Origin of the sequence: Paraburkholderia acidicola, from assembly GCF_002362315.1 — a bacterium.
Classification (GTDB): Bacteria; Pseudomonadota; Gammaproteobacteria; order Burkholderiales; family Burkholderiaceae; genus Paraburkholderia; species Paraburkholderia acidicola.
Map to the genome: position 1 here is coordinate 2589028 of NZ_MTZV01000006.1, position 57319 is coordinate 2646346.

The window sequence follows — 57319 nt, forward strand, 5'->3', positions numbered from 1 at the left end:
AGGCGCGCATCGACGACGAACCGTCCGCCACGCTTACCCTCGCCGAACTGGCCGCCGATTCTGGCATGAGCCGCTTCCAGTTGCTGCGTGCGTTTGCGCGCGAAACCGGCTTGCCGCCGCATGCGTACCAGATGCAGCGGCGTGTGATGCTGGCGCGACGATTGATCGCGAGTCGTATGGGTCTCGCAAGCGTCGCCGCCACGGCTGGCTTTGCTGATCAGAGCCACATGACGCGCGCGTTCGTGCGGCTCTTTGGTGTGACGCCGGCTGTGTATTCGGTGGCGGTTCGCTAGATCCTTCTTGCTTGCCGCTTGCCGCTTACCGCTTGCGGCACACGGCACACCATCTGCTGCGTGCACACGCACTGCAATTTCGTTCAAGACCCACTGTCCGCGAAGACATTACCCTGCCTCCTCGTTCCACAACGAAAGGAAGCGGGAGCATGAATTCGCGTTACACGGGGTATCTGTTCTGCGGACTGGCGATGATTGGCGTCGGCAGCACGGTGGTCGTCAGCAAGGCGATCGCGGCGGGCTTGCCGCCGTTTTCGGCGACCGCGTTGCGGTTCGCGATTGCGTTTCCGGTCTTCATCGTCGTGATGCGCGTGCGACGCGTGCGCTGGCCGCGCTTATCGCGCCGCGACGCGTGGCTTGCCATCGCGCAGGCGGGTGCGGGTAGCGTTGGCTACACGGTGTTCCTGATCAGCGGCATGAAACTCGCGTCGGCCGCCGATGCGGGCGTGATCGCCGGCACCTTGCCCGCGGTCTCGGCGGCGGTGGCGATGCTTGCGCTTGGCGAACGGCCCGCGCCTGCCTTGATTGGCGCGATCGCACTCGCGACGACTGGCGTGCTTGCGTGCACGGTCCATTTCGATCGACTGGCGGATTCGCGCGGCACGGGCGCGCTGACGGGCAACGCGCTCGTGTTTGCCGCGGTTATCTGCGAAGCACTCTTCATCCTGCTGAACCGCAAGTTGAGCCGACCCGTTGATGCCTTGCCGCTATCCGCACTGATGTCGGGCATCGGCCTGGCGGTCGCGATTGTGCCGGCTTGTTTCGAAAGACCGTGGACGCTACCGTTCAACGCAAGCGCGCTGCTCGGAGTCGTGTACTACGCACTGGTACCGACCGTCGCGGGTTTCGTGCTGTGGTATGCGGGCGCTGAGCGCATAAGCGGTGCGGAGGCGGGACTGATGACGGCTCTCGTACCGGTATCGGCGGTGGCGCTGGCGGCACTCGTGCTGCACGAACCGGTGACCGGCTCGCAACTGGCGGGCGTCGCATGCGTACTGGCGGCGGTGTGGCTAGCAACCTTCGGCCGCAGAGTGCGCGCAGCGGGTGCAACAGGTTGAACATCGCAGCGGCTCGATGTGGGGCTCAAGTTTTCGCGGTATGGCTAGGAACCTTCGGCCGCAGACTATGCGCACCGGGTGCAGCAGGTTGAACATTGCGGCGACTCGATGCCGGGCTCACGTTTTCGCGGTATGGCTACGAACCTTCGGCCGCAGACTACGCGTACCGGGTGCAGCAGGTTGAACATCGCGGCTCGATGCGGCGCTCAAGTTTTCGCAGTATGGTTCGCAACCGTCGACCGCAGACTGCATATGCGGCATACGGAAGATTGCGCATCATGGCGACCCGACACGGGGCTCAAGCTTTGCAGCAGGTGACAGTCGCTCATCAGTCCGTCTGCGCGCGGTTTTCACCAATGCTTTCTATGCCGAGTTCGTCAACCTTCGTCTGTGCTCGGCGATTGCCTTCCTGCGTGGTCACCCGACCGCGAGCACGTAGTGCGAGCGGGATGAATGACAGCCTGGTCACTACCGCTGAATGCGCGAGAGATGGTCTCGTTTCGGACCACTATCGCATCAGTGCGAGGACGACACTTAGGTGCGGGCCACGAAGATCACACATGGAAAAGACCCGCTATCGTGTCGAGCGGCTTTCTTTGCATCCTTTCTTTGCCGCGGCAAAGAAAGGATGTGCCGCCCCGCACAGGGGCAACGCCTGCGCTGCGAGGCGCTAACAAAGAGCCGCCGGCCGAGGCAAAAGAACCAGCCGCAGATCCAGGCAGAAAAAACCTCAAGTATTAGCAATCCCCACAGAAGGCGGAGCATTAACAATAGAGAGGAATTCCCGCCTAGTAGAAGGATCACTCCGAAACGCCCCAAGCATCCGCGACGTCACCATAGCGACACCGGCCTTATGCACACCGCGCGTCGACATACACTGATGCGACGCCTCAAGAATCACCCCAACGCCCCTAGGCTGCAGCACTTCATTAAGCGTATCGGCAATCTGCGCCGTCATCTTCTCCTGAATCTGCAGCCGCTTGGCAAACGCATCAACAAGCCTCGCGAGCTTCGAAATACCCACCACCCGATGCCCAGGCAGATAAGCGACATGCGCCCGACCAATAATCGGCACCATGTGATGCTCACAATAACTTTCGAAGCGGATGTCCTTCAGCACGATCATCTCGTCATATCCGTCGACCTCCGAGAACGTACGCGCCAGGATCTCGCGCGGATCGACGGAATAACCCGCGAAGAATTCTTCATAGGAACGGACCACGCGCGCCGGCGTATCGAGCAGCCCTTCGCGCTGCGGATCGTCGCCGGCCCAGCGCAGCAGCGTACGAACGGCTGCTTCGGCTTCTTCACGGGTGGGTCGCACAGGCGCTTCGACTGATTTCGTCTTGGCAGTTGTGCGGATTGCGCGGACCTTGCCGGTCTTGCTGTTCATCCTTCGCTCCTGTCGCGTCAGCGGAGACACGCGGGTTACACGGTGCGGCCATTGTTCCATGTTTCGTACGACGTCGCGCATCGCGATGTCGACGGTAGGGTCATACATCATCACGCGTCACTTGGGCCATTCGTCCAGCGCATCGTTGAACAGTTCGGACACGACACCGCGCAGCCAGCTCGTGCGCGGATCGTTGTGAAACTTGCGATGCCAGTGTTGCCGTAGATCGAAACGTGGCAGAAGGAGCGGCGGCTCGACGAGCGTGATCGATGCGTGTTCCGTCACGTACGCGAAGCCGATCGCGTGCGGTACGGTTGCGATCAGGTCGGTGCGCGCGAGGATGAACGGCAGGCTCATGAAGTGCGGCGTTTCCAGCACTGCACGACGACGGATGCGTTTCTTCTCGAGAAACTTCTCGAGCACTTCCTGACTGCGTCCTTCCGCGCGGACGACCGCGTGTCCCGCCGCAACGAACTGCGCGAGCGTAAGCGGCGCGCTTGCGAGTGGATGGCCGCTGCGCATCATGCAGATGAAGCGATGCGAGAAGAGCCGCTGCTGGAAGAAGTTATTGCCCGACAGGTCGGGGAAGTAGCCGATTGCCAGATCGACGTCGCCGGATTCGAGCCCGCGTTCCACGTGCGCAGGCGGCAGCGACACGGAGCGCAGGTTCGCGTGCGGCGCGCGCTCGGCGAGCGTTTGCAGCAGACGCGGCAGAAACACAATCTCGCCGACATCGGACAGCGCAATCGAAAACGTATAGGTGCTCGTGGCCGGCGCGAAATCCTGCGCGTCGAGCATGCCTTTTTCGATGCGCATTAGCGCGTCGCGTGCTGCGGGAAGCAGCGCGAGTGCACGCGGCGTCGGCTCCATGCCGCGCGAGGTGCGCACGAAAAGCGGATCGCCAAAGTAATCGCGCAACCGGCCAAGCGCAGTGCTCACGCGCGGCTGGCTCACGCCCAGGTGCTCGGCGGCGCGGCTCACGTTGCGCGTGTCTTCCATCGCGACGAGGTAAGGAATCAGATTGAGATCGAGCTCTTGCATGGCCGGTAGCCGGGCTGTATGGAGAAACCCTGTATGGAAAACCGTATACACACCAACGGATAAATCGCGCTGGCATATAGTGGGAAGCGCCACCTTGCCCCAGAAAGCCTGCCTTGACAAGCGCACGAAGCGCCATCGATAATACCTCCAGATGTTCGTTAAACGAAAGTACGTTCTTTTAGCGAACATTTCGCTGACCGCGAAGGTCAGCAGCAAGACGCGCAAACTGCCCGTCTCACCAGCACCAGCCGGGCGATGCGTCTCTCGAGGACATTCGACATGATCAACAAGATTTTCGATTCCCTTCAGGCGGCGGTGGCCGACGTTCACGATGGCGCGACCGTGATGATCGGTGGCTTCGGGACGGCGGGCATGCCGTCGGAGCTGATCGACGCGCTGATCGCGCAGGGCGCGCGCAACCTGACCATCGTCAATAACAACGCGGGCAATGGCGACGTTGGCCTTGCCGCGTTGCTGAAGGCAAAGCGCGTGCGCAAGATCATCTGTTCGTTTCCGCGTCAGACCGACTCGTATGTATTCGATGCGCTGTATCGTGCCGGCGAAATCGAACTCGAACTGGTCCCGCAGGGCAATCTCGCCGAACGTATTCGTGCGGCTGGCGCAGGCATCGGCGGGTTTTTCACGCCGACGGGCTACGGCACGAAGCTGGCCGAAGGCAAGGAGACGCGCCTGATCGACGGTCGGCACTATGTGCTGGAAGCGCCGTTGCCCGCCGATTTCGCACTGATCAAAGCGCATCGCGGCGATCGCTGGGGCAACCTGGTCTATCGCAAGACCGCCCGCAACTTCGGGCCGATCATGGCAAGTGCGGCGAAGGTTGCGATTGCCCAGGTGTCGGAAGTCGTGCCGCTCGGCGCGCTCGATCCCGAAGTGATCGTCACGCCGGGCATTTTCGTGCAGCGTGTGATCGAAGTTAAGCAAGCCGCACACGATGTGCAGTTCACCGGCCAGGCCGCCTGAGCACGGGAGATTCAACATGAAAAAACTGACCCGCGATGAAATGGCGCAGCGCGTCGCCCAGGACATTCCTGAAGGCGCCTACGTGAATCTCGGCATCGGTGTGCCGACGCTGGTGGCGAACCACCTCGATACGAACAAGGAAATTTTCCTGCACAGCGAGAACGGCTTGCTCGGCATGGGTCCCGCACCGGCACCCGGCGAGGAAGACGACGAGCTGATCAACGCCGGCAAGCAGCACGTCACGCTGCTGACCGGCGGCGCATTCTTCCATCACGCGGATTCGTTTGCGATGATGCGCGGCGGCCATCTCGACTTTTGTGTGCTCGGTGCGTTCCAGGTCTCGGCCACCGGCGATCTCGCGAACTGGCACACCGGTACACCGGACGCAATCCCCGCGGTAGGCGGTGCAATGGATCTCGCGATCGGCGCCAAACAGGTTTACGTAATGATGGAGCATCTGACCAAGCAGGGCGAGAGCAAGATCGTCGCCGAGTGCTCTTATCCGGTGACGGGTGTCGGTTGCGTCGATCGTATCTACACCGATCTCGCGGTGATCGATGTGACCGCGAGCGGCCTCGTCGTGCGCGAGATCGTCTCCGATCTCGGTTTCGATGCGCTGCAAAAGTTGACCGGTATTGCGCTGATCGACGGTACGCAGGCTGCGCGCGCCGCGTGACCTCTGCGCGGGGTTCGGCGACAATGAAGCCGCAACTGGCCACAGGTCGTACGAACAGCCTTTCGTTCAGCCTGCAGAATCTGAGTGCATCCCGCCGGGCGGCGTGCCGCTCCTTTAAGGCTTTCTCGTCCCGTCGAAGTCACCATGCTCGAAGATAGCGCCCGTCTCACCGGTCTCATCTGCGGCACCCAGCCGATGAACGACATCTGGTCGCCACGTGCGACGCTGCAGCGGATGCTCGATGTCGAAGCGGCGCTGGCGCGTGCATCGGCGGTACATCGTGTGATTCCGCAGGCCGCCGTCGCGGCGATCGAGGCCGCGTGCCACGCCGATCAGCTCGACGCCGATGCGCTGGTTCACGATGCCGCGCTCGGCGGTAACCTCGCCATCCCGCTAGTCAAACAGCTTACGGCCCGCGTGAAGGCCGCCGATCCGCAGGCTGCGAAATACGTGCACTGGGGCGCGACGAGCCAGGACATCATCGATACCGCTACGGTGCTGCAACTGCGCAGTACGTTTGCTCTGCTCGATCGCGGGTTGCAGTCCACCTGCGCGACGCTCGCCACGCTGGCCCGCACACATCGCGCGACGCCTGCGGTCGGTCGTACCTGGCTTCAACAGGCGCTGCCGATCACGCTCGGTCTGAAGTTCGCGCAATGGCTCGATGCGCTATTGCGACATCGCGATCGGCTCGATGCTGTGCGTGAGCGCACGCTGGTACTGCAGTTCGGCGGTGCGGCTGGCACGCTGGCCAGCCTGCGCGATGCGGCGCTCGACGTCACACACTCGCTGGCAAAAGAACTCGATCTCGCCGAGCCCGCATTGCCGTGGCACACACAGCGCGATCGCATCGCCGATGCTGCATCGAGCTTCGGCATGCTGATCGGCACGCTCGGCAAGATCGCCCGCGACATCTCGCTGCAGATGCAGACCGAAATCGGCGAACTCGCGGAGCCCGCGGCCGCAGGCAAGGGCGGTTCATCGACGATGCCGCACAAACGCAACCCGGTCGGCTGCGCAGCGGTGCTCACCGCTGCAACGCGCGCGCCCGGTCTTGTTGCGACGGTGCTTGCCGGCATGGTGCAGGAGCATGAACGCGCGCTCGGCGGCTGGCAGGCCGAATGGGATGCACTGCCGGATCTCGCACGGCTCGCGGGCGGCGCGCTGGCAAATATCGAACAGATTACTGGCGGCCTCGACGTGAACGTTGGACGGCTCGCCGCGAATCTCCAGGTTACACATGGGCTGATACTCGGCGAAGCGGTGATGCTCGCGCTCGGCGACAGGATCGGTCGGCTCGACGCGCATCAACGGGTCGAGCATGCATCGAAGACTGCAGTGAGTACCGGCCAGCCGCTACTCGACGTGCTATGCGCTGATGCGGAGATTACCCAGCATCTGTCGGTGGACGAACTGAAGCGTCTGCTCGATCCCGCTCATTACGTGGGCTCCGCGCACGCGTACGTCGACGCGGTGCTGAACCTTCACGCTGCGCGTGAGAGTCGCGCACCTACTCAGGAGTAACCGGCATGCCTTACGCCGCAGTCAACGGCACGGAGCTTCATTACCGGATTGATGGCGATCGTCACGGCAGCGCGCCGTGGATCGTGCTGTCGAATTCTCTCGGCAGCGACCTGTCGATGTGGACACCACAGGTCGAGCCACTGTCGAAGCAGTTTCGCGTGCTGCGTTACGACACGCGCGGCCACGGTCATTCGGAAACACCGAAGGGGCCGTACACGATCGACCAGCTCGCGGGCGACGTGCTCGGTCTGATGGATACGCTGAAGATAGGTCGCGCGCATTTTGCGGGCATATCGATGGGCGGACTGACCGGCATCGCGCTTGCTGCACGCCACGGTGAGCGCATCGATCGCGTGGTGCTGGCGAATACGGCAGCACGTATCGGTTCACCGGAAGTCTGGGTGCCACGTGCTGCGCGCGCACGCGACGAAGGCATGGTTGCGCTTGCCGAGGCCGTGTTACCACGCTGGTTTACCGCCGAATTCATCGCGCGCGAGCCACTGGTACTGGCGGCGATTCGCGATGTCTTCGCGCACACCAACAAGGAAGGCTACGCGCTGAATTGCGAAGCGATCGACGCCACCGATCTGCGCCCCGAAGCGCCAGGTATCAAGGCGCGTTCACTCGTGATCGGCGGCACGCACGACCTCGCTGCGAAAGCCGAGCAGGGGCGCGAACTGGCCGCGGCGATTCCCGGTGCGCACTATCTCGAGCTGGACGCGTCGCACATTTCGAACATCGAGCGCGCCGACGCATTTACGCAGGCTGTACTCGATTTCCTCACGGAGCCATGATGACTGAAGACGAGCGCTATGCAGCGGGACTGGAAGTGCGGCGTGCGGTACTGGGCGATGCGCATGTCGACCGGTCGCTGGCGAATCGCACCGAATTCACGGAAGAATTCCAGAACCTGATCACGCGACATGCGTGGGGCGAGATCTGGACACGCGATGGTTTGCCGCGTCACACGCGCAGCCTGCTGACGATCGCGATGCTGGTGGCGTTGAACCGTAGCGAAGAACTCGCGCTGCATCTGCGGGCAGCGAAGAACAACGGTGTGACCCGCGACGAGATCAAGGAAGTGTTGCTACAGGCGGCAATCTATTGCGGTGTGCCGGCGGGAAATGCGGCGTTTCATCTTGCCGACAAACTGTTTCGTGAGGAAGACGCGGCGCAAGCGTAAGAACGGTTGCAGAGCAACGCAACAGCTTATGCTTCTTCACGCGCACGCGGCGTCGTCGCCCTCGGGCGACGACGACTCCACCGGCACGTTAAGCAACACCGCACGCAACACCGTTTCCTTGATCATCTCGCGCCAGTGCGCGAGCGCGGCCTTGTCCATCAGCGTTTCGCCAAGAAACGCGCTGAGCGTGTACTGATTCGCGTTATAGAAGTAACCCAGCGACGCGATCATGATGTACACATCGCGTGCAGCGATGTTCGAGCGGAACACCCCTTGCTCGCGGCCCGCATCGAGCAGTCGTTGCACGACTGAAATCGCGTACCCGGAAATTTCCCGCAGCTTCGACGATTTCTTTGCGTGCTTGCCTTGATGCAGATTCTCGCTCGACAGCAGCGTGACGAATTCCGGGTGATCGAGGTAATACTGCCAGACGAATTCGACCATCTGCGAAAGCCCGTGCACCGGGTCTTCGAGATCAAGATCGAGCTTGCTTTCTGCTTCGTTGAACTGGGTGTAGATCGTTTCCAGTACTTCGATGAACAGCTGTTCCTTGCTGCCGAAGTAGTAGTAGATCATGCGGTCGTGCGATCTCGCGGCTTTCGAAATACTCTCTACACGACCGCTCGCATAGCCCTGTTTTGCGAACACCCGGATTGCTGCTTTCAGAATCTTCGCGCGCGTGTCCTGTGCCTGTTTCGCACGGATGCCGGTAGCACCAGGTTTGCGGACGGCAGTAGGACTCATGGGCGGCCTCTATTCACGGATCAGATTCCTTTAATGGACAAAGCGCCGGCCACATTTGCAACCGACGCGATGCCATCATATACAAGCGCGCTTCAATCGAACACTGGCGTTTCGACGCCTAGCACCTTGTGCAGCTTCGTGCTGGTCGTCGTGTACTGCATGTGGATCTTCTTGTCCGGGAAGATGTAGGGCGCGGCGCCGAAGGCAGCGAGCGCCGCTTCATGGAAGCCCGACAGGATCAGTTTCTTCTTGCCCGGATAGGTGTTGATATCGCCGACGGCGAAGATGCCCGGCACGTTCGTTTCGAACTTCTCAGTGTTGACACCGACCTGCTTGCGCTCGATGCCAAGGCCCCATTGCGCAATCGGACCAAGCTGCGGCGACAGGCCGAAGAAAACCAGCAGGTGATCGAGTTCGAGCGTACGCGTCACGCCGTCGCCGCCCGTTACCTTCAGCCGATGTAGCGCGTCGCCGCGGTCTTCGAAACCGTTGACCTGGCCAATCAGGCATTGCATCGACATCTCGTCGCACAGCGCGCGCATCTTTGCCACGGAGGCAGGCGCCGCGCGGAAATCGTCGCGCCGGTGCACGAGCACGACGCTTTGCGCGACGTCGACCAGATTGAGCGCCCAGTCCAGCGCCGAATCGCCGCCGCCGCAGATCACGATGTCTTTGTCGCGAAAGAGTTCGGGGTCGCGTACCCGGTAAAACAGCTGCCGCCCATGATGCCGGTCGATGCCTGGCACTTTCAGCGTGCGCGGCTGGAACGAGCCGACGCCGGCGGCGATGAAGATCGTCTTCGTGATGAATTCGGTGTTTTTGCTCGTGCGCACGAAGAAGCGTCGGTCGTCGAGACGCTCGACGGTTTGCACTTCCTGTCCGAGATGAAACGTCGCGCCGAACGGCTCGATCTGCTTCATCAGGTTGTCGGCGAGTTCCTGGCCGGTGCACATGGGCACGGCGGGAATGTCATAGATCGGTTTGTCCGGATACAGCTCGACGCACTGGCCACCGACCACCGGCAGCGAATCGATTACATGAGCACGAATTTCCAGCAGACCCAGCTCGAACACCTGGAAGAGGCCGACCGGCCCGGCACCGACGATCAATGCGTCGGTTTCGATGGGCGTTGGCGGTTCGGCGCGGGTGACGGGTTGAGTCGGTTGATCGACGACCTCGTTCATGGTTTCTCCTCGGAAGGAAGGTTGAAGGAACAACAGCGAGAGAACACGCTGAAGCGCACGGCCGTGCGCTTCAGCGCTCTAACATCGGCAACTTGTCCGTCACGTCTTTCCACGCGTCCGCATCGGGCAGCGGCGGCACGGCTTTGGTGATAACGGGAAAGACGGTTGCCAGTTCGGCGTTCAGCGCGACGAAAGCCTGCTGCTCTGCAGGCAGGTCGTCTTCGGCGTAAATTGCATTGACCGGACACTCCGGAATGCACACCGCACAGTCGATGCATTCGTCGGGGTCGATCACCAGCATGTTCGGCCCGGCGTGGAAGCAGTCCACGGGGCACACCTCGACGCAATCGGTATAGCGGCAGCGAATGCAGGCCTCGGTTACGACATGAGTCACGGCAAGACTCCTTCTGCACGGCGCGAGACGCGCGAAATGGCGCGGCGCAGCATCGCAACCGGGTGGGGAAAAGACGTTGCGCAGTCTATTTTGATCGAGTAGATTTCAAGCAAGTTTGGTGTAGCGAATACTACACGAACGGTGAGTGATCGCAACATTTTTCAAAATTGAAGATGGTGTGTTTTGCGAGAAAGTGCCATGAAACAAGGTACTTTCGTTCGCCGTGCAGGACCTGATGTAATGTCGTCGTATGGAACCCCACCCATGACTGAACATACGAAGGTCGATTTCGGTGCAGATCGTGTCGATGGCGCTATTGCCACGACGCCCGGTCCGACCGTGCTCGAAAAAGCCGCGCCGCGCAGCGAGCGGATGGCGGTGAACAAGATCGAATGCAATGCGTGCCCCGTGTTGTGTCAGATCTCGGAAGGGCGCACCGGCGCCTGCGATCGCTATGCGAACGCGGATGGCCGGTTGATCCGCGTCGACCCGGTGTGCTTCGTGTCGCGCACGACCGATGCGACTGAGCCAGCGGCGATCGGTTTTAGCGCGGATGCGCAGGTGCAGGCGAGTGCCGACAACGGCGCTCCGCTATTTGTCACCGGCGTCGGTGCATCGTCCACTTACCCCGACTACAAGCCCGCGCCGTTCATCGTGTCGTCGCAGCACGAAGGCGTCGATATGGTGACGGTCGTCACCGAGGGCATCTTCAGCTATTGCAGCTTCAAGGTAAAAATCGACACCGACCGCTTCCTCGGGCCGGAGCAATCGAACGTGCGTTGCCATGGCGAGATCGTCGGTCACGTGACGACTGCCGAATACGGCTCGCAGATGTTGAGCCTTGGCGGCGTGCATCATCTGACGGGTGGCAGCAAGAAGGAAGGTCGCGTGACCTGCGACATGATGCTGGCGCTCGGGAACAAGGAAGCGGTTGAACTGACGATCGACGGTGGCGCGAGCCTCGTTATTCGCGCGGGTGCGGCGCCGATTGTCGATGGCGTCGAGGAGCGGCGCATGCGGGTCGGTTGCGGTTCGGCGACGATCGGCATCTTTGCCAAACAATGGTTCGGCCATGTCGATGAAGTCGTCGTCGTCGACGATCACATCACCGGTGTGCTGACGGAGCACCAGGCAGGGCGTTGCCTTGGCATGACGCGCTCGGGCCTGAAGATTCGCGGCCGCAAATCGACACCGGGCCGCTATTTTCAGGTGGCAAACCCCGGTACTGGCTGGGGTGGTACTGACATTCTGGATCCACTCGCGATCGTCGAAGGATTCGATCCGGCGGTGGCGCGCCCCGGCATGCGCATGCTGATGGTGTCGACGACCGGCGAGCACGCGCAGTGGTATGAACTCGACAGCGACCTGGTGCCGCGCCCCGCGCAGATGCCCGACGCAGTGCGTCAGACCGTCGAGCGAATCGGCGAGAACTGCGAGCCGTCGCTGGCGACGGTGCTGTTTATCGGCGGTGCGGGCGGTAGTCTGCGCGCGGGCGCGACGGAGAACCCGGTGCGTCTCACGCGTGCGATCAAGGAGCGTCTCGTCAACGTGACGTGCGGCGGTGCGCCCGCCTACGTGTGGCCTGGCGGTGGGATCACAGTCATGGTGGACGTGGCACGCATGCCCGATCGTTCGTTTGGCACGGTGCCGACACCGGCGATCGTCGCACCGATCGAATTCTCGATGACGCTCGATGCCTATCGCGAACTCGGTGGTCATATGGACGCGATCAGGCCGCTTGCAGGCGTGCTTGCGCATGGGCCCGAACATCTCGAAGGCGCACCGCTCGCGCGCCGGACGCTCTCGCGTCACCCCGACAACCCCTGGCCGCTCGGTATGCCGCCGATGCTCGGGTAAGCGCGATGTCCAATGTGACAGCCCACACGCATGCACCCATCGCAACCGCAACCGAAACGGCTGCGAGCGGTGCGACGCGCAGACGTCTCGACGATGGGCGCTGGCATCTGCAGCATGGACCGATCGATCTGATCGTTGGCGCCGATGCAGCAGATGGCGATGAGGCCGCGGTGCGAGCTGCACACGATGCGTGCTGGCAGCGCTTCACGAGCGTACTCAGCGAACTCGTCGCGGAGCTGCCGCTCTTGCGCACACCGGTGTCGCAAACATCGACAGGCGAGGACAACCCGTGCCAGGGGCCGATTGCACGCCGCATGTGGTCCGCGTGCCATCCGCATCGTGCGAACTACATCACGCCGATGGCGGCAGTCGCGGGCAGCGTTGCCGACGAGCTGATCGTTGCGTTCAAGCGACCCGGCGTCTCGCGTGCATTCGTGAACAATGGTGGCGACATCGCGTTGCATCTCACCGCGGGCCAGCAATACAAGATCGGCGTGTTCGCCGATCTCGCCGCATTTCACGGCCCGGATCATCAAGCAGCATTCGACGGCAGCCTGACGCTCGACGCAACCATGGCCGTGCGCGGCATCGCGACAAGCGGCTGGCGCGGCCGCAGCTTCAGCCTCGGCATCGCAGATAGCGCTACCGTGCTTGCGCGCACAGCAGCCGTTGCCGATGCGTCAGCAACGATCGTCGCAAACGCGGTCAACCTCGACGATGCGAGCATCGTCCGGCGTCCTGCATCGTCACTGAAAGACGACAGCGATCTCGGTGATCTCGCTGTAACCGTCGATGTCCCACCGCTGCCTCAACCGTTGATTGACCTCGCGCTCACACGCGGCGCACAAACGGCACAGCAGCTGTGCGACGATGGCACGATCGAAGGCGCCGCGCTATTCCTGCAACATCGCGCGCGTACAGTAGGCATTCCCGCACACGACGTTCGTCATGTCGCGTCACGCTTCACCGAATCCATTTCCGCGCCGCCGGACGCAGCAGGTCCGGCCCGCCATCCTCACTCACCGGAGGCATCGTGTTTGAAATACGCCGCGTGTTGACACACGTCGAAGACATTTTTCACGAGTTCGGTCCGCCGCCCGCGCATCCGCTCAGACGCGGCACGCTGGCCGCGGTGATGAAGAACCCGTTTGCCGGCCGCTACGAACCGGAGATCCAGCACGCGATGGAACTGCTGAAACCGATTGGCGTCACGCTGGCCGGCCAGTTGCTCGCGGCGATGGCGGTGCCGCACGCAGCGATCGAAGGCTATGGCAAGGGAGCCATCATCGGCGCGGCGGGCGAACTCGAACACGGCGCGCTGTGGCATGTTCCCGGCGGCTACGCGATGCGCGAGCTACTCGAGAAAAACGGCGTACCGACCAACGCAATCGTGCCCTCGGCGAAGAAAGTCGGTGCACCCTCAACTGCACTCGATGTACCGATGACCCACGTCAACGCCAGCTACGTACGCAGTCACTTCGATGCAATCGAAGTGCGTGTGCCCGGCGCGCCCGCCGCGGACGAGATCGTCTATATCCTCGCGATGAGCACCGGGCAGCGTGTGCATGCGCGCGTCGGCGGTCTGGCGAAAGAAGCGATCGCCGGCAAGGACGGGCTGCGCTGACCTGCTGTATGCACCGCATCGGCAGGACAGCCCGTCATAAAACGAATCGATAGAAGGAGAGCACTATGGCAATCAAGCTTCGCAAGCTGATCGTGCAGGTGGACGAAACACGCATCGAAATGGGCCAGACCATCGATCCACCATTGCGTCGCGCCGTAGCGATCGCGGTGATCGACAATCCATACGCAGGCCGCTACGTGCCGCAGCTCGATGCGCTGATCGAAGCCGGCGAGGAACTCGGCGGGCTGCTCGGCAAGCGTTGTGTCGAAGCGCTCGGCATCGAACCGGGTGAAGCGCAGAGTTACGGCAAGGCCGCGATCGTCGGTGAAGCGGGTGAACTCGAACACGCTGCGGCGATCCTGCATCCGAAGCTCGGTGCGCCGTTGCGCGCGGCTGTGCAGAAAGGCGCGGCGCTCGTGCCGTCGGCGAAGAAGATGGGCACGCTCGGCACCGCCATCGACGTGCCGCTCGGCCACAAGGATGCTGCCTACGTGCGCAGCCATTTCGATGCGATCGAAGCGCGCGTCGCCGATGCGCCGCGTGCCAACGAGATCGTCGTTGCGGTCGCGGTGACCGCAGGTGGTCGGCCGTTGGCGCGCATCGGTGGATTGCAGGCGAGCGAGATCAAGGGCGAAGACGGTTTGCGCTGATTTATTTCGCTGGTAGTGTCCTGCCGTGAACGTGCGGTCGCTGTACCTTCCAGGAAGTCGCTGAGGACCCGATGCTTTCGAATCTGCTGGTACAACTCGTCAACGGACTCGCCGATGCGTCTGCGCTGTTTCTGGTCGCGGCGGGCCTGTCGTTGATTTTCGGCGTGACGCGCATCGTCAACTTTGCGCACGGCTCGTTCTATATGGTCGGCGTGTATGTGGCGTACACATTGACGAGCCGCTTCGGCGCGACGACGGGTGGGTTCTGGCTGTCGGTGCTCGGTGCCGCGCTCGCGGTTGCGATACTCGGCGCGCTCGTCGAGTTCGTCGTGCTGCGACGCATCTACCAGGCGCCCGAACTGTTTCATCTGCTCGCGACTTTTGCGCTCGTGCTGATCTTTCGCGATGCGACGCTGTGGCTGTGGGGTCCGGAGGATCTGTTCGGGCCGCGCGCCCCGCATCTGTCCGGCGCGGTGAATCTGCTAGGGCACGCCGTACCCACCTACGATCTTCTGCTGATCGTGATTGGTCCGGTCGTGCTGTTGCTGCTCTGGTATGCGCTGACACGCACGCGCTGGGGCACGTTGGTGCGTGCCGCGACGCAGGACCGCGAGATGCTCGGCGCGCTCGGCATCAATCAGGCGTGGCTGTTCACCGGCGTGTTCTTCGCCGGTGCGTTTCTCGCGGGGCTCGGCGGTGCATTGCAGGGGCCGCGCATGTCCGCGAATCTCTCGCTCGATCTTGACACCATCGGCAATGCGTTTGTCGTGGTCGTGGTCGGCGGAATGGGTTCGATTCCGGGCGCCTTTGTCGCGGCGCTGCTGATCGCGGAAATCAAGGCGCTCTGCATCGGTATTGGACATGTGTCGATTGGCGGGATCGATCTGTCGTTGAGCCGGTTCACACTTGTCGCTGAGTTCGTCGTGATGGCGATCGTGCTCGTCGTGCGGCCGTGGGGTTTGCTCGGTCGTGCGAGTGCGGCGGTTCGTGCAATGGCCGCGCCGGAAGCGCCGCTGCGGCCCGCGGGCCGACGCTTGCGCTGGCTTGCGGCGTTCGTCGCTTTGGTACTGGTGCTCGCACCGCTCGCGGCCAATGCGTTTCCGTATATGCCGGTGCTGCTCGTCGAAATACTGATTGCGGTGCTGTTCGCCGCGAGCCTGCATTTCATCATGGGGCCCGGCGGAATGCATTCGTTTGGACACGCAGCCTATTTTGGGCTCGGTGCCTATGGCGCTGCGTTGTTTCTGAAAGTGCTGGCTCTGCCAATGGAGGCCGCGCTGTTGCTCGGGCCGTTGCTCGCGGCTGGCGGTGCAATCGTGTTCGGCTGGTTTTGCGTGCGGCTCTCGGGCGTCTATCTGGCGATGTTGACGCTCGCGTTCGCGCAGATCGTGTGGTCGGTGGTGTTCCAGTGGGATGACGTGACGGGGGGGAGCAATGGCTTGCTTGGTCTCTGGCCGTCTAACTGGCTGTCTTCACCGGTTGCGTACTACTACTTGACGCTTGCCTGTGTTGCGCTCGGCGTGTGGCTGTTGCGTCGAATGCTGTTCTCACCGCTTGGCTACGCGATGCGCGCGTCACGCGATTCCGTGCTGCGCGCCGAAGCGATTGGTATCGATGTGAAGCGCGTGCAATGGGCCGCGTTTGTGATCGCATCGTTGTTCTGCGGTCTGGCCGGTTCGCTGTACGCATTCTCGAAAGGGACCATCTCGCCGGAGGTGATCAGCGTGAGTCGATCCGTCGACGGGCTCGTGATGGTGCTGCTCGGCGGCTTGCAGACGTTGACCGGGCCGGTGGTCGGCGCCGCGGTGTTCACGTGGCTGCAGGACACCGTCGCGCGGCAGACCGATTACTGGCAGGCGTTGCTCGGGCTCACCATTCTGTTGCTTGTGATCGCGTTTCCACAGGGCATCGTTGGCTTCGTGCGCGAGCGGTTCGGCAACGATGACGTCGAGCCGAAGAATGGTGCCGCGCATCCTTCGTCTGAGGCCGGTGCAGCTGCGTCGGCCGCAGCAGCGATGAAGGAGGGCCTATGAGCCTGCTGCGCGTAGCCGGACTGTCGAAGTCATTCGGCGGATTGACAGCAGTCGACGGCGTGTCCTTCGATCTCGCCGCAGGCCAACTGCTGGCGCTACTGGGACCGAACGGCGCAGGCAAGTCGACCTGCTTCAACATGGTCAACGGACAACTGCGTCCTTCGTCGGGATCGATCCAGCTCGATGGCCACGAACTGGTCGGCATGCGGCCTCGCGATATCTGGCGGCTCGGCGTAGGCCGGACCTTCCAGATCGCGGCCACTTTCAACTCGATGACCGTGCTGGAAAACGTGCAGATGGCGCTGGTGTCGCACGAACGCAAGCTGTTCGGTCTGTGGAAGCCGGCCGGCTCCTGGCATGCAGACGAGGCATTCAGTCTGCTCGAACAGGTCGGCATGGCCGCGGATGCAAATCGTTCCTGCGGTGTGCTCGCCTATGGCGACGTGAAGCGCGTCGAACTCGCCATCGCGCTCGCGAACCGGCCGAAACTGCTATTGATGGACGAACCGACCGCCGGCATGGCGCCGAAGGAGCGCAACGCATTGATGGCGCTCACGCGGCAACTGGTTACCGAGCGCAACATCGGCGTGCTGTTTACCGAGCACAGCATGGATGTGGTGTTCGCCTACGCCGACCGGATGATCGTGCTCGCACGCGGCAAACTGATTGCCGAAGGCGACGCCGACACGATCCGCAACGATCCACGCGTGCAGGAAGTGTATTTCGGCACGGGCAAGACGTTCCGGCCGCGTGCGTCGCTGAATACCGACGCGAATCATGCAGTGCCAGCAACGAACCGGGGAGCGCTGCAATGAGCGAAGCGCTGCTAAAAGTGTCCGGCCTCAACGCGTTTTACGGCCGCGCACATATCCTGTTCGACGTGAATCTCGAAGTCGGCCGCGGCGAAGTCGTTGCGCTGATGGGCCGCAACGGCGCCGGCAAATCGACCACGATGAAAGCGGTAATGGGCCTGCTGCCGCGGCGCCAGGGCCACGTCACGTTTCGCGGCACGGATATCGGTGCGCTGCCGCCGTACCGCATCTCGCGCATGGGCATGGGCTTCGTGCCCGAAGATCGGCGCGTGTTCGCCGATCTCACTGTGATGGAAAACCTCGATACCGGCCGTCAGCCGCCGCGCGAAGGCGCACCGCAATGGACCCCCGACAAACTGTTCCGCCTGTTTCCGAATCTCGGCGAAATGCCGCAGCGTCCCGGCGGCCAGATGAGTGGTGGTGAGCAACAGATGCTCACCGTGTCGCGCACGCTGATGGGCAATCCGTATCTAGTGTTGCTCGACGAACCGTCGGAAGGCGTCGCACCGGTGATCGTCGAGCAGATGGCGAACATGATTCTCGAACTCAAGCGCGAGGGGCTCTCCATCCTGTTGTCGGAGCAGAACCTGCACTTCGCCGAACTCGTGAGCGACCGCGCATATGTGCTCGAAAAAGGGCAGATCCGCTTCAGCGGGACGATCGACGAACTCGCAAAGAACGAAACGGTCAGGCGCGCGTATCTGAGCGTTTGACGCCGGCAGCACGGTACCCCACGCCGCGCTGCGCTGTCGTATAAGGAGGAGCAGATGGCAGTAGAGACGTTGGCAGGCACATCGGGCAAGGTCGTCGTGAAGCGCATCGGCCTCTTGCTGTCCGGCGATATCGATCACCCCGTGCTCGATGCGGACACGCTCGTGATCGACGACGGCGCGATTGTTGCAATCGGCCGCGAGAAGGCTTGCGACACGGAAGGCGCGCTGACCACGATCGATTGCAAGGGCACGACGGTGGCTCCCGGCCTGATCGATTCGCATGTGCACCCGGTGTTCGGTGACTGGACACCGCGGCAGAATCAGATGGGCTGGATCGAGTCGAACCTGAACGGCGGCGTGACGACGATGATCTCGGCGGGCGAGGTGCATTTGCCTGGCCGCCCGAAAGACATCGTTGGTGTGAAGGCGCTTGCGATTACCGCGCAGCGTTCGTTCGAGGGGATGCGCGGCGCTGGCGTGGGCGGCGGCGTGAAAGTGCTGGCCGGTGCACCGATCATCGAAAAAGGTATGGTCGAGGCCGACTTCAAGGAGCTTGCCGACGCGGGCGTGAAGCTGCTCGGCGAGGTGGGACTTGGCAGCGTGAAGGCGGGCGAAGAGGCGGCGCAGATGGTTGCGTGGGCACGCAAATACGGCATCCAGAGCACGATTCACACGGGCGGCCCGTCCATTCCCGGTTCAGGCCTGATCGACAAGGACGTTGTGCTCGCCGCCGACGCCGACGTGATCGGCCACATCAACGGCGGCCATACGTCGCTGTCTTATCGACATGTGTGCGACCTGTGCGAGCAATCGAGCCGCGCGCTCGAAATCGTCCACAACGGCAACGAACGCATTGCCCTGCTCACCGCGCGTCACGCCATCGAACTGAAGTGCCCCCACCGCATCATTCTCGGTACCGACAGCCCGGCCGGCTCCGGCGTACAACCGCTCGGCATTCTGCGGATGATCGCGCTGATCTCGAGCCTCGCCGACGTGCCCGCCGAAATCGCTTTCTGTTTCGCAACCGGTAACACCGCGCGGCAACGCAATCTGCGTCAGGGGTTGATCGAAGTGGGCCGTCCCGCCGATCTCGTGTTCATGGATCGCGCGCAACATACGGCGGGCGCGACGCTGCTAGAAAGCGTGCAGCTCGGCGATATTCCGGGGGTGGGGATGGTGATGATCGACGGCTTGATCCGTTGTCGTCGTAGCCGCAATACGCCGCCCGCAACTGAAGTGCCGGTTGTTCTTTAGGCATGGCGCGCTTTCGCTCACGCCGCCGCTCGCGATGAACCGCACCGCTACCCTGACGCTCGATGTGAACGGTGCGTTACACACGCTCGCCGCCGATCCCGACACGCCGCTCCTGTACCTGCTGCGTAACGATCTTGCGTTGAACGGGCCGAAGTTCGGCTGTGGGCTTGGTGAGTGTGGTGCGTGCACGGTGCTGCTCGATGGCGTGCCGACGCGGTCGTGCGTGACGACGGCACGCGTTGCACAGGGGCGCGCGATCACGACGCTCGAAGGGCTCGGTACACGGGCGGCGCCGCATCCGGTCCAGCAGGCATTCATCGACGAACAGGCCGCGCAGTGCGGCTACTGCCTGAACGGCATGATCATGACCACGAAGGCGCTGCTCGACCGCGACCCGAACCCGGCTAGCGACACGATCCGACGCGAGCTGTCGCGCAATCTGTGCCGCTGCGGGACGCACGTCGAGATTCTTCGCGCGGTGCAACGTGCGGTGCAGTTGCTGGCCGAGGCGCGCGAAAAAGCGCATCAAGCCACGCTTGCAGACGAACGCCCGCACGAGCACATCGCCGGAGAGCGCTCATGACCGGCCCCGGCTTCGGCGTACCACGCGACCCACAACCGGGTTCGACCACACCGCAGCGGCTCGATTTCGCTTCGAACGTGCTGATCATCACGCGCATGCCGCAGGCGCCGGTGAAGCCCGCGCCGGGTCAACCGGGCTCGCGCTCGTCGTTTGTGCCGACACAGGCCGAGATGTTTGTCGTCGTGCGCGGTGACGGTAGCGTTGTCGCGTTCAACGGTCATGTCGATCTCGGCACGGGCATCGGCACAGCGCTCGCGCAGATCGTCGCCGAAGAACTCGACGTGCCGCTGACGCGCGTATCGATCGTGCTCGGTCACACGCGCGAGGCACCGAACCAGGGGCCGACGATCGCGAGCGCGACGATCCAGATTTCCGCTGTGCCGCTGCGCGCGGCTGCAGCTCAGGCGCGGCGTTTTCTCGTCGCCGAGGCGGCGAAACACTTTGCACTCGACACCGAAGCGCTGGCGGTGCGCGACGGCGTCGTCTATCCGCGTGACGCAGCGCCCACACAAGGCATCGGCTATGGCGAGCTGATCGCGGGGCGGCGCATCGAATTGCCGTTGGCGCTCGATACGCCGGTGAAGTCGCCTGAAGACTACCGGGTCGTCGGCCGCAGCACGCCGCGCATCGACATTCCCGCGAAAGCCACCGGCGAACCGGTGTTCGTGCATGACGTTCGTGTGCCCGGCATGCTGCATGGACGTGTTGTGAGGCCACCATATGCGGGCGTCGCGCAGGGTGACTTCATAGGGCGATCGTTGTTGCAGGTGGACGAAGCATCGATCGCCGATTTGCCCGGTATCGTGAAGGTGGTCGTGATCCGCGATTTCGTCGGGATCGTCGCGGAGCGTGAGGAAATCGCGCAGCAGGCAGCGCGCCGCCTGCACGTGCGCTGGAAGCCCCACGATGAACTGCCGCCGCTGGAGACCAGCGAACAGGTCGAAGCCGCGTTGCGTGCCAATCCGTCGAAGCGGCGCGACCTCGTGATCGAAGGCGACGTCGATGCGGCGCTTGCGCAGACAGAAGACGCGCTGCAACGCACGTATGTCTGGCCATTTCAGATGCACGCGTCGATCGGACCGTCGTGCGCGGTTGCCGACTATCGCGAAGGCGCATTAAAGGTCTGGTCCGGCACGCAGAACCCGCACTCGCTACGCGCCGATCTCGCGCTGTTGCTCGCCCTTGACGAAGCACAGATCGACGTGGTCCGGATGGATGCGTCCGGCTGCTACGGCCGCAACTGCGCGGACGACGTCGTCGCCGATGCTGCGCTGCTGTCGCGTGCGGTTGGTGTACCGGTGCGCGTGCAACTATCGCGCGAAGACGAGCACGCGTGGGAACCGAAGGGCGCTGCGCAATTGATGGACGTGCGCGGCGCGCTCAATAAAGATGGGCAGCTTGCCGGTTACGATTTCTCGACACGCTATCCGTCGAACGACGCACCGACGCTCGCGCTACTGCTCACCGGCACGATCTCGCCGCAGCCGCAGGTGTTCGAGATGGGCGACCGGACGGCGGTACCGCCCTACGATTACAAGACGATGCGCATCGTCTGCGACGACACCCCGCCGATCGTGCGTGCATCGTGGCTGCGTGGCGTATCGGCATTGCCGAATACATTTGCACACGAATCGTTCATCGACGAACTGGCTGAGCAGGCAGGGATCGATCCGGTTGCGTTTCGGCTGCAGCATCTGACCGATCCACGCGCCATCGATCTGGTGAAGGCGGTAGCCGAGCGAGCCGACTGGACGCCGCGCGTTGCGACATCGCCCGATGAAACACCCGAAGCAGAAACCACCGATCAAGGCGACATCCTCCGCGGCCGCGGCTTTGCCTACGCCCGCTACGTACACAGCAAGTTTCCCGGCTTCGGCGCCGCATGGTCCGCCTGGGTCGCGGACGTCGAGGTAAACAGGCGTAGTGGTGAACTGGCGGTGACGCGCGTCGTCGTCGGCCAGGATACCGGCATGATGGTGAACCCGGATGGCGTGCGGCACCAGATTCACGGCAACGTGATCCAGGCGACGAGCCGCGCTTTAAAAGAACGCGTGACGTTCAGCGATAACGCGGTAACGAGCCAGGAGTGGGGCGCGTATCCGATCCTCACGTTCCGCGAGGTGCCGGTTATCGACGTCGTGATGATGCCGCGCCACGGCGAACCGCCGATGGGCGCCGGCGAATCTGCGTCGCTGCCCGGCGCCGCAGCCATTGCGAATGCACTCTTCGATGCGACCGGCGTGCGCTTTCGCCGGCCGCCGTTTACGCCCGAGGTGATTCGCGCCGCGCTCGCCGATGCGCAGGCCGACGAGGCGAGGGCGCGCAGAAAGAAGCGCTGGCGTTTCGGTTTTTTCGGCGCGCTCGCTGCGGGTGCGGCTGGCTGGCTCGGTGCCTTGTCGCTCGCACCGTCGCCGATTGCACCGATCGCACCACCGCTAGCGAGTTCGTTTGCACCGGAGTTGATCGCACGCGGCAAACTGCTCGCCGCTGCCGGCGATTGCGCCGTGTGTCACACCGCGCGCAATGGCGTACCGAACGCGGGCGGCCATCCGCTCGCGACACCGTTCGGCACCGTCTACAGCACCAACATCACGCCCGATGCGCAGACCGGCATCGGCAACTGGTCGCTCGAAGCATTCACACGCGCGATGCGGCAAGGCATCCATCGCGATGGACGGCACCTGTACCCGGCATTTCCCTACACGTCGTTCCAGAACGTCTCCGACGACGACATGAAAGCGCTCTACGCGTACCTGATGGCGCAGACACCGGTACGCTCGCGACCGCCGCAAACATCGCTTGCTTTTCCATTTAGCGTGAGGCCGCTGATGGCGGTGTGGAACAGCCTGTTCCTCACGCGCACCGCGGTCGCGAGCAATCCGGCGCAGAGCGCGCAGTGGAATCGCGGCGCGTATCTCGTGAACGGGCTCGGTCATTGCAGCGCGTGTCATTCGCCGCGCAACGCATTCGGTGCGGAGCGCACAGGTGCGGCGTTTCTCGGCGGCGGCACCGCGGACGGCTGGCAGGCACCGGCGTTGACCGCGTTGTCCGACGCACCGGTACCGTGGACCGAGGACGAACTGTTCAGCTATCTGCGCTTCGGTCACGCGCCGCTACACGGTGTGGCTGCGGGACCGATGGCGCCGGTAGTGAGCGAACTCGCGGAACTGCCTGATAGCGATATCCGAGCGATGGCTACGTACCTCGCGTCGTTCACGCCTGTCGAAGCGAACGCGAACCCGCACGCGCTCGCGCAAGAGTACGAGCAGGCGAGCAGCCAGATATCGACGGCGACGGGCCTCGGCGCGCGGCTCTTCGACGGCGCCTGCGCGGCCTGCCACCATACCGGCAGCGGACCGCAACTGTTCGGTGCGCATCCGTCGCTTGCGCTCAATACGAACCTGCACGGCGCGGTGCCGGACAATCTGATTCGCGTGATACTCGACGGCATCGGCTCGCCTGCGCGGCCGGAACTCGGTACGATGCCGGCTTACCGGGACAGCTTCAACGATGCGCAGGTCGCCGAACTCGTGTCGTATCTGCGGCAGCAATTCGCGGGCGGCAAGCCTGCATGGCAAAACGTCGAAGCGACGGTCGCGCGAATTCGCGCCACGTCGCACACCGACTGAGCCGCAGCGTCTGGCGCTTCGTATCCGCTTTCAGCAGTCCGCATTCGTATTCCCGTATTCCCGCATTTCCATCAATAACGGAGAAACGCATGACCACGCGCGCAGGATGGATGACCCAACTCACTCGCTGCCTAGTGCCATTGACGCTGTCGTTGGCCGCCACGGGCGCGTTTGCACAGCAGACGATCAAGATCGGCGAGATCAACAGCTACAAGGCGCAGCCCGCTTTTCTCGGCCCCTACAAGAACGGCTGGAACCTCGCGCTCGACCAGGTGAATGCCGCGGGCGGGGTGCTCGGCAAGCAGCTCGAAGTCGTATCGCGGGACGATAACGGCAACCCGGGCGACACGATTCGCGTCGCGCAGGAGTTGATTGCGCGCGAACAGGTGCAACTGCTGTTCGGCGGCTTTCTGTCGAACACCGGGCTCGCGCTGACCGACTTCGCGAAACAGCGGCACATCTTCTTCCTCGCCGCCGAACCGCTGACCGACAAGATCGTCTGGGCCGACGGCAACAAATACACATACCGTCTGCGACCATCGACCTACATGCAGGTCGCGATGCTCGTGCCCGAAGCGGCGAAGCTGCACAAGCAGCGCTGGGCGCTTGTCTACCCGAACTATGAGTACGGGCAGTCGGCGGTGGCGACGTTCAAGAAGCTGTTGAAGGCCGCGCAGCCCGATGTGCAGTTCGTGACGGAACAAGCGACGCCGCTCGGCAGTCTCGACGCAGGCGCGGTTACCCAGGCGCTCGCGGACGCGAAGCCCGACGCGATCTTCAACGTGCTGTTCGGCGCGGACCTCGGCAAGTTCGTTCGCGAAGGCAACACGCGCGGACTCTTCAAGGACCGCAGCGTCGTATCGTTGCTAACTGGTGAGCCCGATTACCTCGACCCGCTGGGCGCGGAAGCGCCGACTGGCTGGATCGTGACGGGCTACCCGTGGTATTCGATCGACACGCCTGCGAACAAGACGTTCGTCGATGCATACCGTGCGAAATATCACGACTATCCGCGGCTTGGATCGGTAGTGGGGTACTCGGCGATGATGTCGATTGCGGATGGCCTGAAGAAAGCCGGCTCGACCGATCCGGACAAACTGGCCGCTGCATTCAAGGGGCTTAACGTCGATACGCCGTTCGGACCGATCGTCTACCGCGCGCAGGACAACCAGTCGACGATGGGTGCGTATGTCGGCGTGACCGGGTTGAAGGACGGCAAGGGTGTGATGACGTCGTTCAGGTATGTCGACGGTGCGAGCGTGCAGCCGTCCGACGCCGATGTGAAGAAGCTGCGTCCGGCGGATTGACCGAGTCCGGAGCAGGCAGGGCCGCTTCGCTTGATTTCGTTTGCGAGGCGGCCCGTTATACGACGTTACTGCACAGTCGCCAGCACGTTGCGCACGGTGCCGAAGATATGCGCGATCTGTTCTTCGCTGACGATCAGCGGCGGCGAGAACGCGAGGATGTCGCCGGTAAAGCGCACCAGCACGCCCGCCTCGAAACACTTGACGAACGCTTCGTACGCGCGCGCGCCCGGTGCGCCGTCGCGCGGTTCGAGTTCGATACCCGCGACCAGACCGAGATTGCGAACGTCCTTCACATGTTTCGCATCATGCAGCGCATGTGCCGCAGCTTCGAACGCCGGCGCGAGCGACGCGGCACGACCGAACAGATCATCACGACGATACAGATCGAGCGTAGCAACCGCGGCGGCTGCAGCGGCCGGATGTGCCGAATACGTGTAGCCGTGGAACAGCTCGATTGCGCCAGGCGCACCGTTGTTCACGACAGTGTCGTGAATCGTACGGCTCGCGGCGACCGCGCCCATCGGAATGGCGGCGTTGTTGATCGCCTTGGCCATTGTCAATAGATCGGGCGTGACGCCGAAATATTCGCTTGCCGTCGCCTTGCCGAGACGGCCGAAACCGGTGATCACTTCATCGAAGATCAGCAGGATGCCGTGCTTCGTACAGATGTCGCGCAGCTTTTGCAGGTAGCCCTGCGGCGGCACCAGCACACCGGTCGAACCGGCAACCGGCTCGACGATGACAGCAGCGATCGTCGATGCATCGTGCAGCGTGACAATGCGTTCGAGTTCGTCGGCAAGATGCGCACCCCACGCCGGCTGGCCCTTCGAAAACGCGTTGTGTTCGAGGTTATGCGTGTGCGGCAGATGATCGACGGCGGGCAGCAGCGCGCCCGAATACGTCTTGCGGTTCGGCGCGATCCCACCGACCGAAATACCGCCAAACCCCACCCCGTGATAACCGCGTTCGCGACCGATCAGCCGTGTGCGCTGACCTTCGCCGCGTGCGCGGTGATACGCGAGGGCGATCTTCAGCGCGGTATCGACCGATTCGGAACCCGAGTTCGTGAAGAAAATCCGGTCGAGCCCGGCCGGCATCAGTTCCGCAACCTTCGATGCCGCTTCGAACGCAAGCGGGTGGCCCATCTGGAAGGTCGGCGCGAAGTCGAGTGTGTTGAGCTGCTGAGTGATCGCGGCAACGATCTCGTCGCGGCTGTGACCCGCGTTGACGCACCACAGGCCCGCGCAGCCGTCGAGCACCTCGCGGCCATCGGTCGTGCGGTAGTACATGCCCTTCGCCGATTCCAGCAGGCGCGGTGCGGCCTTGAACTGGCGGTTGGCGGTAAACGGCATCCAGAAAGACGACAGATTGTCGATGACGGGGCGCGAAGTCACGGGTTATCTCCTCGAAGTGGTTTCCGCGGCGATTTCCATCCATAGACGGAAGTCCCCGCGGGACGGGCGTTGCGCAACTGTAGCGCCCGCGGTTAAATGGCGGACATAAACAGTTGACTCATTGTGCTGCCAGCTGTGCTGGTAGATTAGGGTCAACTGTATTGTTCAATCGACACCTCCCGCCATGATCGAACTCGAGCTGGACCGCGACCGCCGCACGGCGCCGACCCTTGTGGAACAGCTGGTGCAAGGCTTTGCGCGGGCGATCGATGGGCATTCGCTGCGCGCCGGCGCGTTGCTGCCGTCGGTGCGGCAACTGGCTCAGACGCATCAGTTGAGCACCTTCACGGTAACCGAGGCCTATAACCGTCTTGTTTCGATGGGGCTCGTGATCGCGCGCCGCGGTTCCGGCTACCGGGTCGCGCCCCGCGAGACCTCGCGGGCGAGCGCCGGGCAATGGCAGAACTGGCAACCGCCTAGCCTGACCGCGACCTGGTTGCTGTCCGATGTGTTCGCGGACCAGTCGGTGCCGATCAAGGCGGGCGGCGGCTGGCTGCCGAACGAATGGATCAACGAAACGGGACTGCAGCACACGTTGCGCGCATTGAGCCGGGTGCCGGCGGCGCGGCTTGGCGACTATGGGCATCCCTATGGCTTCGCGCCGTTGCGCGAGCGGATCGTCGAACAACTCGATCGACGCGGACTGCCCGTCGACGTGTCGAACGTGTTGCTCACGCAAGGTGCAACCCAGGCGCTTGATCTGATCGTGCGCACACTGCTGCGTGCCGGCGATGCGGTGATCGTCGAAGATCCCGGCTACTGCAACCTGCTGCAGATTCTCAAACTCGCCGGACTGGTCGTGCATGGCGTGCCGCGCACGCCGACCGGTATCGATACCGATGTGCTCGAAACGCTCGTCGCCACACACCGGCCGAAGGCGATCTTCGTCAACACGACGCTGCAGAATCCGACCGGCGCGAGTTTCAACATGGCGGCCGCGTTCCGTCTATTGCAGATTGCCGAACGACATCGCATGTGGGTGATTGAGGACGACGTGAGCCGCGAACTCGCCTCGCCTGGTGCGCCGATGTTTGCGGCGCTCGAAGGCTTGCAGCGCGTGCTGTATGTCGGCGGGTTCTCGAAGACGGTGACACCTGCGTTGCGCTGCGGCTACGTGGTTGCAGAGCGCGATGTGTTGCGCGAACTCGCGCGTACGAAGATGGCGGTTGGGCTGACGTCGTCGGAGGCAATAGAACGGATGGTCGACAAGGTGCTCGTGGAGGGACGCTATGCGCGTCACGTCGAAGCGGTGAACGAGCGCCTGAAGGCTGCGCATCTGACCGTCGAGGCGCGTCTCGATGCGCTTGGGCTCGAGGTGTTTCACCGGCCGCGCGCGGGGCTGTTCCTGTGGATACGACTACCGATCGAACCCGGGCGCGCGGCTGACATTGCAACCGCTGCGCTCGCGGACGGCATCTGGCTGGCGCCGGGTTCGTACTTCCGCCCCGACGATGCGCAGAGCGCATGGTTTCGCTTCAACGCGCCGTATTCGACCGACGACGCGTTATGGCGATTCATTGAACGGATTCGCTGATGGCGCTCGATGTGTCGTTGTCCGTGTGTTTTCTCAGGCCATCATCTTCAGTGCGACCGGATACAGCGACAGCACGAGCAGCACAGCCATCACGATGTTGAACACGCGCAGCCATACGGGGTTTGCCAGCAGGTTCCGCAGCGCGGTGCCGAACGCAGCCCACAGGCAAATGCACGGTAGACCGACCACATAGAACAGCACCGCCATCAACGTCGCATTGAGACCGAAGTCGGCGCTCAGATGAACGGTCGTGGCCGCGGTCAGCACCATCATCCATGCCTTCGGATTGATCCACTGGAACGCGATCGCTTCATAAAAGCGCATCGGTCTGCGTTCGCCTTTGCGCACCTGCACCTGGCCCGAGGTGCCGATTTTCCACGCGAGGTACAGCAGATACACCACGCTCGCAGTTTCCAGCACCGTGTACAGCAGCGGCCAGCGACGGAATGCTTCGCCGAGTCCGAAACCGACCGCGAGCATCAGCAGGACGACGCCCGCGCTAATGCCGAGGATGTGCGGCAGCGTGCGGCGAAAGCCGAAGTTCACGCCCGACGCCAGCAGCATCGTGTTGTTCGGACCGGGCGTGATTGTCGTGACGAGCGCGAACAGGATGCCGGCGGGCAGGGCGCTCAGGGTATCGATGGACAGCATGGGAGGCTCCAGTGAGTCGTTGCATGCAGTCTAGCTAATGTGACCGGTACGGTACCGGTACAGAATGGTGGATGGTTTCCGGTACGGATGGGGTGGCGGGACAGCGTCTGTCTGATCGCCAGTTGTTGGCTTTCAAAAAAGATGTCCGAAATCTCGATATGTTGTCTTTGAATGAAGAGTGAATGTTCAGACGTAGTTAAAGGAATTCATTCGATAATTTCATATATATTGATTTTGTAAATATTAAATTGGCTTTTGCACAATATCCAGCCAATTGAATTTCGCATTTGAGTTATATTGCTGTGGCCGGGCAGTTGCTGCGCGGCACGCCCATGTGCGCTCCTTCCATAAGCACGATCATAGGACACAACTTATTTCATAAAATTTCCTCTGACTGGCGTTGATCGCTCGCCGAAAAGAAAAACAATTGATCTTGCATACTTGCGATGTATCAATGTTCATAGATTTGCAGATTTTTCAGCAACAGATCGAGCTTGGCGCTCATCTCGTCTTGTTGGCGAATTCCCTTAGTTCGGTAAAAAACGCTATACAGGAACGGCGGGGCAACCCCTTCAGGCTTGGTTGGTACGCCAGGTATGAAATCGATCATGCTATAGTTACTCCCATAAAAAACTTTGCCATCGTTCGGCGGCTTGCGGTATAGCTTGTCTAGCCATGGATTTTTGAATTCATCAGCCAGATCTTTCGTGGGACGCGTGTGACGTATGACCTGAATCAATTGGGTATCATCTCGAGGCGGCTTCGCCGTTACATTGGCCACATCCCACAACCATTTGCCATCCTGATTGAAAAAAGAGAAGCTCATTCTTAAGTAACTATCGGGTGTGATCTCCTGGAGCTCGGGCGTGTAAGAGAAAAGAACGCGGTCTGATTTGTAGGAAAAATTTTTGTCGTAATCAAAATCAATGTTTAAAGAAGAAAATAAAGCTGGCAATATATTCTTGTTTTTCAGGTACTCTCGCCATTGTTCGAGAGTGCCGCCGTAAGACACGTAAATGTAGTTTGATAAAACTTGCAAATCTTTTGACGCAATGTACTGGTCGGCGCCAGCCTGCGTTAACCGTCCAATCGATACATAACCGTCAGGCACGGGCAAGGAAAACAGGGTTAATTTAGCATTTTCGTACGGCAGCGACCATATGGCAACCTGCCAACGCCTATCATATCCATCCTGTAAAATATAATTCTTCTCCGGGAGGCCGAGCGACGTTATTCTGTCGGCTTGATCACCAACGTTCCGGTTCAATGTCCATGCCTGCAATAATAAATCCATGTATTGCTTCGGGTTCTCGTACAACTGCCCACTAGGCACGCGATCCGGCTTACGTAGATGGAATAACAAAAGATCGAACATGGTGCTTCCATATTCGACGTAACCATTGTCAGGCAGAAGCCCCTTGCGATAATTGTTGGATGGTGCAAGATTCCATGTCCCATCTGTTCCACGTACCACCAGAAGCGGATAGCTATGCTCATAGTTGTAGTTGTCAGAATTGTTCAGGAAATAATTCGACCCGATGCTTTGCGGGAAAAGTGTCGTCCGCTGATTTTCCAGTAAATCATCCAAAAGCCTGTCGGCTTGAGCATTCATGACTTGCAAGTAGCGGGAACTAAATTCCGCATAACTCATTGGTAAAGGTGAGGTTTTCCTGAAATCCAGCCAGCGGGTTGTATCGAAGATGTCGATCGTATAAATTTCGCGATTATCGAATACAGCATCCCCTTCTGGGGCTTTCATGATCTCATCAATGGGAAGCGCATAATTAAGATTCTCGTTTGGCGACTTCATTACCACAATACCCATAACACTTCCGTTCTTGTCCAGCAGTGGTCCACCACTATTCCCCGGAGAGGCCGCTGCCGAGAAACGCAGCCACGTCCAACGCCCTGCCTCTTCTTCGGGGGTGTTGGATGTATAGAGACCATCACGGATCACTATTCCTGTCCCCAGCGCATTACCAACGGCAAAAACTGGCTGATTTAGCACGGGTGTGGTGTTGAGCTTCGGTAAGACGGTGTGCGGAGGCTGTTTTAATGAGAACACTACGAAATCTTTTTGTAGTGAATATTTGTATATTTTATCCAGCACGTATATCTGTCCTGACGCATCGCGTAATACGGGCTCACCTAACACTCCCCCCATGGTGCCATTTATTACATGCGCCGCCGTGACATATCGATTTGCACCGAGTGCGAAAGCTGTGCCAATTGAATAAAACCTGTCGTTACGGAATTGATAGGGTAACAAATCCAAAGGCAGTGGTTTTTCGTAGCTGAGAGGATCAGTATCGGGTTTGGGAACCACTACCTCGAAGGTTTCGCTCTGGATTTTGGAAAGTTTCGACGAATCCAGTTCGACGGCATGGACATTTCTAACTCCATACAAGCCGATTCCGATCCATAAATAGACGAGAAAATAACGAAACCTCCACGGCGCGAAAGACATAACTGCTCCTGATTGCAAGAAACAAAGTTGCGTCAAGTCTATGGTCAACCGTTTAGGCTATCGGTGGACGGTCGATGTCACTAAAAGAGCATTTGATCCAACCTCGAAGTTAAAAGGATTTTCATTCTGACTAACAGTATTGTCAACTTACCGAGTGCAAGGCGGCACGATGGCAAGTTTTAGGGGGCAATGTCGCGCGCACTGTTCACGCGAAAAGGGCCATGCACCAGAACTTCATCGGCACCACCGAGCCTGCATCAGTTGTCTGGGTTTTGTGGCATGCAGTTGGGATTTCACCTCAACGCTACTACAGTCGCCCGAACGTAGGGCATGCAACTTAAGCAGCCGGTTTTTCTGAGAATTTCGATGCTCAAGGACACTTTCTCTGAGACAGGCAGCGTGCGGCCGTTTCAGAGAAAGTGTCCAGGTCATTGATTTGTATGAGGCCCCGATGACAACTTTTCTGAGAGCCTACACTCTCTGGAGTCGTTCGCAAGGAATTGCCGGAATCGCCGTCAAGCAGCATTGGGGGCAACTTTAGTAGAGCAAACGTTGGGCGAGCAGATCGACGAAGGCAACCACCTTTGGTGAAAGATGACGTCTCGTTGGATAGAGCGCATGCATGGGGACTTCTCCTGCGGACCAGTCGACAAGTACATGTAGCAAGCGCCTGGCGCGAACGTCATCGCCACAGAAGATTTCAGGTAGACATGCAATCCCCACACCCGCAAGGGCAGCATCGCGAGCGATCTCCATGTCGTTGACCGTCAGTCGTGGTTTGATCCGGACCTCGACACGTTTACTTTTCGATTCGAGGGTCCAGACGTGCGGCGCCACTCCGCCGCTGAATGTGACGCATGCGTGGCTCGTCAGTTCGGCAGGTGTTTTCGGAACGCCATGGTGTTTGCTGTACTCGGGTGCCACCACGAGCATGAACTTCGCTTTTCCGAGGTTGCGCGCGACGAGCGTCGAATCGACGAGCGCCCCCGCTCGAATGGCAACGTCGAAGCGCTCCTCCACGAGGTCGACGCGACGATCGGAGCACACCATCTCGACCGCCGCATCAGGATGACGAACGAGGTACTCGGCGACGATGGGTCCGAGCTTGCTGAACGACATGGGCGCTGCGACCCGCAGCAGGCCGCGCGGTGTCCCACGCATTCCCAGCACGGTGCTTTCGGCCTCTTCGATGTCGCTCATGGCCGGGCCGACTCGCTCGAACAGGACGCGGCCCGCCTCGGTGAGGCTCAGCTTACGTGTCGTGCGTTGGATGAGTCGCTCACCCATCCGCTCTTCGAGCTCGGAGACCTTCCGGCTCACTGTGGACTTCGGCAGGTTCAGGCGTCGCGCTGCCTCGCTCAGGCTTCCCGCCTGAATGACCCGTACGAAGATCAGGAATTGGTTGAGATCAATTGTTCCACTCATGGAACGATGATACCCAAATTACAGGGCTTGTTCAGCGAAACCTTGAGTCTTATCTTTCGTGGACGGGAAGAACTCCCGAATTGGAAAGCCAAGGAGAAACTGTCATGCCTGATGTATCGCAAATGCTCACGGATCTAGCCAGGGGCCTCAGCAGCCCGGTCCGTGCACCGATCCTCCACACGCCGGATGAGTATGGGATGGCGTACGAGGACATCACGTTCCCGTCGCTGGACGGCACGCCGCTGGAGGCGTGGTGGATTCCCAGTCCGGGTTCGGACAAGCTGGTCATCGCCAACCATCCGATGCCCATGAACCGCTACGGCTTTCCCTCGCACCTACCACAGTGGCAGTTCGTTCCCGGTAACGACATTGAGGTCAACTACATGCGGGAGTACCAGCACCTGCATGAAGCCGGCTACAACGTGCTGACCTACGATGCGCGCAACCATGGCCAGAGCGGCGTGGCCAACGGCAATATCTTCACGTGGGGCCTGTTCGAATCCCGCGACGTGGCTGGTTCGCTGAAGTACGTCAAGTCCCGCCCCGACACCCGCGGCATGAAGCTGGGTCTGCTCAGTCGTTGCATGGGCGCTAACGCGACCTTCGTCGCGAAAACCAGACACCCGGAGCTCTTTGCTGACGTACGGGCCCTGGTTGCCCTGCAACCCATCTCGATGCGCGCCATGGTCGAGCGCAACCTCGAATATATGGGGCTCGCGGACCAGTTCGACGCCGTCAACCGGGAGGTACAACTGATCACCAGCTTCAAGATCGATCAGGTGTCGCCGCTGGAATACGCCAGGAACTGGCAGGCGCCTGCGTTCCTCCTCCAGGTGCGTGACGACGCGCTGACCAAACCCACCGACGTGCAGGCGATATTCGACAACATCCCCGTTGCCGACAAGAAGCTGTTCTGGATCGAGGGTAGCACCCGACGCTGGGACGGTTACAACTACTTCTCCGAACACCCGGCGCAGATGATCGAGTGGTTCGACAAGCACATAGGCTGAACCCATTTCACTTCGACCACGCTACGTGAGTGCTTCGCATTCGCTGCGACTGGGCGCAAGACGACGGCCGAGGATCTCGCTCACAGAGCGGCGTTCCTTGGCTCCTTAGCAAATTGCATTCGGTAGAAAACGCTGGAGAATAACCATGTCAAACAAAATCATTGTCGTGTTTGGCGCAACGGGTCGACAGGGGCAAGGGGTGGTGAACGCGCTGCTCGACCAGGGTGGCTACACCGTTCGGGCGATTAGTCGCGATGCCGCTTCAGATCAGGCCAAAAGGCTCGCTGCTCGCGGAGTCGAAGTGGTCGCTGCAGATCTGAACGTAGTGGGCACGCTGGCATCGGCGCTCAGCGGCGCCTATGGCGTGTTCCTGGTCACCAATTTCTGGGATCCCGCAACTGGGACCAGCGAGTACGGCCAGGTAAAGAATGTGACCGATGCCGCAAAATCCGCCGGCATTTCTCACGTCGTTTGGTCGACGCTACCCGACACTCAAGAAATTTCGGGCGGCAGGTATGAGGTTTCGCACTTCACCAACAAAGCTCGGGCCAACGCGGCGATCGCAGACGCGGGCTTTCGCTACTACAGCTTCGTCGAGGCGCCGTTCTTCTTTCAGAATTTTCTTGCCCAGATGGCGCCGCAACCCACTGGAAACGGGAACCAGAAGGCCTGGGCAGTTCCGATGGACGTCACCAAAAAAAGCGTCCATGCCGGCGACATCCATGAGTTAGGCAAATTGGTCCGGCAGGTTTTCGACCACCCAGAGACAACCGGTCAGGGTCAAATTCTGTCGCTGTGCGCCGACGCATACAGCTGGCAGGAGTTCGCAGACATTCTGAATGGACAAGGCCACAATGTGGTGGTGAACCAGGTGCCGGGCACGGTCTACGATACGTTCTATCCCGGTGCGAAGGAAGTCCGCGAGATGATGGGTTACTTCGAAGACTACAGTTATTTCGGCCCAGACGCGGACGCCAAAAGGGCGCGCGCAGATGCGCTGGTCGAAGGGCAGATCACCAGCTTTGCGGAGTGGGCTAGTGTGAACATGCCGGCTTGATGCGTGTGGCAAGAATTCAGGATACGTGCTGTCTCGACGGAGCTGCACACGGATTACATCTATTCGTGGACGAGAGAAATCCGGTATGACCGGCTAGTCGCTGGTCACCGCGCTACGTAGCATGACGCCAACCGGATCGATGAATCCGCCATGCTTAATCAACTCCAAGGATGTCCTGATGGGCCTCTCTGCAACTACTAACAAACGAATCGTGTGGGCAGTACGCGTACTTCTCGCGCTCGCATTCGGCGCGGCCGGAACGGCGAAGCTTGCCGGAGCGCCGCTGATGATCCAGATTTTCGAACACATCGGTTTCGGTCAATGGTTCCGGTATGTCACGGGTTTTGTCGAAGTCACCGGTGCCGTACTGCTGCTCATTCCCCGAACCGGCTTCCTTGGCGGACTGCTGCTTGCCGTGACGATGGTGTGCGCTGTCGCGACGCATCTGCTGATCATCGGCGGCAACCCGGCTCCGGCTGCGGTCCTGGCATTGCTCAGCGCCTTTGTCGCTTATAGCCTGCGCTCCACGTACGGCGAACCTGCGCATGCGGGAGGGAGAACATGAGTACGCTCGAAAATGTATCGACTTCGGTTCGCTCCGTGGTTCATCGCACTGAGGGGCATCGGCATGGTCCGGTTACCCGTTTGATGAGTCCATCGGATCTGGGTCAACATCTGCGACCTTTTGTCTTTCTGGATTACTTCGACACGCAGGGGCCGGTGAAGAGCGATAGCTTCAACATGCACCCGCATTCGGGTATCGCGACCATCACCTGGATCCAGGAGGGCAGTGTCAACTACGTGGACACGTCGGGCGAGATCGGGGTGCTTCCGCAAGGAGGCATGGAATGGATGCAGGCGGGCGGCGGAGCGTGGCACGGCGGTAATATCGGCGAGACCGGACGGGTTCGCGGCTTCCAGCTGTGGGTTGCATTGCCGCCCGATCATGAGCTGGCAGAAGCGGAAAGCATCTACCTGCCTCCGGATGCGATCGATCATCATGGTCCGGCCGCCGTGCTCCTCGGGCACTACGGCACAGCAAGCAGCCCGATCCGTACGCCTTCTCCCATGACCTACCTGGCGGTGACGTTAAACGCGGGGGAACGGTGGCAATTTCAGCCGCCCGAAGGTCAGACCGTTGCGTGGGCAGCCGTCGGCAAGGGGCGTCTTTCCGCGCCCGAGTCGTTGCATGCCGGGGTGCTCGCCGTCTTTGACGAGTCGACCAACGCCATCCATTTTCATGCTGAAGTCGACACCGAATTCGTGGTGGGTTCCGCGGTCAAGCACCCGCACGATCTGGTGCTCGGCTATTACTCCGTACACACGAGTGCCGAGGCATTGCGCGAAGGCGAGGGGCGCATACAACGCATCGGCAGGCATCTGCGCGAGGTGGGGCGTCTCCCGTGAAGCAGGCGGCAGGGGAAATGCTCAATGCTGTTCGCTGCCTTGGCCGGCGACGGGAAGCGGCGGGATCATCCCTTGATCGAGCATCTTCTTTATGACGAAGTCGATGAAAGTACTCACGGCCCGGGGCAACTGTCGCCGGCTCAGGTAGACCACATAGAAACCGACGCGCAGACCGAATTCGGGCAGTACCCTTTGCAATCGACCCGAGTCGATCTGCGCGATGGCCAACGCTGTCGGCACCAGTGCGACACCGAGTCCGGCGAGAGCAGCATTGATATGGGCCTGCGCGTTATTCGCATGGAATCTCCCTGTCACTGAAATCTCGACCTCGCCTTCGGGACCTTCTAGTTGCCAGGTTGCGTAGCCGGACGGACCAATCGGCCATGTAATGCAATCGTGTTTCGACAACGCAGCAGGTGAATCGGGGAAGCCGCGCGCATCGAGATAGGCCGGGTTTGCTACAAGCCCGTAATGACCCCACCCTACCTGACGCGCGACCAGATGTGGCTCGATCTCCTTGCCCGCTCTGAATGCGATATCGATGCCTTCGCCAAGCAGATCTGCCCGCATGTCGCTCAAAACGAATTCAAGCTGAACCTTCGGATAGGTTGCGAGAAATTCGGCGACAAACGCAACTGGAAACCAGTTGAGAAACTCAGCCACTGCGGCGACACGAACCTTTCCTCGGGGCACCTCGCTGCCTTCGGCAAGGTCAAGGGCCGATTGCGTCAACGCCTCAATCTGATCGACACACCGGGTAAAGAAAGTCTGGCCTGCGTCGGTCAGCGTGAGTCGACGCGTTGAACGCTGCAAGAGACGTATGCCAAGGTCCCGTTCGAGTTCCTGCACGCGCCGGCTTGCGGTGTTTGCCGGAATGCCCACGCGACGTGCTGCTTCAGCAAAACTTCCGGCACGCACTACCTGGACGAACAACGCGATGTCGTTCAGATCCACCATGAATTACCTCCAGCCATGGACGAGTGCAATCCGTTTCTACGGTCTAGTCGATAACGGTTGCCGCACATAGGATTCATGCGTGCCAGCGCTTCTGCCACACCAATCGAATTATCCGCGTGGCTATTCGGAGCGGCTAATTTCATTCCGCACTTAACTCTTCTAGATCTATCAATCATGGCGACCGTTCTTCATATCAGCAGCAGTGTTCGCAGCACAGGTTCTACGTCCCGGCAGTTGGCGGCCGAATTCCTGAGCCAGCGGAAAGCTTCACATCCTGGCGACATCATTATCGAGCGTGACCTGGCAACCGTTCCCGTTCCGCATCTGACCGAACAGATGATGGGGGCATTCTTTACGCCAGTGGAGCAGCATTCTCCCGAGCAAGCCGAGACTGTACAGTTGTCCGACGCACTGGTTGCCGAATTGCTTGGCGCCGACATCATTGTGTTGGGCGTGCCGATGTACAACTTCTCGATCAGTTCCACACTGAAGGCCTGGATCGACCATGTCATCCGGGTTGGCGTGACATTCAGTTATTCCGCCGACGCAGGTCCTGTAGGCAAGGTTGCAGGGAAGAAAGTGTATCTGTTTATCGCCCGCGGCGGGGTATATAGCGAAGGGCCGGCGCAGTCCATGGATTTCCAGGAAGCCTACCTCCGTGCCGCACTCGGATTTATCGGCTTGACGGACGTCACCGCCATTCGCGCCGAAGGTCTCGCCATGGGCGAGTCGGCGGTTGAGGCTGCGTTGAGCGGAAGCCGTCGGTTGATCGAGCAGTTCGCGGCGGCTTGACGGTACTTTCACGTTAGTGCCATCGATGGTTGACCCGAGGTGCGCCGCTTGATGGCGGCGCATGTTCGGTGTGTCTCGGCGAGATCAAAGTCTTTACATCTTCACCAATCAACTTGTCGACACATAGGTTAACTAAACGTCTCGATGTGCAATCGTCCGGCAGTTCGAGCAATCGGCATCCGGCATCTTCCCGGACATTCCTGATGTCATTCTCCCCAGAGTCACGACACGTGAACTCTGTCGGCAATGATGTGCCTCTGTGCGCTGGTTGACCGGCTGGATGGCTCGACCTGTCCGGGTGGAGAGCGCTCTGCCGATAACGCTGAATTCCCGATTATTTTCCAGAACCACGGAGGAAAAAAATGTCTTCAGAGCCACCGGAAAGCCGCTTGATCTGGCTTGCAAACGCTTTGTCTGCGACAGGCTCTTCGCGGCGACAGACCGTGAGACTGACTGGCGTTGCGCGGCTGAGGGTTTTGATGTGGTCGCGAAAAGTACTCGCGCTCGCCGGCTGTGATGCAAAAGATTTTGCGGAGTTGTATACGACGCCAGGGTTGCCGCACCCAAAGTTGAATATCTACGAGAACGCGGCAAGGGAACCGAGCAAACGGACATTGAAAGCCATTGAGCACGGACATCCTCTCGATACGCTGGATCAAAGGCCTTTCGAAGGTTCTGAGGAGCTTTTTCTGATCGGTCCTGACGGCGTGGCTCTGTGGGATGTGCTGGCAGGTGTCGATGATGCGTGCCATGAGGTTATCGCCGATGCCCTGTTCCACACCGCTGAATATGCGCTGGACCAATTTGGGGGGCTCGGTCCCAGGATCGCAGCGATGTACGCAGTCATGTTGCACGGCGATTCACTGGGTCGGATTACACATGGGCGCAATAGATGGCCCGACCTGTCCGGGTGGGTGAACGGCACCCAGCCAAACCTCATTGAGGTGGAAGCAGAAGAGCTCGCTGCTGATAACGCCAGATACGGTGACCAGACGCAGCAATATTCGATCAGGCAGCTGGTTGCCGTGATGGCGTTGTGGATACTCGCCAGGAAGGACTGTATTTACAGGCTCGAAACGAGTTACCTGTTGCAGGGCATCTTCTTCCGGGCAGTGAGAGAAATGTTACCTGAGGTCGCGAAAGAACTGGAAGCATGGTTCGCCGAAGGCATTGAGTGGGTGCCAACGGTCGATGCGGGGTAAGTCAAGAAACAGCGTTGTTTGTTGTTCTTTCGGTATGGCATGTGAATTTGTAGATTCTGTAAATTTTTCGACCAGGCAATCAGAAGCCTGGTCTCATCTATTGCGGCGCCGCTCCCGACAATCCCTGCAACGCCCGTAAAGCTTTCTCAAGATGCTCGACCAGCGGCAACGATGGATCCGCGACCCACGTCTGCAAGCCATGCCCTGTGACGGCCATACCTGTCGCAGCGGCCAGACGCGCAATCGCGGGGTCGATCTCTCGATGCTGAAGCGCCTCGGCGATGGTCTGTGTGACCGCGGCCGATTTAGCAAGTTGACGCTCCTGCAGCGCGGGTGTCCGCGCGATCACCGCTTGCCCTGGTTCGGCAAACGGCAGGTTCTCCTCGAACATCGGTGCGAGCGACTGGAACGACCACACCACGACCTCGAGTGGACCGAGTTCAGGCGGCGCTTCGGCGATCGCGGCGCTCAGGCCGGCATGCAACGCGGCCTCGTTGAACAGCACTTCGCGCTTGTCCGGGAAGTAGCGGAAGAAGGTGCGCTCTGTGACGCCAGCGCGCGCTGCGATTTCTGCGGCAGTGGTCCCGTCATAGCCTTTCTCGAGAAATAGCTCGAGGGCCGCCTCCTGCATACGGCGGCGCACATTTCCCTGGTCTTTTGGCACGGCGTGAATATCTCCCTCATTGTCAGTGACTGACATAAGATCTATACTTTGTGTCAGTCACTGACTATAGCGCATTCAAGGCACGGCGCGACGTGCGTTTGGATTTCATCAATGTGTGGAGAGCCTCATGACCACTGAGAAGATGCGAACGATCCGTTTTCACGAATATGGTGAGCCTGCCGACGTACTCCGACTCGAGGAGGCGCTGATACCCGCGCCCAATCCAGGGCATGTGGCGGTGCGCGTGCATGCCTGTGGCCTGAACCCGGCCGACTGGGCGCTCTGCCGAGGGCTGTCTGCACAAACGCTGCCACGTGGCATCGGACTCGATGTATCGGGAGTCGTCACGGCGGTAGGTGACGGCGTTTCCGGTGTCACCGTCGGCGACGCCGTGTTTGGTCCGGCCGACTTCAAGAACTACCCGGGCGCAGGCGCGGCCGACTACGCCATCCTCTACCATTGGGATCGACTTCCCGATGGTCTGTCGCACGTCGATGCAGCGGCGCTTCCAATGGTCGTCGAAACGGCGGCCCGCTACCTTGCCTGGTCGGGTCTCCAGAAAGGCCAGACTATTCTCATCAATGGAGGCGGCACGATGGTGGGTTTTGCCGCGGTCCAGATGGCCCTGATGCACGGCGCCCGAGTCATTGCGACGGCCGGCGAAACCTTCGCGGATCGTCTGCGCGCCATGGGTGTCCTGGTCGTCGCGCACGGTGACGGAGTGGTAGAGCGGGTCCGCGCGCTTGTCAGTGAAGCGCCAGACGTTCTCGTGGATGTGGCGCCCGTCAACCTGAAAGCGGGTTCTGTAAGCGCGCTGCCCGACCTGGTGGAGATCGCCGGCGGAGACACGACGCGCGTCATCACGATCGCCGATTTCGAAGGTGCGGCGAAGACCGGTGTGCGGACCGGTGCGGAGAACGTCAAAGCCGAAGGCGGCTTCAGGCTTCGCTGGGATGCGCTCGGTGAGCACGGGAGGCTGGCGGCCGAGGGACGTTTCTTTATACCGGTCGCGCGGACCTTTGCTCTCGAAGACTGGCGCGAGGCGCTCGATATCAGTCTGGCTGGTCATGCTCACGGCAAGCTCGTTCTGGTGCCGGGCGATTGAGCTGACTTACGCTCGCTCCGTGGCCCCATGACATGTTACGAGTCGTCGTACCGGTCGAGCGTTTACGGGAAGACGGTAGCGGGCTCGCCGGGCCGATTGACCGTGAAGACAAGAAAGCGACGTACCGCGTGCATGTCGGGGTTGCGCGCGACGCGATGTTCGACATCGACGGGCTGTGCCCAGTGATCCCCTGCATGAAAGCGCTTAACCGGCTCGTCGCCGTAAGCGCTTTCTGCAGTGCCTTCGAGCATGTAGACGAAGCTCGGCCCCGGATGATGATGGATCGGCTCGGCGTATCCGGGCGGCTGGGTCACCAGGTTGAGACGCATCTCGAGATCGGTGCCAGGGATCGGATAGCGTTCGAGTTCCTGGGTCGTCATCGCGTGGCTGTCCGTCGAGACGAGCCCGTCGGATTTTGCCGGAATCGAGCGAAAGAAAGAGACGGCGCTTAGGGCGGCGATGGCCATCATCGCGCGCCGGGAAAGACTGGGCGTTGGCATGTCGTGTCCCTTAAGACGTATCGGTCCCACGAGAATAACAACGACCCCGACCTGCGATAAATACGCCAGACCATATTTCTATGATTCGATTTTCGAATCATGGCGCTGTTGAGTTTGCGTCGCCCAATCCCGCTCTTCATCCAGTCGCCCGTCAGCTCCTGTGACCCGCAAAGAACGTAGCAGCAGCGGACATACACCCATCGAACACCAGCGGCGAGTGATAAGCCCCGATCACCGCAAGCGCGCCGCCGCTCGCAGCGGTCGCCGCTTCGGCGGTCAGAAAAACCTGCCGGGCCGCGTTGAAACCGTCCAATGCGGGCGCGGAATCGACGTCGAGTTCCGTCACGAGTGAACCGAGTCCGGCCCATTGCTGCTTCATCACGTTGGCATTGGTGGCGAAGTACACAACGGGATCCTGGTGACCGCCGCACAACAGCACCGGAGAGGTCGGTGTCCAGCCACGCAGGTCGTTCTTCTTCAACGCGATGCGAAGCGGATTCTGCGGAGATACTGCCGGCACGCCCGTCGTGAGCGTCGGTGCCACGCCATCCGGATTGGCGAAAGCATCGAGCAGATAGTCGAGCCGCGCGCTATTGCGGATCAGGTTGTTCGCGCCGAAGCCGAGTGCGTATATCGCATCGGTCTCGCCGGTACCCGTGGGCGGCGACATGGCGTCGAGCACAGGCTGGAGCGCAGCCGGTCCGGCGGGTGGCGTGCTGCTGAACAGCGCACCCGGCAGCTTGCCGCTCAAAGCGACCGTCGTAAAGTTGTACGGGCCAGGTAGCAGCGTTTCGATGCCGCTCGCGTAAGCGCTTTCGTAGACGTCCAAGGGTGACGAATAGATGTTGCCGTAGGCCTTCTGGTAACTGGTCAGGATCATTGGAAAGAACACATTGGCGCCAATGTCCACTTCGCCTTCAAACACCTGGTCGGCCATCGCTGCTAACGCATAAGGCCCCGACAGAAACGCCGACGCGGTAACCGGTGTGCCGGCTGCCTGCATGGCGCGCGCGGTCGCCATTGCCACGTAGCCGCCCTGCGAGTAACCGGTTAGAAACAGCTTGCTGCTAGCCGTGATGGGCGAGGCAATCAACGGTAGCGCAGCTTTTGCGGCACTCAACGCATCGATCATGTCCTTCGATTGCTGATCTGCGTTCAGGTACGGGTGATAGGCGAGTGTCGAGCTATCGTAGCCGGCGTAGTTGGGCGCCACGACGACATAGCCCTGCGCTGCGTACAACACGGCGAGAAGGAGCGCTTCGGGGTAAGCCTGGTTGGTGGGATCGGAGATGGCGGCGAGGTTATAACTCCTCGTGATGGTGGTGCCGTGCGCATATTCCACGACCGGGCGAGGACCTGTGCAGTTTGGTCCGCTGCCGGTCGGCACCATCAGCACGCCAGATGCGGTCGTGGCTTCGCCAGCGCCGCCTACGGTGGCGTACTGCACGTAGTGCACGTCGACACCACAGGCCAGCGTACCGCCTGCCATTTGTAGCAGACTCAAGCCGGACAGACTGGATTGCAGCACAGCGGTGAAAGCGGCCGCGCTCAGAGAAGCGGTACGCGGCGGCGGGCCATTCAGCAGCGAGCCTTCGGCAGCCGACGAAGCGACAGGCGATGACGCAGTCGATGTAGAGCCGCTGACACTGCCTCCGCATGCCGATACGATCAGGGCAACCACGAGCGCAGCACTTGTCGCTTGAAAGATTTTGACTGACATACGTTGTCTCCTGTTTTTATTGACCGGCGAACCTCATCGATAGATACGCCTGTGCCCACATCGAAAATCGGACCGGCTAGAACATGTGGCGAATCCCGACGTCCGCACCGAAGGTCGATCCTCGCACCCCCATCAGCGCACCGTTGGTGGACAAGCCGGTGTTCATCGTTCCGTGGTTGTTGACGAAGCCAAACTGGCTATAACAGGCGGTCGATTTGGAAAGACTGTAGGTCAGACCAGTCGCTGCCATGATCGAATGATTGCTGGTGTCGTTGCCATCGCTGGTGGCCCAGACGCCTGCGTCGACATTCACGCTGGGCGTGACTTCGTAGCTGAATCCGCCGCCAAATACGCGATCGTCAAACGATCCAGCGATCTTGTAATTGATGAACAGGAGTCTCACCGTGAGGTTGTCGAAGCGATAGCTGGCGCCGATGGTGCGGCCGGAGAACGCGACCGTACTCGGTGTAGGCGTCGACGCGGCCGTACCGCCAAGGTTCCCGCTGTACATCGCCGCATCGATCACGAGTTGACCGAGCTTGTAGCTCAGCCTCGCCGAGTACTGCCGGCCGGCCTGAAAGTCACCCGCAATTCCGCCTAGTGCGAGCATTGCACTGCCTTGCAGACCTGCAATGGTTGGGCTCGCGTATGAAATGGCATTCGAATTGAAGATGCCAGTCACGAACACCCCGCCGATATAGATGGGGACCCCGCTGCCGAAAAAGGACACATTGCGCGGATCGCTGGCAATCAGCGATAACGCAAATGGCGAGTACTGCAGGCCCGCTTTGACCGTACCCACGTCACTGGTTATGCCAACCCATGACTGGCGTCCAAAGAAATTGCCGTTCGAATCGGCAACGCCACCACTGGCGAGGTTGATGCCGCTCTCAAGATCGAAGATCGCTTTGACTCCACCGCCAAGATCTTCCGTTCCCTTTAGACCAAAGACCGACGGACTCAAACCTCCCGTGATCACTGAGAACTGGTGGCCGGCATTTTGTCCGGTAGCCGGGTTAAGCGTCTTGCTGGTGTATAAAATTCCGCTATCGACAATTCCGTAGAGCGTCACGCTACCCTGCGCATGCGCGACTGTTCCGACGCCGGCAAGCGACGTGCAAAGCAGCATCGCGCCAGCGATGTGGCGATACGATTTCATCGTTGAAGTCTCCATTTTTAGTTAGTTTTTTGACTAAAGAAATTCCTGTGCCGGAATTGTCTCGGGGCGAGTATCAGACAGATCGCCTACCCCGTCATTGGCACGATTCGCCAAACTTTTTTCAAAACGCGCCAATCAATACAAATCTCGGGAAATCCCTCGCTGACCTTAGGAATAAACGCATGGAGAATTTGCCGTGCGCAAAATCAAGCCTTTCGTACAAGGTAATTTTTCACATCACCTTTACGGCTTAAACCGACAGAGAGAAATCCAGGCAATGAGCATCGACTTCAAGGAGCGCGTCGCGATCGTGACCGGCGCCGGCGGCGGACTCGGTAGACAGCACGCATTGGCGCTTGCTGCGCGCGGTGCAAAAGTGGTCGTCAACGATCCGGCCGGTTCGCGCGACGGTTCCGGTCTCACTGCAACCGCGGCCCAGCAGGTCGTCGACGAAATACGACGCACGGGCGGCGAGGCGATCGCCAATGAAGCGTCCGTCACCGATTTCGATGCGATGCAAAAGATGGTCGCCGACACGATGAGTCGCTGGGGCCGTGTCGATGTGCTCATCAACAATGCCGGTATCTTGCGCGACAAGACTTTCGCGAAGATGGATCTAGATGATTTTCGCCTCGTGATGGACGTGCATCTGATGGGCTCGGTCAATTGCACGAAAGCGGTGTGGGACATCATGCAGCAGCAACGCTATGGCCGCATTGTGATGACGACGTCGTCGTCGGGGCTATACGGCAATTTCGGGCAGTCTAACTACGCCGCCGCGAAAATGGCGCTAGTCGGCCTGATGCAAACGCTCGCGCTCGAAGGGAAGAAATACAACATCCATGTCAATGCACTCGCACCGACAGCGGCGACCCGGATGACCGAAGGATTGCTACAAGACCATCTCACCGACATGCTGCTGCCCGAAGCCGTGGTGCCTGCGATGCTGGTGCTCGCTCACGAAAGTGCGCCGACGCGCACCATTCTCTGCGCTGGAGCCGGGACATTCGAGGCTGCGCATATCACGCTGACGGAGGGCCTGTACGTCGGCGTGGGCATCGACGTACCGGAACGGCTTGCTGGCCTGCTCGATCGCGTCACCGATCGCGACGGTTCGATCGTTCCCGAAGCGGGCAATGCGCAAGGAAACAACGAGACCGAGCAGGCCGTGGCTGCATTGAAGCGGCGAGCCTCGACGGGCTCGTCACCGACCGCGTTATAGATCGTCGGAACACTGCAGGCCAGACGTGGCGCGTTGCCAACGGAATGGTGTATACAGGCGATATGCGCCCCTCTAGCGAGTCACTCTGCCTGACGTTGTCGTCCCGTTTTCTGCAGGTCTTTTTCAGCGAAACGGGCACAGATCCCTCGACGCAGAAGCGTTTGATGGAACAGGTCGGCATCGCTGCCGACACCTTGACGTCCACCACCGGTCGCGTCACCGAGGACCAGTTCTCGGCGCTATACCGGCTGATGGCGAGCGAAAGGAACGACGAGCTGCTCGGCCTCCTGTCCCGACCCATGCCGGGCGGCACGATGAAGTTTGGGGGCTACAGCATCATCGCAGCGCCGACCACGGGCATCGCACTCCATCGCTATTCCCGTCTGCTCAAAATGCTCAGTGACGACTTTGAAGTCCTGATCTCCCGAAACGACGGGCTCGCGTCGATCGCGTTGCGAGAACCGGACGGACCACGACGATGCCGGGCGATGGGTCTCGAACTCACGCTCAAGGTGTTTCACGGTGTGGGTTCCTGGTTGATCGGCAGGAACATTCCGTTGATGGCGGTCAACTTCTCGTTCCCGGCGCCAGCCTATCTCGACGACCTTTACAGCTTGTTTCCAGGCCCGCTGAACTTCGATTGCCCGACGACGATGATGACGTTCGATGCGTCGCTACTGGACCTGCAATTCCACCGCACCGAACGCGACCTCAGAACGTTTCTTTCCCGCCAGCCGCGTGACTGGCTATGCTCGCCGTCCGTGCGGCAACCGGTGGCGCACCTGGTTCGAACCTGCCTGCTTGAAGGGGGTGTGGGCTCGATGAAAGTCCCCGACATTGCCAAAACGCTCAACATGTCCCTGCGAACGCTTTGCCGTCGACTGGAACAGGAGGGTGTGTCCGTCAAGGAGGTCAAGGATGCACTGCGGCGTGATCTGGCGATTCATCGGCTTACGCAAACGCAGGACCAAATTTCGGAAATCGCCGAAGGACTCGGCTTCGGCGATATCCCGTCGTTCTATCGCGCGTTCCGTAGCTGGACGGGCGTGGCGCCGGGTGCATACCGGCGCGACACGGGGATGCGTCAGGTCGATTCGTAAGCCGCAGCGGCACGCGCGATGTGTGCAGGTCGAAGCGCAATCAACAGCAGTCCGCCCGACAACAACAGCATCGCGATGATCAGACCAAGGCTTGTATAAGGTGCGCCGGTCCTGCCGTTGATCCAGACGAGCGCAGGCGGAATCACGCTCGGGCCCAGATTCCCGAGGCTGCTGATCAACGCGATGCCCGCAGCCGCTGTCTTCTTCGGCACATATTCGCTCACTGCCGTGAAGAACACGGGCGTGAGCGTGACCATGCCCGTCGTCATGACGCATAGCCCCAGCAGCGACACAGTGAAAGAGCCCTGCGCGACGATCGTAATACCCAGCCCCGCGGCGGAAAGGCCAGTCGCGCCCGCGAAGTGCCAGCGCCGCTCCCTGGTGCGATCGGAATGACGGCCGAACAACGTCATACCAACGATTCCGCATAGATAAGGAATCGCCGAATAGATGCCGACCCAGAACAGATTGTTGATACCCCAACTTTTGATGAGCGTGGGCGTCCAGAAGATCATCGAGTACACACAGCCGATGAACAGCAGATAGACGAGCGACAGTGCGTAGACCTTCGGGTCGCACAGCAGCGCCTTGATCGACGCATGCGCGGCCGTACTGACACCGGTTGTTTCGGAATCGAGCTGCTTGCGCAAGACGCCTTTCTCGCCGTCCGTCAACCAGGCCACCTGCTCGGGCCGGTCGCTAAGCGCAAAGAACGTCACGAGGCCGAGCAGAACTGCCGGCAGGCCACTGATCAGAAACAGCCATTGCCAGCCGTGCAAACCCGCCGTGCCGTCGAGACCTCGCAGGATCGCGCCGCTGAGCGGTGTCATCGCGAGAAGGGACAGGACCGGTGCGGCCAGAAAGATCGAAATGATCGAACCGCGGCGTTGAGCGGGAAACCAGTACGTCAGGTACAGGATCACGCCCGGGAAAAAACCCGCTTCGAATGCGCCGAGCAGGAAGCGCAACGCATAGAACACGGGCTCGCTTCGAACGAACATCAGGCAGGTACTGACGGCGCCCCATCCGAGCATGATGCGAAGCATCGTCTTGCGTGCGCCGATTTTTTCGAGCATCAGATTGCTGGGCACTTCAAAAAGCAGATAACCGACAAAGAAGATGCTTGCGCCGATGCTGTACGACAGGTCGCCAAACGGCAGCGTCTGCTTCATCTGCAGTTGTGCCATGCCGACGTTGACGCGGTCGACGTATGCATAGACGTAGCAAAGGAAAAGCAGCGGGACGATACGCCAGGCAATTTTTGCGAATAGCGTGTCGGTTGCTGACGGACCGTCGGTAATGGATCTTCCGCTGCTAACGGACTCCAGGTGGTTCATTGTCTCTCTCCATCACGCGGATTTATGTAGTTATCTGATTCTGGTCGTCCGTGCAGAAGTGCTCCCGGCCGTGAAGACGGGGCGAATGCAATCTGCATACTTCTGTGATTTTTGAATGGTCACATTTAACCACTCAAAACTGGAGTAAGTGTCTTTCAAACCGGAGACCCGGTCATTGGCAAGGTCGGCCAAAGTTTTCCTGAAATCGGCCAATAATTGGCGGCGGTCGAATGCCGATGCGGCTGCGGAGTGTCACTTAAACGAGGTCACCGTTTGACCTTGCGCCTTGCTGAACCCGCGACAGACTTGCGGCGAGGCCGAGCGGGCCAACTCATCAACGCGCGCTCGGCGGATTCAGTAAGTTCCGCCCTGGACATACCCTCCGCTGCCTGCAGAGCCAGGCCATTGAACACCATGAGCAGATATCGGGCGAGCGCAGCGGGATCCTCGGACTCCGCGAGATATCCTTCCTGTTGCGCACGCGCGAGCCGTTCGGTCAGTAATTCCCGCGTCCTGCCGCGCAGCGTGATGATGGCACCTGGCACATCGTCGTTGTCCACTCCCGCCGCCGTTCCGGCCTGAATCAGCAAACATCCACGGGGCTCGTCTGGATCGATCAACCATTCGATTGCACCGAACAAAAATCGCTCCGCCACTTCGCGTGCGGTAGCGTCACCTAGCAAATGCTCGCGGTGTCCAGCACGTCGCTCGCGATACCGGACGAGTACCGCATCGAAGAGACCACGTTTGCTGCCGAAGGCAGCATAGATGCTCGGCGAACTCAGCCCCATTGCCTTCGTTAGTTCGGCCATGGAGGCGCCCTCGTACCCACGACGCCAGAACACCTCCATCGCGTGATCGAGCACTTCTCCTTCTTCAAAATCGCGCGGTCGTGCCATACCCATCCATTCCATTGATCTGTATCGATCATTACATAATTCGCTTGCTTCGTCCATTCGACCGTGGTTATATGTCGATCATCACAGAATTGGAGTGTTCGATGGATGCATCCCTGCAAGGCAAAGTGGCGGTTATTACAGGCGGTGGCGAAGGCATCGGTCTGGCCTCCGCGAAGCGGATGGTTAAAGCGGGTGCGTCTGTCTTTATCGTAGGCCGGCGTCAGTCGATACTCGATGCCGCGGTCGCCGAAATTGGCGGTGATGTGGTGGCCGTACGGGCCGACGTGTCGCGACAGGCAGAGCTGGATCGCGTCTACGAAGCGGTTCGTATCGCGAAGGGCAAAGTGGACATCGTGGTGGCGAACGCCGGTGTCCAGACGAGGGAAGCGCTCGGCTCGATCACGGAAGAGGGCATCGATTCCCAGCTTGCGATCAATTTCAAGGGCGTTATCTATACGGTTCAGCAGGCCCTGCCGCTGCTGAGCGATGGGGCATCGATCATCCTGGTGTCGTCGGTGACAGCGCACAAGGGTTTGCCAGCACGCACGGTCTATTCGGCGACGAAGGCTGCGATTCGCAGCTTTGCGCGGACGTGGGCCACGGAGCTCAAGGCGCGTCGCATCCGTGTCAACGCTATCAGTCCAGGACCGATCATGACGCCTTTGGTGAAGGCCACCTTTGTCGACGAAGCGGCTAAGGACGCTTACATGAAGAACATCGTTGGCGCGGTTCCGTTGGGGCGTGCGGGGGAGGCGGAGGAGATTGGCGCAATCGTAGCGTTTCTCGCTTCCGATGCGGCCAGCTATATCAACGGAGCCGATATTCAGGCGGACGGTGGCTTTGCACAGGTTTAAAGTATGGCCACCTGGAGCGCTAGATTGAGTGAGAAAACGCATTCGTCATCGGTTAGCCTGGCAGGGCAAGCGGATTCATCCGCCGCAGATGCCACGCTGACGCCTCTCTGGGTCGTGGTTGGCCTCGCGATGGGGCCGGCGGTGGCGCTCGGGCTGTCCCGCTTTGCTTACGCGCTATTGCTTCCGCTTATGCGCGCGGGTCTTGGCTGGAGCTTTGCCGATGCAGGGGCGATGAATACCGCCAATGCTGCGGGCTACCTCGTGGGCGCACTGATTACCGCACCATTGGGCCGGTGGATCGGCAACAAGCGTGTGTTTGCAATTGGGCTTCTCTTAACCGCTTTAAGCGTCGGCGCAACCGGTCTGACCTCGCATTTCACGCTGCTGCTCGTGCTGCGAACACTGACGGGTGTAACGGGCGCGCTCGCATTCGTTGCGGGTGCTGGCCTGACCTCCGCGGCGGCTGCAGGAGGCAGCAAGAGTCGCGCGCCAACCGTTCTCGGTGTGTATTTTGCGGGTGCCGGATTGGGCGTGATGGCCTCGGCGCTCACCATCCCGCCGTTGCTATCGGCAATGGGCTGGCGAGGAGGCTGGCTGGTGCTGGGTGGCCTGTCGCTGCTGGCGACGATCTACGGATGGAGTGTGCTGGGTTACACGCCCGAGCCATCGCACAACGCCAGCAAGGCGCGCGGCGGCTGGTCCCTGAAGTTCATGGTGTGCAAGCTGCTGTCGTACTGTCTCTACGGCGCGGGGTATATCACCTACGCCACCTTCATCGTTGCGTACCTACGCAGCAACGTTGGTTTCAATAGTTATGGCATTACGACTTTCTGGTCTGTCCTTGGCCTAGCAGCAATCGTTGCTGCGTTCGCGTGGGGCCCCGTACTTGGTCATCTGAAGGGCGGCTGGGGAACGGCCGCGACGGTCGCCATGGTTGCTGTCGGCGCCGTGCTTCCGCTCATCTGGCCCACTGCTGCGGGTGCCTACCTGTCGGCGATTCTCTTCGGCGGTTCATTTCTTGCAGTCGTCGCTGCGGTGACCAGCTTTGCGCGCCGGGCAGCAAAGCCGCATGCATGGACGACTGCGATTGCTGCACTAACCGTGGCGTTTGGCGTGGGGCAATGCATCGGCCCGCTACTGAGCGGCACGCTTTCCGATGGACCTTCCGGGATTCGTGCTGGTCTGTGGCTTTCGGTCGGGATTCTGACGCTGTCTGTCATCGTCGCGGCATTCCAGCGGGAACCCGAGGCGTCTTGATCGCGTGAGCCGCGGCGAAAGCGCATCAGCAGCAACGGGGCCGACGACGTACCCGGTCGCGATTGTTTACTCGCCAGAGTGCCGCGCTGCCTGTTCGATCAGTGCAGCAACTTCCCTCGGATGGGATTCAAACACTGCATGGCTTGCACCGTTGATCTCGACCGTATTCGCATGAGCGCGTGCTGCATACATGCGCTGGAGGTTCGGGCTCATCATCCTGTCGGCCGTCGCGACCATGTACCAGCTCGGCTTTGTCTTCCATGCCGGATCGGCAACCTGCGCCGAGAATTCGGATGCTGCAAGCGGGATCTGCGCATGCGCCTCGAACTCGGCTTGGGCGCGGGGCAGGTCAGGTGCGAACTGTGATGGGTAGTCGACCGGTTTCAGGTAAACGAAGTTATCCGGAGTTCCGACGATAGATACAGGTGCACCAGGGTACTTCTTGTTGTTGTCCGCCATGGTTTCACCCGCATCCAGTGCATGTGCGGTGATATAGACCAGCGACTTCACGTGGCCGTCGTTCCCCGCTTCACTAATAACGGTGCCCGCGTAGCTATGGCCGACGAGTACGCAAGGACCGTCAAGACTATTGAGTACGCGTTTCGTGGCGGTCACGTCGTCGTTGAATGACGTCAGCGGTTGTTGCACCAGTGTCACGCGGTAGCCATCCTTCGTCAGGATGTTGTAGACAGGACGCCAACCCGCTGCATCGGCAAATGCGCCGTGAACCACGACGATATTTTTCACAGGCGCGGCAAGCGCGGGCACTGCGGTGATGGTATGCAGGCACAGCGCGGAGATGGCTTGCGCCACGACAGAGCGTAAGGTGGGAAAACGCATGATCAATCCTTGAGTGGTTAAGCGGCCAAAGCAAATCAGAATTGTTGAGTGGATGGAAAGCAGGATCGCGATACAGACGGCCTGAGCGAAAGCGCCGTCATCGAATTCAATGCACGGTGAGGAAGTCCTGCACCGCGGCGATCGTCGGCGCGGGCGCTTCATCCATCAGCCAGTGGCCCGCGTTCGGGATAATGACTTCCTGCACGTTCGTCGCTGCGTTGCGCATGATGATTCCCACATTGGCGCCGAACGCTTTCTCGGCGCCGATGGCGAGCACCGGCATCGTCAGCTTCGTCTGCATTGCCTTGAGATTGTCGGCGTCGTCCTTCTGGTCGATCGCGAGGAACTGGGCGAACGCGGAATGCATCGCGCCGGGCCTTGCATAGATCGCAGCGTAGTGGCGGCGGGTCGCCTCGTCGATCTTCGACGGGTCGCCGGCGAACTCGTCCCAGAAGCGGTCGAGATAGATGCGTTCGCGTCCGGCAACCAGACGCTCGGCGTCACGGCCACCGAAGTTGAAGTGCCACAGCGCGGGCATGCGCACGATCTGGTCCCACGGCGGGATACCGGGGATCGGCGAGTCGATTACAACGAGACGGGTTGTCTTGTCCGGATAGCGTGCTGCGTAGGCATACGCGACCATCACGCCGATGTCGTGGCCCACGATGTCGGCGTGGTCGATGCCGAGCCTGTCGAGGACCGCCTGAATGTCGCCGGCCTGTGTCCACTTGTCATAGCCGCCGGCGGGGTGCGAGGACAGGCCCATGCCGCGCAGGTCGGGCACGACGACGGTGTGGTCCTTCTCGAGCACGGCGGCCATCGGCGCCCACATGTCACCGGTCTCGCCGAAGCCATGGATCAGCACGACCGCGGGCCCATGACCGCCGACGCGGACGTTGATCGTCGCGTCGCCGTTCACCACCTCCGAGTGGCGGAAGTCGGCCGGGAAGGGGGTGATCGCGGCGTGCGCCGACAGGGCGCCCAGCGTCAGGCTGGCGGCGAAGCCGACCGCCACTCGACGAAAAGTGCGGGAGAGCGCGGACCAGACGCTTGCGGAGTTCTTCGGTTTCTCAGCGTGAGGGAACGTTTGCCGGGCGGATGCGCCGTCGGCTTCGATCGTGTTCGTCTGCATCACGGCCGGGACGGGATAAATCCCTTCTACGTTGGCATGCTCGTTCATCTGTGTACTCCAGGTGGTTTCTCGTTGGGGGCGGCTCACAGCGCGGCGGCGAACCGCCCGGCAGGGAACCGCACATAAAGAAGTCATGCCGTATATCAGTGATCTGGACCGGATGCGGCATCGACGAAACGAATTCTATAACGTGCGTAATAAAACGTTCAATGAATTTTGTAACGATGGTGATAAAACAGAGTCATGAAGTGTCTTTTCTCACGCGAACGGCAGCGTCGGACACGCCAGTTTTGTATCGATCGTGCTAAAATAAGTCCGCGAGTAACGGAAATTCAGGGAGCTGCACAAAAATGGCGAGACCGAGAGAGTTCGACGAAGAGGCGGTGCTGGACAAGGCGACTGAGCACTTCTGGGTGAACGGGTATGAATCCACGTCCATGCGTGATCTGGCCGAGGGCACAGGACTGACCAGTCCAAGCCTGTACAACGCGTTCGGCGACAAGCGGGCTCTCTATCGGCTGGTGCTCGATCGATATGTTCAGTCTGCGCTCGTCAATTGCACCGAAATATTCGAGGGCGACACACCGCCTCTGCAAGCCATAGAACGGTACATCGACGCGATCATCGCTGAGGCGCTCAGCGATAAGCTGCGCAAGGGCTGCTTTGTGGTAAATACCGCGCTTGAGGTCGCACCACATGACGAAGAGTTTCGCGAGGTGGTCACCTACATTTTTGGCCGGATCGAGCGGTACCTGCGCGACAGCATTGCTGCGGGTCAGTCGGACGGGTCGATTTCGACGGATCAGTCTGCAACCGATCTCGCGAGGCTGTTTCTCGGCACTTCTTTAGGTATTCGGGTATTTGCGCGGACGCGTCCCGATCGCGCGCTGCTTAAGGGTCTCGCGCGACCCCTTTTCTCCCTGTTGCGAAAACCCTGAACCACCACATTTCCTACACCGTCTCTGGTCGCTCATCGAACCGCAGTCTTGCTTCCTCGATCGCTGGGCGATTCTTTCTTCCCCAGGCCGCTAGCGCTCTCAATGGCGCGATCAATGAGCTGCCTAACTCGGTGAGTTCGTACTCGACTTTGGGTGGAATGACTGGATAAACCGTTCTGGTCACGAGACCGTCTCGTTCGAGACCTCGCAAGGTCAGCGTGAGCATGCGGTGCGACACGCCGTTGACTGTACGCAGGATGGTGTTGAAGCGTTGCGGTCCGTCCGAAAGAGCGCCAACTACCATCACGGTCCATTTGTCACCGATTCGATCCAGTACCTGTGCCATTGCGCGGCACTCGGCATGGATTTCTTCGTCGTGCACAAGGGTCGTCACTTCGGATGGCACTCGACTAGCCACGGCACTCTCCTGGATTTTCTCTAAGGAACATCGGTGTTCGTGCAGCACTTATTAGTGCGTTCTTGTCAATGTACAAGATATCAAAGATAGTTTCACGTACAAATTTAGCGTTACGCACTGGCAGCTTGTTGCGCGTCGACACCATACCTTAGCTTCCGCTAAAGGGTGCGTATGCATTTTTCTATTCACGCTCGATTTCTCGGGCAATCATTAAAGTGAAGGATCGTTCATGAGCAAATTGCTGCATCTCGATACCAGCATTCAAACGAGCAACTCGGTGAGTCGACGCCTGTCTGCCGCCATTGTGGACAAGCTCAAGAATGCCGATGAAGACCTTGATATCACCTATCGGGATCTCGCAGCCCATCCGTTGCCGCATCTGACGGAGCCGGTATTCGCGGTCCATGTCCAGTCGGCGGATGCGTCAGGTCTGAATCCCGAACAACGGGACGACATTGCTGAAAGCGCGAACGTACTCGCTGAGTTCCAGGCCGCCGACACCATCGTGATAGGTCTCGCGTTCTACAACTACTCGATCCCCAGTTCGTTGAAGGTCTGGATTGATCGGGTGGTGGTCGCCGGTAAGACGTTCTCTTTCGGAAGTGGTGCGGGCCCCGTGGGGCTGGCTGCGGGAAAGCGGGTAATCGTCGCCATTGCCCGGGGCGGTGTCTATGCCGAGGGCTCGCCTTCCGCGCACCGCGAACACGCAGAAACCTACTTGAGGCACATCTTCGCGCTGATCGGGATTAACGATCTTGAAGTGATCGTGGCAGAAGGGCTGGTGTTCGGGCCGGAGGCAAGCGCCGCCTCCGAGCAGATGGCAATGAACCGCATCGATGCACTCCCCGTGATGGCGATCTAACTTCTCCTGCGCGCAGGGAAACGGGTTTCTCCTGGAGGTGTCATGCCTGCATTGAAAATAGATCTGTATTCGGACATCGTATGCCCGTGGTGTCTCATCGGGCAGCATCGCCTGGACAAAGTGCTGTCCGAGCGATTTCCGGATCTGGCTGTCGATATCGAACACCATCCTTATGAGCTGATGCCGAATGCGCCGCCGGAAGGCATTCGTCTGGCGGACTACTTTCGTAAGAAAGGCATCACGAACATGGCGCCTGCTTTCGAGCGACCGGAAGCGGAGGCGCGTGCTTCAGGTTTGCACCTGAACCTGAGTCTCCAGCCCTACGTCTACAGGACGGTTTACGCCCATACGCTGCTGCGTGCCGCCAGAGCACGCGGTACACAGCACGCGCTGGCTGTGGCACTGACGCGCGCGTATTTCGATGACCGGCACAATATTTCCGATCCGGAAACGCTCAGCGAGATTGCTGCGCGCTATGGGTTCCAGCGCAAGGAGGTATGCGCACTCCTCGAGGACGAGGTGGAGATCACGAAGACGGAGGCCGACATCGCGAGAGCGCGGGCCGCTGGCGTGTCGTCTGTTCCGACTTTCAAGGCGGGTCCTTTGGCCATCGAGGGAGCGCGATCGGAAGACGAGCTAGCGGCACTGATCAGCAATGCCACCAAGATCGAAGCGGCCATTCAGTCGCACGATGATCATTGACTCACCATGCCGTGGTCCCGTCGCGCCTGCGCGCCATGCTGGAAGCACCCATTGCGCCGCTGCTGGCGCGCATGGGCTGGCCGAACATGCTGATGATGCTGGCCCAGTCGTCGACGGGCCTCGTCGAGACGTGGTTTCTCGCGAGACTCGGCACGCAGATACTTGCAGGCATCGCGGTGGTTGTGCCGATGTTGATACTGATGCAGAACCTGTCGCAAGGTGCGATGGGCGGCGGTATCTCGTCGTCGGTCGCGCGTGCGCTTGGCGCCGGCAATGTGGCGCTGGTCGACCCGCTCGCGAGGCACGCGGTAGCCCTCAACTCGCTCATCGGCATTGCGCTCTCCATTGTCCTGCTTGCGGTTGCCCGGCCGCTGTTCCAGATGCTCGGCGTGCACGGTGCGGCGCTCGACGCCGCCAGCACATACGGGCACGTCCTGTTCGCCGGCTTGCCGTTGATGTGGGCGATGAATGCACTAGCAAGCGTGATTCGCGGCACGGGCAACATGGTGGTACCCGGCGCAGTGATCTGCGGTGGCGCGGTGCTGCTGATTCCACTGTCGCCGTGTCTGATCTTCGGCATCGGCCCGTTGCCTCACCTCGGTGTCGCGGGTGGCGCATGGGCACTCGTTGCGTACTACACAGCGGGTACCGCGATACTCGGCTGGTATTGCGTGAGCGGACGCAATCCGGCTCGCCTGTCGCGCGGCCCGCTGCATTGGGCGCCGATGCGTCGCATTCTCATGGTTGGCGGTCCTGCATGTCTGAATCCGCTTCTGACGAACGCGCTCATCGCGCTGACTGGTGCTGCCGTCGCTGCACACGCGGGCACTGCGGCGCTCGCCGGTTACGGAATCGCTACGCGCCTCGAATATCTGCTGATGCCGATGGCGTTTGGCATCGGCGCACCGATGGTGGCGCTCGTCGGCGCGAACATCGGCGCGGGACAGCGCGAACGCGCACGGCGCATCGCGCTGACCGGTGGCGCGATGGCGTTCGTGCTTGCCGAACTGGTCGGCGTCGCGGCAGCGCTGTGGCCGCATGCGTGGCTGCTCCTGTTCGGCGCCAACGAGCAGTTGCTGCAGACCGGCTCTACGTGTTTGCGCATCATCGGTCCTTTCTACGGTTTCTTCGGGCTCGGTTTCTCGCTGTATCTGGCGTCGCAGGGCGCGGGCCGGCTCGGCTGGCCGCTCGGCGCGGGCGTGCTGCGGCTCGTGCTGTATGCCGGCGTCGGTGCACTGGCGTTACGGATTACCGGGTCGCTGACGCTGTTCTTCGCGATCGGCGCCGTTGCGATGGTGGCGTACGGCGTGATCATCCTCTGGTCGGTTGCATCGGGGCGCTGGTTTGTCGCGCGCGCCCGCAGCGCTGGCTGAATTAGCATGGAGACTCCGGGCTGGCTCAGGCAACGTATCGAGCAACGTATCAGGCAGACACAGCGAGCCGCGTTCTGAAAACATCGATCAGGGCGCGTACTTTCGCTGGCGGATAACTGGTTGGTGGAAACACCGCTTGAATGGCCGCGGACGCCGTCGTCCAGTCGGGCAATAGACGCACGAGGCGGCCGGCTTTCACGTCCGCCGCGATCGAGAAGTCCGTCAGCAGCGCGAAGCCGCCACCGGAAAGCGTGGCTGCGCGAGCGGCGTCGGCGGTGTTGACTTGAAGTCCGCTGCTGCAGCGTATGTTCTTCATGTCGCCATTGGCGCGTTGCAATTCGAGGGTCA

54 protein-coding genes (2 of these 54 running past the window's edge) are annotated in these 57319 nt (G+C 60.7%); 34 read left to right on the forward strand and 20 right to left on the reverse strand.

The annotated features are described in order from the left end of the window. On the forward strand, positions 1-293 hold the 3' end of the coding sequence (locus BWP39_RS30025) for an AraC family transcriptional regulator (protein WP_170043938.1). It extends 505 nt beyond the left edge of the window; the window shows 293 of its 798 coding nt (coding positions 506-798); the start codon falls outside the window, past its left edge; its stop codon occupies positions 291-293. Between the two features lie 149 nt (positions 294-442). Further along, a complete protein-coding gene (locus BWP39_RS30030; RefSeq protein WP_096725814.1) occupies positions 443-1351 on the forward strand; it encodes a DMT family transporter in 909 nt (302 codons plus the stop codon). Between the two features lie 730 nt (positions 1352-2081). Here BWP39_RS30030 and folE read toward each other — a convergent pair. Both folE and BWP39_RS30040 read right to left on the reverse strand, forming a co-directional pair. Further along, complete coding sequence (folE, locus tag BWP39_RS30035) at positions 2082-2744, reverse strand: GTP cyclohydrolase I FolE (RefSeq protein WP_207557188.1); 663 nt, start codon at positions 2742-2744, stop codon at positions 2082-2084. Between the two features lie 117 nt (positions 2745-2861). Next, a complete protein-coding gene (locus BWP39_RS30040; protein WP_096725815.1) occupies positions 2862-3785 on the reverse strand; it encodes a LysR family transcriptional regulator in 924 nt (307 codons plus the stop codon). Positions 3786-4064: 279 nt separating this feature from the next. Between BWP39_RS30040 and BWP39_RS30045 the strand changes: the two genes are divergently transcribed. The 5 genes from BWP39_RS30045 (at position 4065) to pcaC (ending at position 8149) form a co-directional block, all read left to right on the forward strand. Continuing rightward, on the forward strand, positions 4065-4766 hold the full coding sequence (locus tag BWP39_RS30045; RefSeq protein ID WP_096725816.1) for a 3-oxoacid CoA-transferase subunit A: 702 nt from the start codon (positions 4065-4067) through the stop codon (positions 4764-4766). A 16-nt stretch (positions 4767-4782) separates the two neighbouring features. Continuing rightward, positions 4783-5442 carry a 3-oxoacid CoA-transferase subunit B gene (locus BWP39_RS30050; protein ID WP_096725817.1) on the forward strand — a complete coding sequence of 220 codons (660 nt, stop codon included), beginning with the start codon at positions 4783-4785 and terminating at the stop codon, positions 5440-5442. A 144-nt stretch (positions 5443-5586) separates the two neighbouring features. Continuing rightward, on the forward strand, positions 5587-6966 hold the full coding sequence (locus BWP39_RS30055; protein WP_096725818.1) for a 3-carboxy-cis,cis-muconate cycloisomerase: 1380 nt from the start codon (positions 5587-5589) through the stop codon (positions 6964-6966). Between the two features lie 5 nt (positions 6967-6971). Beyond that, positions 6972-7760 (forward strand): 3-oxoadipate enol-lactonase, encoded by a 789-nt coding sequence (gene pcaD, locus BWP39_RS30060; RefSeq protein WP_096725819.1) that lies wholly within the window; start codon positions 6972-6974, stop codon positions 7758-7760. Then, a complete protein-coding gene (gene pcaC, locus BWP39_RS30065; RefSeq protein WP_096726261.1) occupies positions 7760-8149 on the forward strand; it encodes a 4-carboxymuconolactone decarboxylase in 390 nt (129 codons plus the stop codon). Before pcaD ends, pcaC begins: the two co-directional genes overlap by 1 nt. 36 nt (positions 8150-8185) lie before the next feature. Here the strand turns inward: pcaC and BWP39_RS30070 are convergent, their stop codons facing one another. From BWP39_RS30070 to fdxA, 3 genes are all read right to left on the reverse strand, one after another. Then, positions 8186-8893 (reverse strand): TetR family transcriptional regulator, encoded by a 708-nt coding sequence (locus tag BWP39_RS30070; RefSeq protein ID WP_096725820.1) that lies wholly within the window; start codon positions 8891-8893, stop codon positions 8186-8188. Positions 8894-8985: 92 nt separating this feature from the next. Continuing rightward, positions 8986-10077 carry an NAD(P)/FAD-dependent oxidoreductase gene (locus BWP39_RS30075; protein WP_096725821.1) on the reverse strand — a complete coding sequence of 364 codons (1092 nt, stop codon included), beginning with the start codon at positions 10075-10077 and terminating at the stop codon, positions 8986-8988. A gap of 70 nt (positions 10078-10147) precedes the next feature. Beyond that, positions 10148-10471 (reverse strand): ferredoxin FdxA, encoded by a 324-nt coding sequence (fdxA, locus tag BWP39_RS30080; RefSeq protein ID WP_096725822.1) that lies wholly within the window; start codon positions 10469-10471, stop codon positions 10148-10150. A 264-nt stretch (positions 10472-10735) separates the two neighbouring features. On the opposite strand from fdxA, the gene BWP39_RS30085 reads away from it, so the two are divergent. The 11 genes from BWP39_RS30085 to BWP39_RS30135 all read left to right on the forward strand — a co-directional run bounded on the left by BWP39_RS30085 (position 10736) and on the right by BWP39_RS30135 (position 24933). Next, the gene (locus BWP39_RS30085; protein WP_096725823.1) at positions 10736-12328 is read left to right on the forward strand and encodes a 6-hydroxynicotinate reductase; all 1593 of its coding nucleotides are present in this window, start codon (positions 10736-10738) and stop codon (positions 12326-12328) included. A 5-nt stretch (positions 12329-12333) separates the two neighbouring features. Beyond that, a complete protein-coding gene (locus tag BWP39_RS30090) occupies positions 12334-13386 on the forward strand; it encodes a UPF0280 family protein (RefSeq protein ID WP_096725824.1) in 1053 nt (350 codons plus the stop codon). Continuing rightward, positions 13362-13952, forward strand: a complete 591-nt coding sequence (locus tag BWP39_RS30095; RefSeq protein WP_091015142.1) for an amino acid synthesis family protein — start codon at positions 13362-13364, stop codon at positions 13950-13952. Before BWP39_RS30090 ends, BWP39_RS30095 begins: the two co-directional genes overlap by 25 nt. A 65-nt stretch (positions 13953-14017) precedes the next feature. Then, positions 14018-14602: an amino acid synthesis family protein gene (locus BWP39_RS30100; RefSeq protein ID WP_096725825.1), complete on the forward strand. Its 585-nt coding sequence runs from the start codon at positions 14018-14020 to the stop codon at positions 14600-14602. A 71-nt stretch (positions 14603-14673) separates the two neighbouring features. Further along, positions 14674-16635 carry an ABC transporter permease gene (locus tag BWP39_RS30105; RefSeq protein WP_207557189.1) on the forward strand — a complete coding sequence of 654 codons (1962 nt, stop codon included), beginning with the start codon at positions 14674-14676 and terminating at the stop codon, positions 16633-16635. Continuing rightward, positions 16632-17450 carry an ABC transporter ATP-binding protein gene (locus BWP39_RS30110; RefSeq protein WP_096725826.1) on the forward strand — a complete coding sequence of 273 codons (819 nt, stop codon included), beginning with the start codon at positions 16632-16634 and terminating at the stop codon, positions 17448-17450. Before BWP39_RS30105 ends, BWP39_RS30110 begins: the two co-directional genes overlap by 4 nt. Next, positions 17447-18160, forward strand: a complete 714-nt coding sequence (locus BWP39_RS30115; RefSeq protein WP_091015150.1) for an ABC transporter ATP-binding protein — start codon at positions 17447-17449, stop codon at positions 18158-18160. The genes BWP39_RS30110 and BWP39_RS30115 overlap by 4 nt, the downstream gene beginning before the upstream one ends. 54 nt (positions 18161-18214) lie before the next feature. After that, the gene (locus tag BWP39_RS30120) at positions 18215-19414 is read left to right on the forward strand and encodes an amidohydrolase family protein (protein WP_096725827.1); all 1200 of its coding nucleotides are present in this window, start codon (positions 18215-18217) and stop codon (positions 19412-19414) included. Positions 19415-19448: 34 nt separating this feature from the next. After that, positions 19449-19997, forward strand: a complete 549-nt coding sequence (locus BWP39_RS30125) for a (2Fe-2S)-binding protein (RefSeq protein ID WP_096725828.1) — start codon at positions 19449-19451, stop codon at positions 19995-19997. After that, on the forward strand, positions 19994-23626 hold the full coding sequence (locus BWP39_RS30130; protein ID WP_096725829.1) for a molybdopterin cofactor-binding domain-containing protein: 3633 nt from the start codon (positions 19994-19996) through the stop codon (positions 23624-23626). The genes BWP39_RS30125 and BWP39_RS30130 overlap by 4 nt, the downstream gene beginning before the upstream one ends. Before the next feature lie 89 nt (positions 23627-23715). Next, the gene (locus BWP39_RS30135) at positions 23716-24933 is read left to right on the forward strand and encodes an ABC transporter substrate-binding protein (RefSeq protein ID WP_096725830.1); all 1218 of its coding nucleotides are present in this window, start codon (positions 23716-23718) and stop codon (positions 24931-24933) included. Between the two features lie 65 nt (positions 24934-24998). Here BWP39_RS30135 and BWP39_RS30140 read toward each other — a convergent pair whose 3' ends face one another. Next, positions 24999-26327: an aspartate aminotransferase family protein gene (locus tag BWP39_RS30140; RefSeq protein ID WP_096725831.1), complete on the reverse strand. Its 1329-nt coding sequence runs from the start codon at positions 26325-26327 to the stop codon at positions 24999-25001. 184 nt (positions 26328-26511) lie between these two features. On the opposite strand from BWP39_RS30140, the gene BWP39_RS30145 reads away from it, so the two are divergent. Further along, entirely contained in the window at positions 26512-27921 is a 1410-nt protein-coding gene (locus BWP39_RS30145; protein WP_096725832.1) for an aminotransferase-like domain-containing protein, read from the forward strand. A 33-nt stretch (positions 27922-27954) separates the two neighbouring features. Here BWP39_RS30145 and BWP39_RS30150 read toward each other — a convergent pair whose 3' ends face one another. From BWP39_RS30150 to BWP39_RS30160, 3 genes are all read right to left on the reverse strand, one after another. Further along, on the reverse strand, positions 27955-28569 hold the full coding sequence (locus BWP39_RS30150) for a LysE family translocator (protein ID WP_096726262.1): 615 nt from the start codon (positions 28567-28569) through the stop codon (positions 27955-27957). A 454-nt stretch (positions 28570-29023) separates the two neighbouring features. Beyond that, on the reverse strand, positions 29024-31039 hold the full coding sequence (locus BWP39_RS30155; protein ID WP_096725833.1) for a S1 family peptidase: 2016 nt from the start codon (positions 31037-31039) through the stop codon (positions 29024-29026). A 537-nt stretch (positions 31040-31576) separates the two neighbouring features. After that, positions 31577-32464 (reverse strand): LysR family transcriptional regulator, encoded by an 888-nt coding sequence (locus BWP39_RS30160; RefSeq protein ID WP_096725834.1) that lies wholly within the window; start codon positions 32462-32464, stop codon positions 31577-31579. A gap of 104 nt (positions 32465-32568) precedes the next feature. On the opposite strand from BWP39_RS30160, the gene BWP39_RS30165 reads away from it, so the two are divergent. The 4 genes from BWP39_RS30165 (at position 32569) to BWP39_RS30180 (ending at position 35938) form a co-directional block, all read left to right on the forward strand. After that, complete coding sequence (locus tag BWP39_RS30165) at positions 32569-33474, forward strand: alpha/beta hydrolase family protein (RefSeq protein WP_096725835.1); 906 nt, start codon at positions 32569-32571, stop codon at positions 33472-33474. 145 nt (positions 33475-33619) lie between these two features. Next, the gene (locus tag BWP39_RS30170; protein WP_096725836.1) at positions 33620-34531 is read left to right on the forward strand and encodes an NmrA/HSCARG family protein; all 912 of its coding nucleotides are present in this window, start codon (positions 33620-33622) and stop codon (positions 34529-34531) included. 178 nt (positions 34532-34709) lie between these two features. Beyond that, the gene (locus BWP39_RS30175; protein ID WP_096725837.1) at positions 34710-35096 is read left to right on the forward strand and encodes a DoxX family protein; all 387 of its coding nucleotides are present in this window, start codon (positions 34710-34712) and stop codon (positions 35094-35096) included. Further along, a complete protein-coding gene (locus tag BWP39_RS30180; protein ID WP_096725838.1) occupies positions 35093-35938 on the forward strand; it encodes a pirin family protein in 846 nt (281 codons plus the stop codon). The genes BWP39_RS30175 and BWP39_RS30180 overlap by 4 nt, the downstream gene beginning before the upstream one ends. 21 nt (positions 35939-35959) lie before the next feature. On the opposite strand, the gene BWP39_RS30185 is transcribed toward BWP39_RS30180, so the two are convergent. Then, positions 35960-36895 carry a LysR family transcriptional regulator gene (locus BWP39_RS30185; RefSeq protein ID WP_096725839.1) on the reverse strand — a complete coding sequence of 312 codons (936 nt, stop codon included), beginning with the start codon at positions 36893-36895 and terminating at the stop codon, positions 35960-35962. 174 nt (positions 36896-37069) lie between these two features. Here BWP39_RS30185 and BWP39_RS30190 point away from each other — a divergent pair, with 174 nt between their 5' ends. After that, a complete protein-coding gene (locus tag BWP39_RS30190; protein WP_096725840.1) occupies positions 37070-37687 on the forward strand; it encodes an FMN-dependent NADH-azoreductase in 618 nt (205 codons plus the stop codon). A 362-nt stretch (positions 37688-38049) separates the two neighbouring features. Next, positions 38050-38889, forward strand: a complete 840-nt coding sequence (locus tag BWP39_RS30195; protein ID WP_133116977.1) for a hypothetical protein — start codon at positions 38050-38052, stop codon at positions 38887-38889. 97 nt (positions 38890-38986) lie between these two features. Here the strand turns inward: BWP39_RS30195 and BWP39_RS30200 are convergent, their stop codons facing one another. Further along, complete coding sequence (locus BWP39_RS30200) at positions 38987-39553, reverse strand: TetR family transcriptional regulator (protein ID WP_207557191.1); 567 nt, start codon at positions 39551-39553, stop codon at positions 38987-38989. A gap of 127 nt (positions 39554-39680) precedes the next feature. Here BWP39_RS30200 and BWP39_RS30205 point away from each other — a divergent pair, with 127 nt between their 5' ends. Continuing rightward, entirely contained in the window at positions 39681-40658 is a 978-nt protein-coding gene (locus BWP39_RS30205; RefSeq protein ID WP_096725842.1) for an NADP-dependent oxidoreductase, read from the forward strand. Between the two features lie 62 nt (positions 40659-40720). On the opposite strand, the gene BWP39_RS30210 is transcribed toward BWP39_RS30205, so the two are convergent. From BWP39_RS30210 to BWP39_RS30220, 3 genes are all read right to left on the reverse strand, one after another. Beyond that, entirely contained in the window at positions 40721-41158 is a 438-nt protein-coding gene (locus tag BWP39_RS30210; RefSeq protein WP_096725843.1) for a cupin domain-containing protein, read from the reverse strand. A 151-nt stretch (positions 41159-41309) separates the two neighbouring features. Then, entirely contained in the window at positions 41310-42878 is a 1569-nt protein-coding gene (locus tag BWP39_RS30215) for an alpha/beta hydrolase (protein ID WP_096725844.1), read from the reverse strand. 76 nt (positions 42879-42954) lie between these two features. Then, positions 42955-44037 (reverse strand): porin, encoded by a 1083-nt coding sequence (locus BWP39_RS30220; RefSeq protein ID WP_096725845.1) that lies wholly within the window; start codon positions 44035-44037, stop codon positions 42955-42957. A gap of 277 nt (positions 44038-44314) precedes the next feature. On the opposite strand from BWP39_RS30220, the gene BWP39_RS30225 reads away from it, so the two are divergent. Continuing rightward, on the forward strand, positions 44315-45259 hold the full coding sequence (locus BWP39_RS30225; protein WP_096725846.1) for an SDR family NAD(P)-dependent oxidoreductase: 945 nt from the start codon (positions 44315-44317) through the stop codon (positions 45257-45259). A 164-nt stretch (positions 45260-45423) separates the two neighbouring features. Beyond that, a complete protein-coding gene (locus tag BWP39_RS30230; protein WP_170043918.1) occupies positions 45424-46359 on the forward strand; it encodes an AraC family transcriptional regulator in 936 nt (311 codons plus the stop codon). Here the strand turns inward: BWP39_RS30230 and BWP39_RS30235 are convergent. Next, the gene (locus BWP39_RS30235) at positions 46344-47696 is read right to left on the reverse strand and encodes an MFS transporter (RefSeq protein WP_096725848.1); all 1353 of its coding nucleotides are present in this window, start codon (positions 47694-47696) and stop codon (positions 46344-46346) included. The two genes, BWP39_RS30230 and BWP39_RS30235, sit on opposite strands and share 16 nt — an antisense overlap. A 266-nt stretch (positions 47697-47962) precedes the next feature. Next, entirely contained in the window at positions 47963-48595 is a 633-nt protein-coding gene (locus tag BWP39_RS30240; protein WP_096725849.1) for a TetR/AcrR family transcriptional regulator, read from the reverse strand. Positions 48596-48696: 101 nt separating this feature from the next. On the opposite strand from BWP39_RS30240, the gene BWP39_RS30245 reads away from it, so the two are divergent. Next, the gene (locus BWP39_RS30245) at positions 48697-49449 is read left to right on the forward strand and encodes an SDR family NAD(P)-dependent oxidoreductase (RefSeq protein WP_096726264.1); all 753 of its coding nucleotides are present in this window, start codon (positions 48697-48699) and stop codon (positions 49447-49449) included. Between the two features lie 24 nt (positions 49450-49473). Further along, positions 49474-50706, forward strand: a complete 1233-nt coding sequence (locus BWP39_RS30250) for a YbfB/YjiJ family MFS transporter (protein WP_157915206.1) — start codon at positions 49474-49476, stop codon at positions 50704-50706. A gap of 66 nt (positions 50707-50772) precedes the next feature. Here the strand turns inward: BWP39_RS30250 and BWP39_RS30255 are convergent, their stop codons facing one another. Both BWP39_RS30255 and BWP39_RS30260 read right to left on the reverse strand, forming a co-directional pair. After that, complete coding sequence (locus BWP39_RS30255; RefSeq protein ID WP_096725851.1) at positions 50773-51546, reverse strand: alpha/beta hydrolase; 774 nt, start codon at positions 51544-51546, stop codon at positions 50773-50775. Between the two features lie 106 nt (positions 51547-51652). Then, positions 51653-52726 (reverse strand): alpha/beta fold hydrolase, encoded by a 1074-nt coding sequence (locus BWP39_RS30260; protein ID WP_235851484.1) that lies wholly within the window; start codon positions 52724-52726, stop codon positions 51653-51655. A 302-nt stretch (positions 52727-53028) separates the two neighbouring features. Here BWP39_RS30260 and BWP39_RS30265 point away from each other — a divergent pair, with 302 nt between their 5' ends. Continuing rightward, on the forward strand, positions 53029-53616 hold the full coding sequence (locus BWP39_RS30265; protein WP_096725852.1) for a TetR/AcrR family transcriptional regulator: 588 nt from the start codon (positions 53029-53031) through the stop codon (positions 53614-53616). 13 nt (positions 53617-53629) lie between these two features. On the opposite strand, the gene BWP39_RS30270 is transcribed toward BWP39_RS30265, so the two are convergent. Beyond that, positions 53630-54010, reverse strand: a complete 381-nt coding sequence (locus BWP39_RS30270; RefSeq protein WP_235851528.1) for a winged helix-turn-helix transcriptional regulator — start codon at positions 54008-54010, stop codon at positions 53630-53632. A 253-nt stretch (positions 54011-54263) separates the two neighbouring features. Here BWP39_RS30270 and BWP39_RS30275 point away from each other — a divergent pair, with 253 nt between their 5' ends. From BWP39_RS30275 to BWP39_RS30285, 3 genes are read left to right on the forward strand one after another with little or no spacing between them, the layout of a single operon-like run. Then, a complete protein-coding gene (locus BWP39_RS30275; RefSeq protein WP_096725853.1) occupies positions 54264-54896 on the forward strand; it encodes an FMN-dependent NADH-azoreductase in 633 nt (210 codons plus the stop codon). A 42-nt stretch (positions 54897-54938) separates the two neighbouring features. After that, complete coding sequence (locus tag BWP39_RS30280; RefSeq protein WP_096725854.1) at positions 54939-55598, forward strand: DsbA family oxidoreductase; 660 nt, start codon at positions 54939-54941, stop codon at positions 55596-55598. 35 nt (positions 55599-55633) lie between these two features. Next, positions 55634-56971: an MATE family efflux transporter gene (locus tag BWP39_RS30285; RefSeq protein WP_096726267.1), complete on the forward strand. Its 1338-nt coding sequence runs from the start codon at positions 55634-55636 to the stop codon at positions 56969-56971. A gap of 49 nt (positions 56972-57020) precedes the next feature. Here the strand turns inward: BWP39_RS30285 and BWP39_RS30290 are convergent, their stop codons facing one another. After that, on the reverse strand, positions 57021-57319 hold the 3' end of the coding sequence (locus BWP39_RS30290) for a LysR family transcriptional regulator (protein ID WP_096725855.1). It continues 610 nt past the right edge of the window; 299 of the gene's 909 nt are visible here — the last part of the coding sequence; its start codon lies beyond the right edge, outside the window; the stop codon is at positions 57021-57023.

Excerpts from the sequence above, each read along its gene's own strand:
- BWP39_RS30085 (WP_096725823.1), top strand. The coding sequence starts at position 10,736 with ATGACTGAACATACGAAGGTCGATTTCGGTGCAGATCGTGTCGATGGC.
- BWP39_RS30190 (WP_096725840.1), top strand. The coding sequence starts at position 37,070 with ATGGCGACCGTTCTTCATATCAGCAGCAGTGTTCGCAGCACAGGTTCT.
- BWP39_RS30050 (WP_096725817.1), top strand. The coding sequence starts at position 4,783 with ATGAAAAAACTGACCCGCGATGAAATGGCGCAGCGCGTCGCCCAGGAC.
- BWP39_RS30070 (WP_096725820.1), bottom strand. The coding sequence starts at position 8,893 with ATGAGTCCTACTGCCGTCCGCAAACCTGGTGCTACCGGCATCCGTGCG.
- pcaD (WP_096725819.1), top strand. The coding sequence starts at position 6,972 with ATGCCTTACGCCGCAGTCAACGGCACGGAGCTTCATTACCGGATTGAT.
- BWP39_RS30245 (WP_096726264.1), top strand. The coding sequence starts at position 48,697 with ATGGATGCATCCCTGCAAGGCAAAGTGGCGGTTATTACAGGCGGTGGC.
- BWP39_RS30115 (WP_091015150.1), top strand. The coding sequence starts at position 17,447 with ATGAGCGAAGCGCTGCTAAAAGTGTCCGGCCTCAACGCGTTTTACGGC.
- BWP39_RS30075 (WP_096725821.1), bottom strand. The coding sequence starts at position 10,077 with ATGAACGAGGTCGTCGATCAACCGACTCAACCCGTCACCCGCGCCGAA.
- BWP39_RS30280 (WP_096725854.1), top strand. The coding sequence starts at position 54,939 with ATGCCTGCATTGAAAATAGATCTGTATTCGGACATCGTATGCCCGTGG.
- BWP39_RS30240 (WP_096725849.1), bottom strand. The coding sequence starts at position 48,595 with ATGGCACGACCGCGCGATTTTGAAGAAGGAGAAGTGCTCGATCACGCG.
- BWP39_RS30260 (WP_235851484.1), bottom strand. The coding sequence starts at position 52,726 with ATGAACGAGCATGCCAACGTAGAAGGGATTTATCCCGTCCCGGCCGTG.
- BWP39_RS30170 (WP_096725836.1), top strand. The coding sequence starts at position 33,620 with ATGTCAAACAAAATCATTGTCGTGTTTGGCGCAACGGGTCGACAGGGG.
- BWP39_RS30225 (WP_096725846.1), top strand. The coding sequence starts at position 44,315 with ATGAGCATCGACTTCAAGGAGCGCGTCGCGATCGTGACCGGCGCCGGC.
- BWP39_RS30135 (WP_096725830.1), top strand. The coding sequence starts at position 23,716 with ATGACCACGCGCGCAGGATGGATGACCCAACTCACTCGCTGCCTAGTG.
- pcaC (WP_096726261.1), top strand. The coding sequence starts at position 7,760 with ATGACTGAAGACGAGCGCTATGCAGCGGGACTGGAAGTGCGGCGTGCG.
- BWP39_RS30125 (WP_096725828.1), top strand. The coding sequence starts at position 19,449 with ATGAACCGCACCGCTACCCTGACGCTCGATGTGAACGGTGCGTTACAC.
- BWP39_RS30165 (WP_096725835.1), top strand. The coding sequence starts at position 32,569 with ATGCCTGATGTATCGCAAATGCTCACGGATCTAGCCAGGGGCCTCAGC.
- BWP39_RS30175 (WP_096725837.1), top strand. The coding sequence starts at position 34,710 with ATGGGCCTCTCTGCAACTACTAACAAACGAATCGTGTGGGCAGTACGC.
- BWP39_RS30265 (WP_096725852.1), top strand. The coding sequence starts at position 53,029 with ATGGCGAGACCGAGAGAGTTCGACGAAGAGGCGGTGCTGGACAAGGCG.
- BWP39_RS30130 (WP_096725829.1), top strand. The coding sequence starts at position 19,994 with ATGACCGGCCCCGGCTTCGGCGTACCACGCGACCCACAACCGGGTTCG.
- BWP39_RS30100 (WP_096725825.1), top strand. The coding sequence starts at position 14,018 with ATGGCAATCAAGCTTCGCAAGCTGATCGTGCAGGTGGACGAAACACGC.
- BWP39_RS30055 (WP_096725818.1), top strand. The coding sequence starts at position 5,587 with ATGCTCGAAGATAGCGCCCGTCTCACCGGTCTCATCTGCGGCACCCAG.
- BWP39_RS30230 (WP_170043918.1), top strand. The coding sequence starts at position 45,424 with ATGGAACAGGTCGGCATCGCTGCCGACACCTTGACGTCCACCACCGGT.
- BWP39_RS30110 (WP_096725826.1), top strand. The coding sequence starts at position 16,632 with ATGAGCCTGCTGCGCGTAGCCGGACTGTCGAAGTCATTCGGCGGATTG.
- BWP39_RS30220 (WP_096725845.1), bottom strand. The coding sequence starts at position 44,037 with ATGAAATCGTATCGCCACATCGCTGGCGCGATGCTGCTTTGCACGTCG.
- BWP39_RS30205 (WP_096725842.1), top strand. The coding sequence starts at position 39,681 with ATGACCACTGAGAAGATGCGAACGATCCGTTTTCACGAATATGGTGAG.
- folE (WP_207557188.1), bottom strand. The coding sequence starts at position 2,744 with ATGAACAGCAAGACCGGCAAGGTCCGCGCAATCCGCACAACTGCCAAG.
- BWP39_RS30210 (WP_096725843.1), bottom strand. The coding sequence starts at position 41,158 with ATGCCAACGCCCAGTCTTTCCCGGCGCGCGATGATGGCCATCGCCGCC.
- BWP39_RS30145 (WP_096725832.1), top strand. The coding sequence starts at position 26,512 with ATGATCGAACTCGAGCTGGACCGCGACCGCCGCACGGCGCCGACCCTT.
- BWP39_RS30195 (WP_133116977.1), top strand. The coding sequence starts at position 38,050 with ATGTCTTCAGAGCCACCGGAAAGCCGCTTGATCTGGCTTGCAAACGCT.
- BWP39_RS30030 (WP_096725814.1), top strand. The coding sequence starts at position 443 with ATGAATTCGCGTTACACGGGGTATCTGTTCTGCGGACTGGCGATGATT.
- BWP39_RS30120 (WP_096725827.1), top strand. The coding sequence starts at position 18,215 with ATGGCAGTAGAGACGTTGGCAGGCACATCGGGCAAGGTCGTCGTGAAG.
- BWP39_RS30185 (WP_096725839.1), bottom strand. The coding sequence starts at position 36,895 with ATGGTGGATCTGAACGACATCGCGTTGTTCGTCCAGGTAGTGCGTGCC.
- BWP39_RS30090 (WP_096725824.1), top strand. The coding sequence starts at position 12,334 with ATGTCCAATGTGACAGCCCACACGCATGCACCCATCGCAACCGCAACC.
- BWP39_RS30215 (WP_096725844.1), bottom strand. The coding sequence starts at position 42,878 with ATGTCAGTCAAAATCTTTCAAGCGACAAGTGCTGCGCTCGTGGTTGCC.
- BWP39_RS30180 (WP_096725838.1), top strand. The coding sequence starts at position 35,093 with ATGAGTACGCTCGAAAATGTATCGACTTCGGTTCGCTCCGTGGTTCAT.
- BWP39_RS30155 (WP_096725833.1), bottom strand. The coding sequence starts at position 31,039 with ATGTCTTTCGCGCCGTGGAGGTTTCGTTATTTTCTCGTCTATTTATGG.
- BWP39_RS30160 (WP_096725834.1), bottom strand. The coding sequence starts at position 32,464 with ATGAGTGGAACAATTGATCTCAACCAATTCCTGATCTTCGTACGGGTC.
- BWP39_RS30235 (WP_096725848.1), bottom strand. The coding sequence starts at position 47,696 with ATGAACCACCTGGAGTCCGTTAGCAGCGGAAGATCCATTACCGACGGT.
- BWP39_RS30255 (WP_096725851.1), bottom strand. The coding sequence starts at position 51,546 with ATGCGTTTTCCCACCTTACGCTCTGTCGTGGCGCAAGCCATCTCCGCG.
- BWP39_RS30045 (WP_096725816.1), top strand. The coding sequence starts at position 4,065 with ATGATCAACAAGATTTTCGATTCCCTTCAGGCGGCGGTGGCCGACGTT.
- BWP39_RS30040 (WP_096725815.1), bottom strand. The coding sequence starts at position 3,785 with ATGCAAGAGCTCGATCTCAATCTGATTCCTTACCTCGTCGCGATGGAA.
- BWP39_RS30275 (WP_096725853.1), top strand. The coding sequence starts at position 54,264 with ATGAGCAAATTGCTGCATCTCGATACCAGCATTCAAACGAGCAACTCG.
- BWP39_RS30285 (WP_096726267.1), top strand. The coding sequence starts at position 55,634 with ATGCTGGAAGCACCCATTGCGCCGCTGCTGGCGCGCATGGGCTGGCCG.
- BWP39_RS30105 (WP_207557189.1), top strand. The coding sequence starts at position 14,674 with ATGCTTTCGAATCTGCTGGTACAACTCGTCAACGGACTCGCCGATGCG.